This is a genomic window from Streptococcus infantis, from assembly GCF_047464615.1.
In the GTDB taxonomy this organism is placed as follows: Bacteria; Bacillota; Bacilli; order Lactobacillales; family Streptococcaceae; genus Streptococcus; species Streptococcus infantis_Y.
Genome location: NZ_JASHBO010000014.1, coordinates 1 through 57,671 on the forward strand (window position 1 = coordinate 1; position 57,671 = coordinate 57,671).

Annotated in this window: 56 protein-coding genes, 2 pseudogenes and 1 other annotated feature (1 of these 59 running past the window's edge); of the genes and pseudogenes, 10 read left to right on the forward strand and 48 right to left on the reverse strand. The window is 41.3% G+C overall.

The features are described from left to right. Positions 1–97 (forward strand): IS3 family transposase (locus tag QM450_RS08465; protein WP_174720586.1); only part of this gene is annotated, 97 nt, incomplete at its 5' end. Here QM450_RS08465 and QM450_RS08470 read toward each other — a convergent pair. Continuing rightward, on the reverse strand, positions 98–688 hold the full coding sequence (locus QM450_RS08470; protein ID WP_414320286.1) for a hypothetical protein: 591 nt from the start codon (positions 686–688) through the stop codon (positions 98–100). A 157-nt stretch (positions 689–845) separates the two neighbouring features. On the opposite strand from QM450_RS08470, the gene QM450_RS08475 reads away from it, so the two are divergent. Beyond that, complete coding sequence (locus QM450_RS08475) at positions 846–2,036, forward strand: cation diffusion facilitator family transporter (RefSeq protein WP_414320287.1); 1,191 nt, start codon at positions 846–848, stop codon at positions 2,034–2,036. A 40-nt stretch (positions 2,037–2,076) separates the two neighbouring features. Here the strand turns inward: QM450_RS08475 and scrK are convergent, their stop codons facing one another. Beyond that, positions 2,077–2,964 (reverse strand): fructokinase ScrK, encoded by an 888-nt coding sequence (scrK, locus tag QM450_RS08480; RefSeq protein ID WP_371607603.1) that lies wholly within the window; start codon positions 2,962–2,964, stop codon positions 2,077–2,079. A gap of 260 nt (positions 2,965–3,224) precedes the next feature. Continuing rightward, entirely contained in the window at positions 3,225–5,108 is a 1,884-nt protein-coding gene (locus tag QM450_RS08485) for a sucrose-specific PTS transporter subunit IIBC (protein ID WP_414275775.1), read from the reverse strand. 363 nt (positions 5,109–5,471) lie between these two features. On the opposite strand from QM450_RS08485, the gene QM450_RS08490 reads away from it, so the two are divergent. Next, positions 5,472–6,926 (forward strand): sucrose-6-phosphate hydrolase, encoded by a 1,455-nt coding sequence (locus tag QM450_RS08490; protein ID WP_414275774.1) that lies wholly within the window; start codon positions 5,472–5,474, stop codon positions 6,924–6,926. Continuing rightward, positions 6,907–7,872: a LacI family DNA-binding transcriptional regulator gene (locus tag QM450_RS08495; RefSeq protein WP_414275773.1), complete on the forward strand. Its 966-nt coding sequence runs from the start codon at positions 6,907–6,909 to the stop codon at positions 7,870–7,872. The genes QM450_RS08490 and QM450_RS08495 overlap by 20 nt, the downstream gene beginning before the upstream one ends. Before the next feature lie 244 nt (positions 7,873–8,116). Here QM450_RS08495 and QM450_RS08500 read toward each other — a convergent pair whose 3' ends face one another. The 25 genes and pseudogenes from QM450_RS08500 to QM450_RS08620 form a co-directional block, all read right to left on the reverse strand. Further along, the gene (locus QM450_RS08500; protein WP_414275772.1) at positions 8,117–8,308 is read right to left on the reverse strand and encodes a hypothetical protein; all 192 of its coding nucleotides are present in this window, start codon (positions 8,306–8,308) and stop codon (positions 8,117–8,119) included. Between the two features lie 236 nt (positions 8,309–8,544). Then, entirely contained in the window at positions 8,545–9,819 is a 1,275-nt protein-coding gene (locus tag QM450_RS08505; protein ID WP_414274068.1) for a hydroxymethylglutaryl-CoA reductase, degradative, read from the reverse strand. After that, entirely contained in the window at positions 9,819–10,991 is a 1,173-nt protein-coding gene (locus QM450_RS08510) for a hydroxymethylglutaryl-CoA synthase (RefSeq protein WP_153225031.1), read from the reverse strand. Before QM450_RS08510 ends, QM450_RS08505 begins: the two co-directional genes overlap by 1 nt. A 180-nt stretch (positions 10,992–11,171) precedes the next feature. Continuing rightward, positions 11,172–11,621: a threonine/serine exporter family protein gene (locus QM450_RS08515; RefSeq protein ID WP_049503410.1), complete on the reverse strand. Its 450-nt coding sequence runs from the start codon at positions 11,619–11,621 to the stop codon at positions 11,172–11,174. 1 nt (position 11,622) lies between these two features. Continuing rightward, positions 11,623–12,381: a threonine/serine exporter family protein gene (locus QM450_RS08520; protein ID WP_281335347.1), complete on the reverse strand. Its 759-nt coding sequence runs from the start codon at positions 12,379–12,381 to the stop codon at positions 11,623–11,625. Positions 12,382–12,469: 88 nt separating this feature from the next. Next, complete coding sequence (gene pknB, locus QM450_RS08525) at positions 12,470–14,353, reverse strand: Stk1 family PASTA domain-containing Ser/Thr kinase (RefSeq protein WP_414320288.1); 1,884 nt, start codon at positions 14,351–14,353, stop codon at positions 12,470–12,472. Continuing rightward, entirely contained in the window at positions 14,350–15,090 is a 741-nt protein-coding gene (locus QM450_RS08530; RefSeq protein ID WP_414320289.1) for a Stp1/IreP family PP2C-type Ser/Thr phosphatase, read from the reverse strand. The genes pknB and QM450_RS08530 overlap by 4 nt, the downstream gene beginning before the upstream one ends. Positions 15,091–15,105: 15 nt before the next feature. Further along, complete coding sequence (gene rsmB, locus QM450_RS08535; protein WP_414320290.1) at positions 15,106–16,419, reverse strand: 16S rRNA (cytosine(967)-C(5))-methyltransferase RsmB; 1,314 nt, start codon at positions 16,417–16,419, stop codon at positions 15,106–15,108. Then, positions 16,412–17,347 carry a methionyl-tRNA formyltransferase gene (gene fmt, locus QM450_RS08540; protein WP_414320291.1) on the reverse strand — a complete coding sequence of 312 codons (936 nt, stop codon included), beginning with the start codon at positions 17,345–17,347 and terminating at the stop codon, positions 16,412–16,414. The genes rsmB and fmt overlap by 8 nt, the downstream gene beginning before the upstream one ends. An 11-nt stretch (positions 17,348–17,358) precedes the next feature. Then, complete coding sequence (locus QM450_RS08545) at positions 17,359–19,755, reverse strand: primosomal protein N' (protein ID WP_414320292.1); 2,397 nt, start codon at positions 19,753–19,755, stop codon at positions 17,359–17,361. Between the two features lie 84 nt (positions 19,756–19,839). Continuing rightward, a complete protein-coding gene (rpoZ, locus tag QM450_RS08550; protein ID WP_045763172.1) occupies positions 19,840–20,154 on the reverse strand; it encodes a DNA-directed RNA polymerase subunit omega in 315 nt (104 codons plus the stop codon). Positions 20,155–20,178: 24 nt separating this feature from the next. Next, positions 20,179–20,805 carry a guanylate kinase gene (gene gmk / locus QM450_RS08555; protein ID WP_000775049.1) on the reverse strand — a complete coding sequence of 209 codons (627 nt, stop codon included), beginning with the start codon at positions 20,803–20,805 and terminating at the stop codon, positions 20,179–20,181. A gap of 136 nt (positions 20,806–20,941) precedes the next feature. Further along, positions 20,942–22,555: a ribonuclease Y gene (locus QM450_RS08560; protein WP_070461168.1), complete on the reverse strand. Its 1,614-nt coding sequence runs from the start codon at positions 22,553–22,555 to the stop codon at positions 20,942–20,944. Positions 22,556–22,772: 217 nt separating this feature from the next. Beyond that, positions 22,773–23,027 carry a Txe/YoeB family addiction module toxin gene (locus QM450_RS08565; protein ID WP_414320293.1) on the reverse strand — a complete coding sequence of 85 codons (255 nt, stop codon included), beginning with the start codon at positions 23,025–23,027 and terminating at the stop codon, positions 22,773–22,775. A gap of 3 nt (positions 23,028–23,030) precedes the next feature. Next, positions 23,031–23,285: a type II toxin-antitoxin system Phd/YefM family antitoxin gene (locus QM450_RS08570; protein ID WP_371607615.1), complete on the reverse strand. Its 255-nt coding sequence runs from the start codon at positions 23,283–23,285 to the stop codon at positions 23,031–23,033. A gap of 130 nt (positions 23,286–23,415) precedes the next feature. Then, entirely contained in the window at positions 23,416–24,513 is a 1,098-nt protein-coding gene (locus tag QM450_RS08575) for a nucleotidyltransferase (protein WP_414320294.1), read from the reverse strand. Positions 24,514–24,522: 9 nt separating this feature from the next. Then, complete coding sequence (locus tag QM450_RS08580) at positions 24,523–25,263, reverse strand: class I SAM-dependent DNA methyltransferase (protein ID WP_414320295.1); 741 nt, start codon at positions 25,261–25,263, stop codon at positions 24,523–24,525. 110 nt (positions 25,264–25,373) lie between these two features. Beyond that, the gene (rsfS, locus tag QM450_RS08585; protein WP_414320296.1) at positions 25,374–25,727 is read right to left on the reverse strand and encodes a ribosome silencing factor; all 354 of its coding nucleotides are present in this window, start codon (positions 25,725–25,727) and stop codon (positions 25,374–25,376) included. Beyond that, on the reverse strand, positions 25,728–26,321 hold the full coding sequence (gene yqeK / locus QM450_RS08590; RefSeq protein WP_414320297.1) for a bis(5'-nucleosyl)-tetraphosphatase (symmetrical) YqeK: 594 nt from the start codon (positions 26,319–26,321) through the stop codon (positions 25,728–25,730). Next, complete coding sequence (locus tag QM450_RS08595; RefSeq protein WP_414320298.1) at positions 26,321–26,950, reverse strand: nicotinate-nucleotide adenylyltransferase; 630 nt, start codon at positions 26,948–26,950, stop codon at positions 26,321–26,323. Before QM450_RS08595 ends, yqeK begins: the two co-directional genes overlap by 1 nt. 52 nt (positions 26,951–27,002) lie before the next feature. Continuing rightward, positions 27,003–27,314, reverse strand: a complete 312-nt coding sequence (gene yhbY, locus QM450_RS08600; RefSeq protein ID WP_000060171.1) for a ribosome assembly RNA-binding protein YhbY — start codon at positions 27,312–27,314, stop codon at positions 27,003–27,005. 212 nt (positions 27,315–27,526) lie between these two features. Next, positions 27,527–28,633, reverse strand: a complete 1,107-nt coding sequence (gene yqeH, locus QM450_RS08605; protein WP_414320299.1) for a ribosome biogenesis GTPase YqeH — start codon at positions 28,631–28,633, stop codon at positions 27,527–27,529. A 2-nt stretch (positions 28,634–28,635) separates the two neighbouring features. Beyond that, positions 28,636–29,163: a YqeG family HAD IIIA-type phosphatase gene (locus QM450_RS08610; protein WP_414320300.1), complete on the reverse strand. Its 528-nt coding sequence runs from the start codon at positions 29,161–29,163 to the stop codon at positions 28,636–28,638. Then, positions 29,153–30,092, reverse strand: a pseudogene (locus tag QM450_RS08615) (magnesium transporter CorA family protein). Before QM450_RS08615 ends, QM450_RS08610 begins: the two are co-directional and overlap by 11 nt. A 51-nt stretch (positions 30,093–30,143) precedes the next feature. Further along, positions 30,144–30,710: a mechanosensitive ion channel family protein gene (locus tag QM450_RS08620; protein ID WP_049549263.1), complete on the reverse strand. Its 567-nt coding sequence runs from the start codon at positions 30,708–30,710 to the stop codon at positions 30,144–30,146. Positions 30,711–30,860: 150 nt separating this feature from the next. Between QM450_RS08620 and sstT the strand changes: the two genes are divergently transcribed. Together sstT and QM450_RS08630 are read left to right on the forward strand one after the other, a co-directional pair. Continuing rightward, complete coding sequence (sstT, locus tag QM450_RS08625) at positions 30,861–32,066, forward strand: serine/threonine transporter SstT (protein WP_414320301.1); 1,206 nt, start codon at positions 30,861–30,863, stop codon at positions 32,064–32,066. A 213-nt stretch (positions 32,067–32,279) separates the two neighbouring features. Beyond that, positions 32,280–33,254, forward strand: a complete 975-nt coding sequence (locus QM450_RS08630) for an aromatic acid exporter family protein (protein WP_414320302.1) — start codon at positions 32,280–32,282, stop codon at positions 33,252–33,254. A 130-nt stretch (positions 33,255–33,384) separates the two neighbouring features. Here QM450_RS08630 and QM450_RS08635 read toward each other — a convergent pair whose 3' ends face one another. From QM450_RS08635 to typA, 3 genes are all read right to left on the reverse strand, one after another. After that, positions 33,385–38,685, reverse strand: a complete 5,301-nt coding sequence (locus QM450_RS08635) for a G5 domain-containing protein (RefSeq protein WP_414320303.1) — start codon at positions 38,683–38,685, stop codon at positions 33,385–33,387. Positions 38,686–39,052: 367 nt separating this feature from the next. Next, positions 39,053–39,298: a DUF3165 family protein gene (locus QM450_RS08640; RefSeq protein WP_045763157.1), complete on the reverse strand. Its 246-nt coding sequence runs from the start codon at positions 39,296–39,298 to the stop codon at positions 39,053–39,055. 19 nt (positions 39,299–39,317) lie between these two features. Beyond that, on the reverse strand, positions 39,318–41,159 hold the full coding sequence (typA, locus tag QM450_RS08645) for a translational GTPase TypA (RefSeq protein ID WP_000164118.1): 1,842 nt from the start codon (positions 41,157–41,159) through the stop codon (positions 39,318–39,320). A gap of 161 nt (positions 41,160–41,320) precedes the next feature. Between typA and QM450_RS08650 the strand changes: the two genes are divergently transcribed. Next, positions 41,321–42,046 (forward strand): pseudouridine synthase, encoded by a 726-nt coding sequence (locus QM450_RS08650; RefSeq protein ID WP_414320304.1) that lies wholly within the window; start codon positions 41,321–41,323, stop codon positions 42,044–42,046. A 180-nt stretch (positions 42,047–42,226) separates the two neighbouring features. On the opposite strand, the gene QM450_RS08655 is transcribed toward QM450_RS08650, so the two are convergent. The 6 genes from QM450_RS08655 to QM450_RS08680 form a co-directional block, all read right to left on the reverse strand. Continuing rightward, entirely contained in the window at positions 42,227–42,610 is a 384-nt protein-coding gene (locus QM450_RS08655) for a rhodanese-like domain-containing protein (RefSeq protein ID WP_414320305.1), read from the reverse strand. Between the two features lie 5 nt (positions 42,611–42,615). Next, on the reverse strand, positions 42,616–42,840 hold the full coding sequence (locus QM450_RS08660) for a YqgQ family protein (protein ID WP_000646475.1): 225 nt from the start codon (positions 42,838–42,840) through the stop codon (positions 42,616–42,618). Between the two features lie 67 nt (positions 42,841–42,907). Continuing rightward, positions 42,908–43,369 carry an ECF transporter S component gene (locus QM450_RS08665; RefSeq protein WP_049529908.1) on the reverse strand — a complete coding sequence of 154 codons (462 nt, stop codon included), beginning with the start codon at positions 43,367–43,369 and terminating at the stop codon, positions 42,908–42,910. After that, positions 43,347–44,120 carry a bifunctional hydroxymethylpyrimidine kinase/phosphomethylpyrimidine kinase gene (locus tag QM450_RS08670; RefSeq protein WP_414320306.1) on the reverse strand — a complete coding sequence of 258 codons (774 nt, stop codon included), beginning with the start codon at positions 44,118–44,120 and terminating at the stop codon, positions 43,347–43,349. The genes QM450_RS08665 and QM450_RS08670 overlap by 23 nt, the downstream gene beginning before the upstream one ends. Then, positions 44,110–44,859 (reverse strand): tRNA pseudouridine(38-40) synthase TruA, encoded by a 750-nt coding sequence (gene truA / locus QM450_RS08675; protein WP_414320307.1) that lies wholly within the window; start codon positions 44,857–44,859, stop codon positions 44,110–44,112. The genes QM450_RS08670 and truA overlap by 11 nt, the downstream gene beginning before the upstream one ends. 85 nt (positions 44,860–44,944) lie before the next feature. After that, entirely contained in the window at positions 44,945–45,400 is a 456-nt protein-coding gene (locus QM450_RS08680; RefSeq protein ID WP_414320308.1) for a GNAT family N-acetyltransferase, read from the reverse strand. 70 nt (positions 45,401–45,470) lie between these two features. Here QM450_RS08680 and QM450_RS08685 point away from each other — a divergent pair, with 70 nt between their 5' ends. From QM450_RS08685 to QM450_RS08695, 3 genes and pseudogenes are all read left to right on the forward strand, one after another. Beyond that, on the forward strand, positions 45,471–46,127 hold the full coding sequence (locus QM450_RS08685; RefSeq protein WP_414320309.1) for a prepilin peptidase: 657 nt from the start codon (positions 45,471–45,473) through the stop codon (positions 46,125–46,127). A 52-nt stretch (positions 46,128–46,179) separates the two neighbouring features. Beyond that, complete coding sequence (locus QM450_RS08690; RefSeq protein ID WP_414320310.1) at positions 46,180–46,911, forward strand: EcsC family protein; 732 nt, start codon at positions 46,180–46,182, stop codon at positions 46,909–46,911. Between the two features lie 122 nt (positions 46,912–47,033). Next, a pseudogene (locus QM450_RS08695) lies at positions 47,034–47,159 on the forward strand (prepilin peptidase); the annotation flags it as partial. Here QM450_RS08695 and trpA read toward each other — a convergent pair. From trpA to QM450_RS08750, 11 genes are all read right to left on the reverse strand, one after another. Next, entirely contained in the window at positions 47,128–47,910 is a 783-nt protein-coding gene (trpA, locus tag QM450_RS08700; protein ID WP_414320311.1) for a tryptophan synthase subunit alpha, read from the reverse strand. The pseudogene QM450_RS08695 and the gene trpA sit on opposite strands and share 32 nt — an antisense overlap. Beyond that, a complete protein-coding gene (gene trpB, locus QM450_RS08705; protein ID WP_414320312.1) occupies positions 47,903–49,126 on the reverse strand; it encodes a tryptophan synthase subunit beta in 1,224 nt (407 codons plus the stop codon). Before trpB (QM450_RS08705) ends, trpA begins: the two co-directional genes overlap by 8 nt. Further along, on the reverse strand, positions 49,104–49,703 hold the full coding sequence (locus QM450_RS08710) for a phosphoribosylanthranilate isomerase (protein WP_153225488.1): 600 nt from the start codon (positions 49,701–49,703) through the stop codon (positions 49,104–49,106). Before QM450_RS08710 ends, trpB (QM450_RS08705) begins: the two co-directional genes overlap by 23 nt. Continuing rightward, positions 49,690–50,457: an indole-3-glycerol phosphate synthase TrpC gene (gene trpC / locus QM450_RS08715; RefSeq protein ID WP_414320313.1), complete on the reverse strand. Its 768-nt coding sequence runs from the start codon at positions 50,455–50,457 to the stop codon at positions 49,690–49,692. The genes QM450_RS08710 and trpC overlap by 14 nt, the downstream gene beginning before the upstream one ends. Continuing rightward, positions 50,454–51,458: an anthranilate phosphoribosyltransferase gene (gene trpD / locus QM450_RS08720; RefSeq protein WP_414320314.1), complete on the reverse strand. Its 1,005-nt coding sequence runs from the start codon at positions 51,456–51,458 to the stop codon at positions 50,454–50,456. Before trpD ends, trpC begins: the two co-directional genes overlap by 4 nt. 10 nt (positions 51,459–51,468) lie before the next feature. Further along, positions 51,469–52,035: an aminodeoxychorismate/anthranilate synthase component II gene (locus tag QM450_RS08725; protein ID WP_281335315.1), complete on the reverse strand. Its 567-nt coding sequence runs from the start codon at positions 52,033–52,035 to the stop codon at positions 51,469–51,471. Then, positions 52,032–53,393, reverse strand: coding sequence for an anthranilate synthase component I (gene trpE / locus QM450_RS08730; protein ID WP_414320315.1), 1,362 nt, complete (start codon positions 53,391–53,393; stop codon positions 52,032–52,034). Before trpE ends, QM450_RS08725 begins: the two co-directional genes overlap by 4 nt. 296 nt (positions 53,394–53,689) lie before the next feature. Further along, positions 53,690–54,865 carry a tryptophan synthase subunit beta gene (gene trpB, locus QM450_RS08735; RefSeq protein ID WP_414320316.1) on the reverse strand — a complete coding sequence of 392 codons (1,176 nt, stop codon included), beginning with the start codon at positions 54,863–54,865 and terminating at the stop codon, positions 53,690–53,692. Positions 54,866–55,028: 163 nt separating this feature from the next. Further along, positions 55,029–55,258: a binding site (T-box leader), on the reverse strand. A gap of 34 nt (positions 55,259–55,292) precedes the next feature. After that, positions 55,293–56,522 (reverse strand): DegT/DnrJ/EryC1/StrS family aminotransferase, encoded by a 1,230-nt coding sequence (locus QM450_RS08740; protein ID WP_414320317.1) that lies wholly within the window; start codon positions 56,520–56,522, stop codon positions 55,293–55,295. 42 nt (positions 56,523–56,564) lie between these two features. After that, on the reverse strand, positions 56,565–57,257 hold the full coding sequence (locus QM450_RS08745) for a sugar transferase (protein WP_414320318.1): 693 nt from the start codon (positions 57,255–57,257) through the stop codon (positions 56,565–56,567). A gap of 183 nt (positions 57,258–57,440) precedes the next feature. Continuing rightward, on the reverse strand, positions 57,441–57,671 hold the 3' end of the coding sequence (locus QM450_RS08750) for an ABC transporter ATP-binding protein (RefSeq protein ID WP_414320319.1). It continues 1,512 nt past the right edge of the window; only the last 231 of its 1,743 coding nucleotides appear in the window; its start codon lies off the right edge, out of view; the stop codon is at positions 57,441–57,443.

Below are 57,671 nucleotides of genomic sequence, written 5' to 3' on the forward strand. Positions count from 1 at the left end.
TATTGTAAACTATATTGATTATTACAACAACAAACGAATTAAGGTAAAACTAAAAGGACTCAGTCCTGTGCAATACAGAACTAAATCCTTTCAATAATTATTTGTCCAACTTTTTGGGGTCAGTACATAATACGAAAAGCTCTTTTTTCTTTTTCTCTTTGATTACTTCAAAAACTAGAAACGGCAGTAAAAGTAGCAATAAACTGGCAATGATTTGCGGTCTAATCGACAATCCAATCAGAGACAACAGAGCTCCTACGATGTATTTTCTATCGAATAATAAAAGTATCCCTGCTGTAGACAACAAATAAGCAATTACTGAAAACGAGAAATACTTCATCAAAATCATTTGAAGTATAACAAGTAGGGGAAGAACAAAATAAAGTTTCTTCCTGAAAAAAGAATCCAAGTATACACTAAAGCTCAAGCAAAAACTGAGGGATAGGAAAATAAAATAAACATTCCAAGTTGTAAACAATTGCTGAAGAAATACTAGAGCAGATGACAACATAATCCCAATGTAGGGAAGCAACATATTATCACCAGATAGTATAGTTTGATTGACCATGATATCATCTACGACTGGATATTCAAAGCCTTTCATCAATCTATATCCATAAAAAATAAAAAATGGTAGCACAATCAAACCAATGCGAATCATTCTATCTGTGATTTGTTTTTGGGTCATGGAAAATTCTCTCTAAAATTATGATTACTTTATATTCTATCATATTTCAATCAAAAAATCTGTTGAATCAATGCAAATCTCCCCAACCACTCCATTTGAATTTTCCTTACAAAACCAGTATAATGATAGAATACAAAAATTCTAGGAAGAGAGTCAGATGAATCAATCAGTTTCAAACTTGAAATTAGCTGAGCGAGGTGCTATTATTAGCATCTTGACCTACCTTTTCTTGTCAGCAGCTAAGCTAGCAGCAGGACACCTCCTTCACTCGTCCAGTTTGGTGGCGGATGGTTTCAACAACGTTTCTGATATCATCGGAAATGTTGCCCTCCTCATAGGGATTCGATTGGCCCGACAGCCAGCAGATAGAGACCATCGTTTTGGTCACTGGAAAATCGAGGACTTGGCAAGTCTCATCACTTCAATCATCATGTTCTATGTTGGTTTTGATGTTCTTCGCGATACGATTCAAAAGATTATCAGTCGCGAAGAAACTGTGATTGACCCACTGGGAGCGATTTTGGGAGTGGTTTCTGCAGTGATTATGTTTGGAGTCTATCTCTACAACACTCACCTCAGCAAGCAATCCAAATCTAAAGCACTGAAAGCAGCTGCTAAGGACAATCTATCAGATGCCGTCACCTCACTTGGAACCACCATCGCCATCCTAGCCAGCAGTTTTAACTTCCCTCTCGTGGATAAATTGGTTGCCATCGTTATTACCTTCTTTATCCTCAAAACTGCCTACGATATCTTTATCGAGTCATCCTTCAGCCTTTCAGATGGTTTTGATGAGCACTTGCTCGAAGATTACCAAAAGGCTATCATGGAAATCCCTAAGATTAGCAAGGTCAAATCACAACGGGGTCGTACTTATGGAAGTAATATTTATCTAGACATTACTCTCGAGATGAATCCAGACCTCTCCGTTTTCGAAAGTCACAAAATTGCAGATCAGGTTGAATCCATGTTATCAGAACGCTTTGGCGTCTTTGATACCGATATTCATATCGAACCAGCACCGATTCCTGAAGATGAAATTCTAGATAATGTCTATAAAAAATTGCTCATGAGAGAGCAACTAATTGACCAAGGAAATCAATTGGAAGAATTACTGGCTGAAGATTTTATTTATATTCGCCAAGACGGACTAGAACTAGACAAGAAAGCCTATAAGGAGGAAAAAGAATTAACCTCTGCTATCAAGGAACTTCACTTGACGTCCATTAGTCAGAAGACAAAACTCATCCGCTATCAGATTGGTGACACCATCCATACAAGTATCTGGCGCAGACATGAAACTTGGCAAAATATATTCCATCAGGAAACGAAAATTGAAAAAGACTAAAGAAAGAGGCCGAGATAAATCTCGACCTCATTTTTTTTACTTATTTTGCTACGCTCTTAGCAAGAACGAAGTTTCCAAGTGTAGCCGAACCATTACCTGCAACAGCTGGTGTCACGATATAGTCGCGTACATCCGGAACTGGTAGGTAACCATTGAGTAAGGATGTGAATTTCTCACGCACACGGTCAAGCATGTGTTGTTGGGCCATAACCCCACCACCAAATACGATAACGTCTGGACGGAAAGTTACAGTTGCGTTTACTGCTGCTTGAGCGATATAGTAGGCTTGAACATCCCATACAGAGTTGTTAAGTTCGATGTTTTCACCACGAATTCCTGTACGAGCTTCTAAGCTTGGACCAGCCGCAAAGCCTTCCAAACATCCTTTGTGGAAAGGACAAACACCGTTGAATTCTTTTTCAATATCCATTGGGTGTTTAGCCACATAGTAGTGTCCCATCTCAGGGTGACCCACGCCACCGATAAACTCACCACGTTGGATAACACCAGCTCCGATACCTGTACCGATTGTGTAGTAAACCAAGTTTTCGATTCGTCCACCTGCGTTATTACGTGCTACTACTTCACCGTAGGCAGAACTGTTTACGTCTGTTGTGAAGTACATTGGAACGTTTAGAGCGCGACGGAGGGCACCAAGCAAGTCCACATTTGCCCAGTGAGGTTTTGGAGTTGTTGTGATAAAGCCATAAGTCTTTGAGTTTTTGTCAATATCAATGGGACCAAATGAACCAATTGCAAGACCTGCAAGATTATCAAATTTTGAAAAGAACTCGATGGTTTTATCGATTGTCTCGATAGGAGTTGTTGTTGGAAATTGTGTTTTTTCTACAATGTTAAAGTTTTCATCACCGACAGCACAGACAAATTTTGTACCGCCCGCTTCCAAGCTTCCGTATAATTTTGTCATGATAAACCTCTAGTTTTTATTTTCTCTATTATAGCATATTTCAAGGAGGAAAGTTGCCCTATATTTTAGTTTTTCCTCTGTAAATTTTAAGATTCAATCAAAAACGAACAAACATGACATTTGTTCGTTTTTTTGTTTTATTAAATCGACAGTAGTATACTCAATGAAAATCAAAGAACAAACTAGGAATCGAGCTGCAGGCAGTACTTGAGTACGGCAAAGCGAGTATGACGCAGTTTGAATTTGATTTTCGAAGAGTATTAAGCTTTAACTTCGATGATTGCATCTCCCTTAGCAACTGATCCAGAAGCAACTGGATTTACTGAAGCAAAGTCTGCAGTGTTTGTCACGATAACCATTGTTGTATTATCAAGGCCTGCAGCAGCAATCTTAGCTGAGTCAAATGTTCCAAGAACATCTCCAGCTTTAACCTTGTCACCTTGAGCAACTTTTTGGTCAAATCCTTCACCGTTCATTGAAACAGTGTCGATACCCACGTGGATCAAGATTTCAGCTCCGTTTGCAGTTTTCAAACCATAAGCATGTCCTGTTGGGAAGACGATTGTCACTTCAGCATCAGCTGGTGCATAAACAACATCTTGACTAGGTTTTACAGCGATACCTTGTCCCATAGCTCCACTTGAGAAGACTGGGTCATTAACGTCTGAAAGAGCAACGACGTCACCAACGATTGGTGTTTGGATGACACCTTCGCTAGGTGCAACAACAGTACCAGTTACTGCTTCGTCAGCCAAACGTTCAGTTGTAGCTTCTGAAGCCACTTCTGCTTCATCTTCATAACCAAACATGTAAGTAAGAGCAAAACCAAGAGCGAATGATACAGCTACCATAAGAAGGTATTGTGGAAGTTGTCCGTTACCAATGTAAAGCATTGTACCAGGGATGATTGTGATACCATTACCAGTACCAGCAAGTCCAAGGATAGATGCCAATCCACCACCGATTGCACCAGCAATCAATGAAAGGAAGAATGGTTTACGGAAACGCAAGTTAACCCCGAAGATAGCAGGCTCAGTAATACCTAGGAAGGCAGAAAGAGCAGCTGGGAAAGCAAGTGTTTTAAGTTTAGGATTTTTAGTTTTCACACCAACGGCTACTGTCGCAGCACCTTGAGCAGTCATGGCAGCTGTGATGATAGCGTTGAATGGGTTAGCATGGTCAGCAGCAAGCAATTGAACTTCAAGCAAGTTGAAGATGTGGTGAACACCTGATACGACGATTAATTGGTGAACTCCACCAATCAAGAAACCACCAAGTCCGAATGGCAAGTTAAGAATTGCTTTAGTTCCAATGAGGATGTAGTTTTCAACAACGTGGAAGACTGGTCCGATAACAAACAATCCAAGAATTGACATTACAAGGAGTGTTACGAACGGTGTTACCAAGAGATCAAGTACATCTGGAACAACCTTGCGAACTGCTTTTTCAAACTTAGCTCCGACAACCCCGATAATGAAGGCTGGAAGAACTGAACCTTGCAAACCTACAACTGGGATAAATCCGAAGAACTGCATTGCAGTTACTTCACCACCAGACGCAACAGCCCAGGCATTTGGAAGTGAACCAGAAACGAGCATCATACCAAGAACGATACCAACGGCTGGGTTACCACCGAATACACGGAAGGTTGACCAAACAACCAAACCTGGCAAGATGATGAAGGCTGTGTCAGTCAAGATTTGAGTGTAAGTTGTCACATCTTCTGGAAGTGTCATTCCAAGAGCATTCAAGAGACCACGAACACCCATGAAGAGACCAGTTGCTACGATAACTGGAATGATTGGAACAAAGACGTCACCAAAAGTACGGATGGCACGTTGGAACCAATTTCCTTGTTTAGCAGCTTCTGCCTTCATCTCATCCTTAGATGTCGTTGGCAAACCAAGAGCTACGACTTCGTCGTACATCTTGTTTACTGTACCTGTACCAAAAATGATTTGGTATTGACCTGAGTTAAAGAAAGCACCTTGAACTTTTTCCAAGTTCTCGATAGCATCTTTGTTGATCTTCGCTTCATCTTTCACCATAACACGAAGGCGAGTCGCACAGTGGGCTACACTGTTAACGTTCTCACGTCCACCCAAGGCTTCGATGACTTTTTTTGCAATTTCTGTATTGGTCATTTGCAAAAATCTCCTTATAAAAAAATTTGTTCTTGTTTGAAAGCGATTTTACTCGCCTCACGAATACTATTCTATCACGTTTAAAAAATATGTCAAGCGTTTTGCAGAAAAAATTTTGCTATTTTTTATTTTTTGATTGTTTTTGCTATTTTTTTCATCAACACAGCCATAACACCCTCTAAAATCAAGGTTTTTACTTTAAAGTTTTCAAAAACTTCCATATTTTCATCATTTTTCATAAAATTACGTTCCTAGATTCTGTCAATCGTTTGACATTTTTTTCTTTAATTTAGTGTAAAAGACTTGCTTTTTTATAAGGAAACGTTTACTATTAAGATAGTAGAATTTATGGAGGAAATAGAAATGGAATGGACTACTGAACGTCGTTACAGACGTTATGAAGATTGGACACAAGAAGAAAGAAAAGAAATCCAAGAAAAGATGGCGCAATCCCCATGGCATGTCAGCTATCACATTGAACCAAAGGAAGGACTTCTCAACGATCCAAACGGTTTTTCTTATTTTGATGGTAAGTGGATTGTCTTTTACCAAAACTTCCCCTTTGGAGCAGCCCACGGCTTGAAATCTTGGGTTCAACTTGAGAGTGATGATTTGGTGCACTTTACTGAAACAGGTGTTAAAATCTTACCTGATACTCCACTGGATAGCCACGGCGCTTACTCAGGATCTGCTATGCAGTTTGATGATCAATTGTTCCTATTCTATACAGGAAATGTCCGTGATGAAAATTGGGTACGCCACCCTTATCAGATTGGTGCCTTGATGGATAAGGATGGAAATATTAAAAAGATTGATAAGGTCTTGATTGATCAACCTGCTGATGCTACTGACCACTTCCGCGATCCACAGATTTTCAACTTTAAAGGACAATACTACGCTATCGTTGGTGGTCAAGACTTGGAGAAAAAAGGTTTTGTTCGTCTCTACAAAGCGGTCGATAACGATTATACAAACTGGCAAGAAGTTGGTGATCTTGACTTCAACAATGACCGTACTGCCTATATGATGGAGTGCCCAAATCTTGTCTTTGTTGGAGAACACCCCGTCCTTCTCTACTGTCCACAAGGTTTGGATAAAAAGGTTCTTGACTATGACAACATCTATCCAAATATGTATAAAATCGGTGCTTCCTTTGATCCTGAAAATGCTCGTATGGTAGATGTGTCTGAACTACATAACCTCGATTATGGGTTTGAAGCATACGCTACTCAAGCATTCAATGCTCCTGATGGACGTGCCCTGGCAGTTAGCTGGCTTGGTTTGCCAGATGTGTCTTATCCATCTGATCGTTTTGATCACCAAGGGACTTTCTCATTGGTCAAGGAACTTACCATTAAAGATGGCAGACTCTATCAGTATCCTGTAGCTGCTATCAAAGAACTCCGTGCTTCAGAAGAGGAATTTTCAAATCGTTCTGAAACCAAAAACACCTACGAGCTCGAGCTTAACTTAGAAGCTAATAGTCAAAGTGAAATCGTTCTTCTTGCTGATAAAGATGGCAAAGGACTCTCTATCAATTTTGACCTTGTCAATGGTCAAGTTACCGTTGACCGCAGTCAAGCAGGTGAGCAGTATGCTCAAGAATTTGGAACTACTCGCTCATGTTCAATCGACAATCAAGCTACTACTGTAAATATCTTCATCGATAATTCAGTTTTTGAAATTTTCATCAATAAAGGAGAAAAAGTATTTTCTGGTCGTGTCTTCCCTCATGAAGATCAAAATGGAATCCTCATTAAATCTGGAAACCCAACTGGAACATACTACGAATTAGAATATGGTCGCAAAACTAACTGATGTCGCAAAATTAGCTGGCGTCAGCCCTACTACTGTTTCACGTGTTATCAATAAAAAAGGTTATCTGTCTGAAAAAACTATTCAAAAGGTCAATGAAGCTATGCGTGAATTGGGCTATAAACCCAACAACCTAGCTCGTAGCCTCCAAGGGAAATCAGCCAAGTTAATTGGGTTGATTTTCCCAAAAATCAGCCATGTTTTCTATGCTGAATTGATTGACAAACTGGAGCACGAACTCTTCAAAAACGGCTATAAGACCATCATCTGTAATAGTGAGCACGATTCGGAAAAAGAACGTGAGTATCTTGAAATGCTAGAAGCCAACCAAGTAGATGGTATTATCTCTGGCAGTCATAACTTGGGGATTGAAGACTACAATCGCGTTACGGCTCCAATCATTTCTTTTGACCGAAACCTATCACCAGACATTCCTGTCGTTTCCTCTGATAACTATGCTGGTGGAGTCCTTGCAGCTCAAACTTTAGAGAAAACTGGAGCCAAGTCTGTCATTATGATTACAGGTAATGACAACTCCAATTCACCAACTGGACTTCGTCATGCTGGTTTTGCTTCAATCTTACCCAAGGCTCCCATTATCAATGTTTCCAGTGACTTTTCACCCCTTCGAAAAGAAATGGAAATCAAAACTATCTTAAGCAAGCAAAAACCAGATGCTATTTTCGCATCAGACGATTTAACAGCCATCTTGGTTATGAAGATTGCTCAGGAACTTGGTATCTCTGTTCCAGAACAACTTAAGGTTATCGGTTATGATGGAACTTATTTCATTGAGAATTTCTACCCTCACCTCACTACCATTAAACAACCCTTGGAAGAAATTGCTCGCCTGACAGTTGATTTACTACTTCAAAAAATCGAAGGAAAAGAAGTTGCCACAACCGGTTATTTCTTACCAGTCAGCCTCTTACCAGGTAAAAGTATTTAAACAAAAAGAGTCTGAGACAAAATAGTTCTCAGACTCTTAATTTAGTATACTATCAATAAATAATATTATAGAAGCAATAATAACTATAATTTTACCTATTTGGATAAGCTTATTTTGAGATTTAAATATATTTTCTAATAAAAATATTTGGATCACACACATTATAGGAATTAAATTTTTTGAAATTGAGAAGTACCCAAACAAATAGACTATAAATAATAAAAATAAAACTATATTGTATTTCTTATTCAAAACAGTTATCACCAATTGCCTTAATTCCCAAAATAGTAGACCCCATGTCAACTACAGTATTTCCAAATTTTGTAGCTGAAGCCACCTCATTAGCATGAACAACTGAAACACCTTCTGTAAGTGCTATATTCAATATTACTGTACTAAGTAATGCAACACTTACCATTTTTATTTTTTTATTCATAATCAAAAATCCTCCTCTCTATATTTTTTTGATTACCAATCTTAATAATTTACAGTTATATTATAATAAAAATCAAAGCGTTATCAATGCATACATCTTGTTTTTTTGAACAAAAATAGAAAAACTGTCAAACACTGTCGTTGAATTAAGAAACTCAAATACGATTCTGTATTTGAGTTTCTTTTATTTAAAAAAACAGTAAAAAGCGCAAAAAATCAAACCAGTCTGAGTTTTTCTTATGATCTTAAGTTTTTCAAAAGAGTTTGGGCTTTTTCTAAATTAAAAGTTTTTTCAGCAATCAAGCTTTCTACTAGCTTAGGTACTTCTTTCTCTGTAGCTCCTGCTAAAAGTGCTAGAGATTTTGCTTGAAGTTTCATGTGTCCATGCTGGATCCCTGTGCTGACCAAAGCTTTAAGTGCTGCAAAGTTTTGAGCGAGACCAATCGAAACGATAATTTGAGCCAATTCTTTGGCAGATGGATGACCAAGCAACTCATGACTGAGTACGACTCGAGGATTAAGACCAATTGATCCACCCTTGGTAGCAACCGGCATCGGCATGGTCATCTCTCCAATTAGCTCTTCTGTTTCCAAATCCATAGTCCAACGACTAAGACCTTGATAGACACCATCGTGGCTCGCATAGGCATGCGCTCCCGCTTCAATAGCACGCCAATCATTTCCAGTAGCAATCAAGAGAGCATCAATTCCGTTAAAGATTCCCTTGTTGTGAGTCGCTGCACGATAAGGATCGGCTTGGGCAAACTGGCTGGCTAAAACCATTTTTTCTGCCAACTCACGCGCCTCATCCTTCTGTCGGCTCAAATAACGAAAAGCAATCCGACAAGTTGCTGTTACTAACGAATCAGTTGCGTAGTTGGATAGGATCCCCATTAAACTTTGCCCTTGACTGAGAGCCTCTAGACTTGGTTTTAAAGCTTCAAGCATGGTATTGAGCATATTAGCTCCCATGGCTTCCTGAGTATCGACATGGAGATAAACCACTAAAAAGTCAGCCTCACCAGAAATTTTTTCAACTGTTAGCTCTCTAGCTCCACCACCACGTTTGACAATAGAAGGATAGGCTTGGTTTGCTTGTTCCAGCAATTCCGCCTTTTGACTCAAAATAGCCTGGCAAGCTCGCTCTCTATCCGGAACCTGATAAAGAGCAACCTGACCTATCATTTGTCGCTGATGAACTTGAGCTGTAAAACCTCCAGCACGTTTGATAATCTTACTGGCAAAACTAGCTGCAGCAACTACAGATGGTTCTTCGGTCACATAGGGAACTGTGTATTCTTGACCATTTACCAGAACTTCTGGAACGATTGAGTATGGAAGTGAGAAGGTTCCTACTACATTTTCACTCAATTGGTCCGCTACTGCTAGACTGAGATTTTCATTCTGCTCAAGACTTTCTTGGGCTTCCATAGAAGTAAGCGCCTGAGACTTAACTAGCTCTAGGCGCTCTTGAATTGATTTTTTAGCAAATCCATTCCAATTTTTTTTCATTATTTTTCAACCTTGCTGTAGCGACGTTGGTGGTCTACAATCTCAACAAGGGCATAGTCTTGCCCTTCATAACCTGACATCGTTGCTGATCCAGACTCATCTAATTGGGCTTCCTCAAAGAAGATTCGTTCATAATCAGCTACGCTCAATGCTTGACGTTGGTCTAGCAACTCTAAGCGATTTTTCCGCAATTGCTTTTCAAAACCTTCAACCAATACTACACTAAAGAACTCAGATACAGCACCACTACCATAGCTGTAGAGAGCAATCTTATCCCCAGCTTTGAGACTATCAGAATTTTCAAGAAGAGACAAGAGACCTAAGAAGAGTGAACCTGTATAAATGTTCCCAACTTTTTGGCTATAAATAATAGATTCATCAAAGTGCTTTTGAAGCAAGTCCTTCTTCTCTTGAGGCAAGGATTTGTCGAGAATTTTCTTCAAACCCTTGAGAGCTAGCTTTGGATATGGCAAGTGGAAACATACAGCTTCAAAATCGTCCAAGTTACAGTCATAACGCTTTTGGTACTCTTCCCAAGTCGTTTTCAAACTATCAAGATACTGCTGTGTTGAGTAGACTCCATTTACAAATGGTGTCGTTGAATAATTTGGACGCCAAAAGTCCATGATATCACGAGTCTGCGCAACGTTATCGTTGTTGAAGACCATAACACGTGGATTTTGGCTAATCAACATGGCAACACAACCTGCTCCTTGAGTTGGTTCCCCAGGAGTTTCAACACCATACCTTGCAATATCACTGGCTAGTACCAAAACTTTTGATTTTGGAGAATTTTCTACGTGTAACTTAGCATAGTGAAGGGCCGCAGTCGCACCATAGCAAGCTTCTTTGATTTCAAAACTACGAGCAAAAGGTTGAATTCCAAGTAGACCGTGTACAAAAACCGCAGCCGCCTTACTTTGATCGACTCCAGATTCTGTCGCTACGATAACCATATCAATCTCTTGCTTCTCTTCTTCAGTCAGGATAGAATTTCCTGCACTGGCAGCCAAGGTAACAATATCCTCTGTTAAAGGAGCAATACTCAATTCTTTTAAAAGGAGTCCTTTACTCAATTTTTCAGGATCAGTCCCTCGAGCTTCTGCTAAATCTTGTAATTTCAAAACGTATTGACTGGTCGCAAAACCAATCTTATCAATACCGATTGTCATATTTACCTCTATTTTTATCATTCATTGTAAAAAATCGTTCACCTCTATTTTATCACAATTGAAGTCAAAAGCACGAAAAAAGACTTGATTCCCCAAATCAAGTTTGCTCATAAATTTAAGTATCAGACTTTAATCAAGCAAGGTCCTAGCATAAACCGATCAGCACAAAAAAATCGAGTCTTAGCTAGCTCGATTCTTTTTGAGATAATGATACAATTTCAACAGAACTGTCCCACTGGCCATTCCAATAGAGATAACGAGAGCTAGCATCATGACTAACATGGCACTAGAAATGGCATGACCGTAGTCACCTGTAACGAAGAAGGATGTGGTTCGATAGGACAGATAACCTGGCACTAGCGGCGCCAATATTGCCAGAGCAAAAACAACCGCTGGTGTCTTATAGAGGATACTCATAATTTGGCTGACACAAGAACCAATCACCGCAGCAATAAAGGTTGCCAAAATAACATTGGTTGGTTCCTTGAGTATCAGATAGAGTAGCCAGATAGACATTCCTAAAACTCCACCAGGGATAAGCATGGAACGCTGGACATTTAAAACGATTAAAAAGGTAATAATGGCAAGCAAACTTGCCAGAGCTTGCAATAAAAATGTTGTTAGTGTCATATTAGTTCATGAGTAAGAGGGCGACTGATGTTCCAGCCCCTAAGGCAAGGGTGATCAGCAAGGATTCAAACATCTTGCTCATACCAGAGTTGATATGATTGGTCATAATATCTCGAACAGCATTAGTCAGGGCAATTCCAGGTACAAAAGGCATGACCGCACCCGCAATCACCAAATCAGCTGTCGACGGCAAGCCAGAATAGCGCGCCCAAAATTGTGCAATCAAACCAAAGACAAGTGCTCCTGCGAAAGCAGTCATAAAAGGGATACGAATAAACTTCTCTACATAGAGAGAGCAAGTAAAAGCAAACAAGGTCGCCACTCCTGCTCCGATGGCATCGTAGACATTCCCACCAAACATGATTGAAAAGAAAGGAGCACTGAGGGTCGCTGCAGCAGTTAGTTGAACATTGGTATAGGGAGATGCCTTGGCATTCAATTCCTTTAGTTGGATAAAGGCTGTCTCCAAATCAAGCTGTCCTGATACAAGCTGCCGTGAAATCTGGTTGACATCACACACCTTCTCAATATTATAAGCAGAGGAGGTCACTCGCTTCATACGAGAGATATTTGTATTTTCAATGGAGAAAAAAATGGCGGCAGGCATGGCTAAAACATTACAATCCATAATGCCCTGTGAATGAGCAATCCGAATCATAGTATCTTCAACACGATAAATCTCAGAACCATTACGGAGTAAAATCGTTCCTGCCAGCATGATGACATCAATAACTGCATTCAGTTTTTTTGATTCTTCCATGTTTCCCTCCTTTTTCAAACTCCATTTTATTTTATCATAATTTCGAAGGAAAAAAAATCTTTGCCACAAAAACTGTGACAAAGATTATTTAGTTATCAGTGTTATGTTCGTCCGCATGAGTTTGCGTAGACGAAGATGGAGTAGATGAACTTTGAGATGGCACCGTATTATCTGCTCTGTTAGAGTTACGCTGGCTCGAAGATGGAACAGAAGAAGATGATGGTGGAGTTTTTGGTTTATAAATAGAGATCTTTATACGTGTCGTACTTAGATCAACTTTCGCACCTAGTTTTGGACTTTGATCGATAACAGTTCCTTCAGCAGTGCCCTCAGGTGCTGTCGAAACCTCTACTACTTCGATATTAGCTTCCTTGACACCAACAATCTGAATTAAGTTATTCTTTGTAAATTCAAGACTTGAGCCAATATAACTTGGCATGGTCACGGTTGTCACCTTTTTAGCAACAGTCAAAACGATAGAAGTTGCCTTGCTAAGATCATAAGTCGTACCTTCTGCTAAGCTCTGTTTTAAAACCACACCTGGTTCTGATTCACTGGACTCTTCTTCCTCAATCTTAATCAGATTTTCAGGAACTTTTTTCCCTTTCAATTCTGCAATAACATCAGTAGATTTGCGTCCAATATAGTTTCCAATCTTAAATGATTGTTTACCTGAAGATATGATTAGATTAACTTTAGACCCTTCTTTGCGAGCTGAGCCAGCATCTGGATCTGTTCGGATGACCCGACCTTCTTCTACGGTATCACTAGCTTCGGTCTTCTCCTCACCAATTTCAAAATTCGCTTTTTTCAAGGTTTCCTTAGCTTCAGCAACAGTTTGACCTGCAACTTTTGGAATCTCAACAGTAGCTGGTGTTCTGGATAAAATCCACACCAAAGAAGCGGCAACCAGTACGAAACTTGCTAGTAGAACTAGATAACGTGCTTTAAAACGACGTTTTTTCACTGGTTTTTCCACGGATTTTTTAGCACTTGCTTCTGGACTAGCTTTAGTTGCCTGATGGCTATCTGTCTGTGGTTGCACCTTAGGAATGGAGGTCAAGGTTGTTTGAGGAACCTTTGGCAATGTCTTTGTGTCCGCCTTAGTGGCGTCATCAAAAACACGTTTAGGTTCATTTCTGCGGTTATAAGATAGACTGCTAGACAAATCAACATACATCTCTGAAACCGACTGGTATCGATCTGTAAGCTTTTTAGCAGTTGCTTTGATGACCACATTCTCCAAAGCTTGGGGAACAGATGGATTTTCAGCTATAACCGAAGGAAGTGGTTTTTGAAAATGCTGGAGGGCAATGGTTACTGCACTATCGCCATCATAAGGGATATGCCCTGTCAGCATCTCGTAGAAAATAATCCCCATGGCATAGATGTCACTCTGGACAGTTGCCTTAGAGCCACGAGCCTGCTCAGGTGACAAGTAGTGGACAGAACCCAACATAGAGTTGGTCTGAGTCAGACTGGTCTCTGCAAAGGCTACAGCAATCCCAAAGTCCGTCACCTTAGCCGTTCCATCAGGAGTTAAAAGAATATTTTGAGGTTTTAAGTCACGATGGACAATACCTTTAGTGTGCGCCAAGCGCATCGCTAAGAGAATCTGACCCATGATACGAACAGCCTCTTCATTTGAGAGGGGATGGTGTTCCTTGATATAGCGCTTGAGATCAAGACCAGCTACATATTCCATAGCTAGGTACTGTTGACCGTCCTCTTCGCCGATATCCGTTATCCGAACGATATGGGGATGATCTAAGTCAGCCATTGCACGCGCTTCACGCTGAAAACGCGCAACAGCAATCGGGTCAGTCTGGTAGTTAGTCCTCAAGACCTTTACAGCTACCTCTTCCCCGTCTAAAATCAAATCCTTGGCTAGGTAGACATCTGCCATACCTCCACGGCCAATTTGTTTGATAATCCGATACCGCCCGGCAAAAATCTTGCCGATCTGGATCATAGTGCCGCCTCCTCCTCAATCGAAACAAGGGCAACTGTAATATTATCAAGCCCTCCGGCATTGTTTGCAAAGCGTACCAAAGTGGCTGCCTTATCATCAAGCGAGATATCACTTGTGACAATATCACAGATTTCACTAGCTGAAATCATATTTGTCAGACCATCGCTATTGAGCAAGAGATAGTCTCCTGCTTCCAAGCTGACAATTCCTAAGTCAGGTTGAATTTCGTCTTTTTGTCCGATAGATTGGGTGATAATATTTTTTTGTGGATGCACTTCTGCCTCTTCTGGTGTCAATTGACCCGCCTTAAGCAATTCGTTAACCAAGGAATGATCACTTGTCAGTTGACGGTACTCTTCCCCTCGAATGAGACCGATTCTAGAATCTCCGATATGAGCATAAATTGCCTGATTTCCGATAACTGCAAGAGCTTCGAGGGTTGTCCCCATTCCCTTGTAGGCTTCATCTCGTCCTAGTTGATAAATCTTTTGATTTTCAACTTCTAGATGGTGGGCAAACCATTCGCGAACTTCATTAACGGTGTCGATCTGCGTATCAACCCAGGCAACACCTAAGTCCGTAACTGCCATCTCACTGGCAATATTTCCTGCGCGATGACCTCCCATCCCATCAGCCAAGATGATCATCGTGCGACCAGCACGATTGACAAAAAGATTGACATAGTCTTGATTATTTGTACGCTTCTGACCCACATCTGTTAATAATGAAATCTCCATTGTGTCAGTTCCTTCCTAATTGGATATCTTACGAAATTGGCTGATGAAGAATCCATCACTTCCGTATAATTCTGGAGTAATAAGGATACAGCCATCTTTTAGAATATCCTTGCATTCGTGATCTAGTTTAACCTGCTCAAACTCGGGATGACTTTCTAAAAATGCTTGAACCACTTGAAAGTTCTCTTCCGAGACAATAGTGCAGGTACTATAGGTTATTATACCACCTTTTCGTAGTGTTTGACAAACACTACCTAATATTTCCAACTGAATTTCCTGTAATGACGCGAAATCTGCTGTCTCTTTATTATATTTGATATCTGGTTTTCGACGCAATAGACCAATCCCTGAACAAGGAGCATCAACCAAAATTTTGTCAAATTGATCCTTGCCAAAAAACTCATGCACTTTTCGTGCATCCAGTTTTTGCGTTTGAACACGATCTGCTACACCTAAACGCTGAGCATTTTCTTGAATCAAAGTTAGTTTATGATCGTAGAGATCCAGTGCCGTCACCTGTCCCGTAGTTAGATAAGACGCCATATGAGCAGTCTTACCACCAGGGGCCGCACAAGCATCTAAAACCTGCTCATCTCCTTGTAGCTCTAGTGTCGGTGCAACCAACTGACTAGACTCATCCTGGATAGTAATAGCCCCTTCAGCAAACAAAGCGTGACCAGCAAAATGCCCCTGCTCCTTGACCAGACCAGCAGGAGATAAAAGAGAATCACTTGCACCAAGCAGAGCTTTAATCTGCTCTTTTCGACTCAAATCTGTCACACGGATACTGGCTTTATTCCGTTGCAAAAGACTTTCAAAAATCGCTTGCACTCTCTCTTCACCATACTCTTCCTTGAGCTTCGAAATCAACCAAACTGGTAAAGAGTAGGCAATGGAATCACGCTTATTTTTACGCTTGATAGAGGCAATATCTGGCAAACCCTCACGCAAAATACGACGAAGAACAGCATTGACCAGTTTTTCACTGCCCTTCTTACGAAGTTTTGCAATTTCTACCGCTTCATTGACCACTGCATGATCAGGAAGCTTATCCAAGTATTGGAGTTGATAGACGCTCATGAGAAGCAGAACATAGAGCCAGCTATCTAGTTTGTCTCTATCCTCAATAAAGTGAGAAATGTACCACTCTAGTGTGAGTTTTCGAGCTACAGTTCCATAGACCAGCTCTGTCACCAAACCCTTGTCAGCTACCGAAAGTTGACTTCCCTTAAGGTGTTTATTTAAGGCGATATTGGAATAAGCTTGATTGACAAAGACGTCCTCTAGCACCTTTAAGGCTAAGTTTCTAGCCGTTTCTACTTTAGTCACCAAATCGTTCTCCTACTGCCAAAGTTCGTCCCACACCGTTGAGGAAGGAAGCAATGTCCATTTTAGGTTTCCCAGCTGGTTGAATCTGTTTGAGAGATAGGGCTCCTTCTGCTGTTGCAACAATCAATTCTTTCTTACCGATGGAGAGAATTTCACCTGGAGTCCCCTGACCATCTACTGGTAGAGCTTCATAGATTTTGAAGCGTTCACCCTTTAGAAAAGTATGAGCAACTGGCCAAGGATTCATCCCACGAATTTGGTTAAAGAGTTGACGATTGGTCTTGTTCCAGTCCAACTTTTCTTCTTCAGGTTTGATATTAGGCGAAAATGTAACCTGGCTTGGGTCCTGTGGTTGAGGCTGAATTTCGCCAGCAATGTATGCAGGCAAAGTATCCAAAAGCAAATCACGACCCACTATAGCCAATTTTTCAAATAAGGTACCGACATTGTCCTCATCTGTAATTGGGATACTACGACGGGAAATCATATCTCCTGCATCCATTTCCTTAACCATTTCCATAATGGTCACTCCTGCTTCCTCATCACCCTGAATCAAGGCATAATGGATAGGAGCTCCACCACGGTGCTTTGGAAGGAGCGAAGCATGAACATTGACTGCAAAATCCATGCTATCAAGGAGTTTACTTGGGAGAAATTGTCCAAAAGCTGCAGTCACAATCCCGTCAGCTCCCAAATTCATGATAGCTTCCATCTCTGGACTACCCGATAATTTTTCAGGTTGGTAAATAGGAAGTCCTGCCTCTTTGGCTGCTTGTTTCACTGGGGTTTCTTGGATGACTTTTTTACGTCCAACCGCACGGTCTGGCTGAGTTACAACTGCAACAATCTCGTAGCGGTCATCTGTCAAAAGTCCCTTTAAAACAGTCGCTGAAAATTCAGGCGTTCCCATAAATATTAGTTTTGTCATCTTTTCTCCTTCTATAAAAATTGTTGCGGTTCGTGGTCAATACTGAGACGAAGTTCGCTATTTTCCCGTTCTTGTGTCAAGGCCAAGACCTGGTTAAGGGTTGGACCCAGCTCATCTTCTAAACGGTATTTAATCAAAATTTGGTAATGATAGAGGTTATGAGTGCGAGCGATAGGTTTTGGTGTTGGTCCAAGGATAATACTAGCATCCGATAAACCTGACCGCAATATTTCCATGACTTCATAAGCACGTCTAAGAACCTCTTCTTCTTTCTTATGAGACAAGGTAATTCCAATTGTGAAATAATAAGGTGGATAACCCAACTGACGTCTGATGCCCATTTCATAGGCATAAAATCCTTCATAGTCCTGATCCTTGGCAAAGCGAATAGCATAGTGCTGAGGATTGTAAGACTGGATCAAGACCTGCCCAGCTTTTTCAGCTCTTCCTGCTCGTCCTGCCACCTGGGTCAAGAGTTGGAAGGTTCTCTCAGAAGAACGGAAATCAGGCAGGTTCAAGGCTGTGTCCGCATTGAGAACACCAACCAAGGTCACATTTGGAAAATCCAAGCCCTTGGCAATCATCTGGGTTCCCAGAAGAATATCCGCTTCACCCTTGCCAAACTGCTCAAGAAGTGCTTGGTGACTGCCCTTTTTACGAGTTGTATCCACATCCATGCGTAGAATGCGTGCCTCTGGAAAGAGTTCCGCTAGCTCATCGTAGGCTTTCTGAGTTCCTGTTCCATAGTAACGAATACTGCGACTTTGACAGTTTGGACAGACATGAGGAATTTCCTTAGAAAAACCACAATAATGACAATTCATAGTCTTAGTATCCATGTGCAGAGTAAGAGAAATATCGCAGTTGGGACAGGTATCAACAGTCCCACATTCCCGACACATAACAAAGCTAGAATAGCCACGGCGATTGAGCATGAGAACCACTTGCTCTTTTTTATCCAGTCGATCTTGTATTGCCTCAATCAGAGGTGGTGTAAAGTTTGACGTTTCATTTTGCCCAATATAATCACGGAAGTCAATCAGTTGAACTTCAGGAATACTTGCTAAAGGATTGGCACGTTGCGTCAGGCGTAGATGTTGATAAACACCCTTACCAGCACGCGCACGACTTTCTAGACTCGGTGTTGCAGAACCAAGGACTAAAGCCGCTTGATTGTACTGGGCACGTAAAAGAGCCACATCTCTAGCATGATAACGCGGATTGCTATCTTGCTTGTAGCTGGCCTCATGCTCTTCATCGATAATGATAACACCTAGATTTTTTAAAGGTGCAAAAATAGCAGACCTGGCCCCTACAACTACCTGAGCATCTCCACGCTCCACCTTGCGCCATTCATCGTACTTTTCACCATTGGACAAACCCGAATGGAGAATGGCTACTTGTTCACCAAAACGAGCAATAAATCGCTCGGTCATTTGAGGTGTCAGAGAGATTTCCGGAACTAGAACAATCGCTGTTTTTCCCATATCCAAGGCACCTTGGATAATCTGCAAGTAAACCTCAGTTTTCCCACTTCCAGTGATTCCTTGTAGAAGAAATGGAGGATATTGCTTCCCAATCGCTCCAACAACCGCCTCACAGGCTTCTTTTTGCTCTGGGTTTAACTCTAAGGATTGGCTAGCCTCAATGCCTTCAAAATAAGCCGCTGAACGTTGCACTTCCTTTTGAAGAATCGTCAAAGCACCCTGTTTCACAAAGAAATTGACTTGTTCCCGTGAGTAATGTTCTAACAAAGTAGCCAAAGGAACTGTTTCAGGATGAGCTAACAAATACTCTCGCAATTCCAATTTCTTCTTGGCACGGTTTGAGATTTCTTGCTTTTCTAATTTGTCAAGATTCACTTGAATCCAAGACTGTGTTTTGACCTTCTTCTGGTCTATAGCCTGATACTCTAACTTCAAAAGTCCTTTACGAGTCAATCGCATCATCTCAGCCTGCTTTTCTAGGTCGAGAGATGAAAAGGCTAGAGATTCTTGCGTTCCAAACAAACGGTCTCTTTCTTTCTGACTCAAGCCTTCCAGAGGATAGAGGATTTTATCATAGCTAGAGTTCAAAAATCCAGGGAGCATGGCTTTTAAGATAGAAATTTTGTATGAGAAGACTGATTTACGTAGTTCCTCTGCTAGCCAGAGTTGTTCCTCTGTTAAAACGGGAGAAAAGTCCAGCACCTCGGCAATTTCTTTCAAGTCCTCGTCTGCCACATCTGCATCAGATTGAAACTCCAACCCAAGAACAATTCCCTGAATCAAGCGATTGACCTTCCCAAAAGGTACATGAACTCGCATGCCAACTTCCAGCATCTCTTCAAATTCCTCTGGAATCTTGTAGCTATAGGGCTGGTCTGTCTGCATCAAGGGAACATCCACAATGATTTTTGCAATAGCCATATCCTCACCTCCTTCTCTTCTTAAATCCTTTTAATTGATTGAGTATTCTTGCAATAGAAAAAATAAGATTGAGTCCCCCCAACCTTAAATTTTTTCACCTTCTTCTTTTTCTTTCGCGATTTGCTCTTTAATTTTCTTTTCTTCTTCTTCTTTCAATCGTCTTTCTTCTTCGATACGACGACGAACAGCTTCGCGTTTTCCTTCTGGATCTGGGTGGATGGTTACATTCCCTGATTCAATTTCTTCCAAGGCACGAAGAGTAGATTTTTCAGATTTGAATTCTTGAGTTGGAGGTGCTCCAGCTTCTAATTCGTGAGCACGTTTTGCTTCCAAGATTACGAGTGAATATTTTGATGGTACCTTATCAAGCAAGGTATCGATAGAGGGTTTAAGCATCATTTGTTTGTACCTATTTTCTATAGTTTATCGAATAGTCGGAGACTTTGGTAGCATATCCTGATAATGACCAATCACGCGATCTACACGGAAATGTTCTGCTTCAATCACACGTTTGACACGTTCTGCGGCAAGAGGAACATGGTCATTGACAATGGCATAGTCATACTCACGCATCAAAGCAATTTCTTCCTTGGCTTTTTCGATACGCTGAGCAATTACTTCTGCACTATCGGTACCTCGACCAACGAGACGGTCTTGCAATTCTTCCAAATCTGGTGGTGTCAAAAAGATAAAGACAGCATCTGGAACTTTTTTCTTGACCTGAAGAGCTCCCTGTACTTCAATTTCAAGAAAGACATCGATTCCCTTATCAAGCGTTTCATTAACATAGGTCAGAGGAGTTCCGTAGTAGTTGCCTACATACTCTGCATACTCTAACATTTGCCCTTGACGGATCAATTCTTCAAATTCTTCTCGTGTACGGAAGAAATAATCAACACCATCTACTTCACCTGGACGTTGTGCCCGTGTCGTCATAGATACAGAATATTGAAATTGATTTTCAGAACTCTCAAAAATTTCTCGTCTAACCGTTCCTTTTCCAACTCCTGAAGGACCTGAAAAAACGATTAGTAAGCCTCGGTCTGCCATTATGTCTCCTTTGGATAGTTTGTGAAATGACTTGAAAATTTCTGTAAGATTATATATCTAAAGCCATTTCTGCTCGCTACAATCTTTCTATCTAGTGTAACAAAAAAGCAGTAATTTTTCAACTGCTCTTTCTTATTTATTTTGCATAATCAACTGCACGAAGTTCACGAATCACGGTTACCTTGATATTTCCTGGGTAATCGAGATTGTTTTCGATTTTCTCACGAACTTTATGAGCCAAGATTGTGACCTTGTCATCTTTGATTTGACCTGGATTTACCATAATGCGGATTTCGCGACCAGCTTGAAGGGCAAAGCTATTTTGAACACCTTCAAAGCTATTAGCAATTTCTTCAAGATCATGGAGACGTTTGATGTAGCTTTCGAGTGACTCACTACGAGCTCCTGGACGGGCTGCGCTTAAGGCATCCGCCGCAGCAACGATGACTGCGATCACACTTTCAGGTTCTACATCTCCGTGGTGACTGGCAATAGTATTGACCACAACTGGGTGTTCCTTGTACTTGCGAGCCAATTCAGTACCAATCTCAACGTGGCTACCCTCTACCTCACGGTCAATAGCTTTACCAATATCGTGAAGGAATCCCGCGCGACGAGCAAGGGTAGCATTTTCACCAAGTTCGCTAGCCATGATACCAGCCAACTTAGCAACTTCAATCGAATGACGCAAGACATTTTGTCCGTATGAAGTACGGAACTGCAAGCGACCCATGATCTTCATCAAGTCTGGGTGAAGGTTCGGTGCACCAATTTCATAGGCGGCAGCCTCACCGTATTCACGAATCTTGTTATCAATCTCTTGACGATTTTTCTCAACCAACTCTTCGATACGAGCTGGGTGGATACGTCCATCCTTAAGCAAGGTTTCCATCGTCATACGGGCAATCTCGCGACGGATAGGATCAAAACCTGACAAGGTTACTACTTCTGGCGTATCATCAATGATAACATCAACCCCTGTCAAACTTTCAAAAGTACGGATATTACGTCCTTCACGTCCAATGATACGACCTTTCATGGTATCATCAGGCAGATGAACTGTAGAGTTGGTAGACTCAGCTACATACTCACCAGCAATTCTCTGCATGGCTTGAGACAAGATATCCTTAGCCAATTTGTCTGAACGTTCCTTAACTTCTTGCTCAGCCTCACGAATGCGACTAGCAATTTCCTTAGTCAAGTTTTCCTCTGTCTGGGCCAAGATAATGTCTTTTGCTTCCGACTGAGTCAGAGTTCCAATACGCTCTAGTTCAGCTTGCTTTTGTTTCTCAATTTCTTCTAGTTGCTCTTCACGTACATCAAGGTTTTTTGCTCTATCAGAAATACTTTGTTCTTTTTGTTCAAGTGTTTTTTCTTTGTTCGTCAAATTGTCATCTTTACGATCAAGACTGCTAGCACGTTCGGTCAAACGACTTTCGATTTGCTTGAGTTCTTGACGTTCTGATTTAAATTCAGCGTCCACTTCTTCACGGTATTTTCTGGCTTCTTCTTTGGCCTCCAATAGTGCTTCTTTTTTAAGAGACTTGCTTTCGCTCTTAGCTTCATTGAGTAATAAATCCGCTTCGCGCTCCGCTTGTCCTCGTAAATTAGTTGCTTCTTGTTCAGCATTTAAAAGCATCAGCTCCGCAGCCTCTTGTGATGATTTCATCTTGACTGAGATGCTGACATATCCAATGACTAAACCAATGATGACGGCAAAAACAACGATAACAATCGCCATAATTTCCATGTTTTTACCTCAATTTATTTGTTTATCCGAATGATATGCATTCTTATACATTCTACCATAAAAAATCATTTTTAACAAACCTTAAATTGAAGTTGTTTTGGTCATTTCAAGTCTAAAAAACCTTATTTTCCCTAATAAAATAAGCTATTCTCCCTAAGTAAATTTTTAAAGATTTTTTTAGAAAAAAATAAGTTAAAAAGCCTACCTTTCAGTAGACTTAATAATGATCTTTAAAGGATAAAAAAGCGATGCTTTCACCATCCATCATATAAATCAAGCGATTTTCTGCGTCAATACGACGTGACCAAGCTCCTTGGTAATCATATTTGAATGGTTCTGGTTTACCAATTCCTGTAAATGGATCACGTTGAATATCCTTGATTAGTTTGTTGATTCTTTTTAGCGTTTTCTTGTCTTGAGTTTGCCAGTAGCAATAATCCTCCCAGGCATCTTCTGTAAACTTGAGTAGCATTCATCACTCCTCAATAACATGAACCTGCGTGCGTCCTGCACGAACTTGGGACATTCCTCGCAAGACCTTGTCAGAAAGTTCCTTATTCTGAGCAATCCTCAAAGTTTCTTGAATACTATCCCACTCGCTCTTTGATAGGACTACAATATCTTCATCTGGATTTTTATTGACTACTGCCAAAGGCTCAAACTCATCGTTTACCTTCTTCATGTAGTCTTTTAAATGATTTCGGAATGTTGAGTAAAGAACTGCTTCCATAACCATACCTCGTTTTACCTCTTTTCAACTATTATACACGAAAAGAAAAAAATTGTCAGGAACTTGTACAAGTTTTCCCGCTTCTATCTATTTATTCGAAAAAACTAAAAAAGCCTACCTTTCAGTAGACTTAGTTTGATTCGATTCTGATTGGCACTCGACCAAAATTTTGTTCTGCGATACTTGGGTGTCCCAGCTGATAAATTTGGTCCGCCTTTTGAGTCATGGCATCCCAGGGCTCTTTGCCGATTCTACTAACTAGATTGACCTGCTCTTTCAGAGACTTGAGATGTTGCCTGCCTTTTTCGGTAAATCCAAGGATATGAATAGCTTCTGGCAAGGCACATTCTCTGGCTTGTACCAAGATATAAGTCAATAAACGACGTACACGTGCCTTGGTGTACCGTTTGGTAGCAACTATCTCGACTAACTCTTCCACAGACCGAGCTGTCTTTATGGAATCCTTGATACGCACTGCCATTTCCTGATTAACCTGATAAATAGTAGTTAGGTCAGGATTTGACAAAATTTGATAGCAGAGCAAGGGAAAATAGTTATCCCAGCTCACCTTACCAGCATTTTTAAAGATTTCAACAGAAGGCATAAAACGTTCTAAGAAATCTTGGTCCTTCTGGTGCTGACGGAGAGCTGTGGCCGAGGCAAAGTCTACATCTTTGTTCACAGAATGATAGCCGGCTCCTTGACGCTGAATCGGATGAAGTCTGATGTTTCGTCCTGCAACCGCCTTGGCATAAGCGAGAGCAAGGACATGATTAGGCGTATTGCCTGAAAAATCAAGACCTGCAAATTCCTTCCACATAGCTTGCGTTTTCTGAGGGTAAGAAAGAGAATCAGGTAAGTTATCCACAAATTTCTCCATCTCTTGACCACGTTCTGAGTATAGGTCTGCAATTTTCTGATAATCCAGAACTTCCTCTGTCCCAAAAGCTAGGCTATCAATCCCCAACCGTGCCAAGATATCCACAGCCCCTTGACCGAAGAAATCAGCCGCCTGAACACTGACTAAAAAGGGCAATTCCACTACCATATCCGCTCCGTTTTCCAACGCCATCTGAGCCCGTGTCCACTTATCCACGATAGCAGGCTCCCCACGCTGCATGAAATTCCCAGACATGGCAACAATCTTCAGCCCCTCTGCCTGTTCTAGCAGGTATTTGTGGCCATTATGAAAGGGATTGAACTCCACGATAATACCTGTGATGGTCATGGAAATCTCCTACTTCCGAGCGACAAAAAACCAACGGGTGCCAGTTTCTGTTGGCTCCTTGTCTTCAAAGTCCGCATAGAGTTTGAAGGATTTGAAACCAGCCTGTTCCAGCAAAATATCATAGGTCAGAACCTCATAAGTTCTCTCCTCATGCACTTCATCGTGGCGACTAAAGGAACCGTCCGCTTCCTTGATAAAGAAGGTCAACTCATGCACGATGGAGTGAGGAGCTTCGTCCTCATAGGTGTCCCAGAGCATGGCAAAGTCTTCGGCATTTTCATGGTAAGAATAGCCTGGAAAAACCTCATCTGTCTGGTAGGTCGAATGTACATCAAAGATAAATACTCCATCTTCGTTGAGGGCATTATACACTTCCTTAAAGACGTCCCCTACTTCCACCTCATCCTGCATGTAACAGATTGAGTCCGAATAACATGTGACAAAATCGAATTTCCCTGCCTTGGACAAATCCAGCATATTGCCTTCGATAAAATCAATCTTTTGCTTGGCTGAAGCCGCTCTCTTTTCGGCAATCTTCAACATATCCGCACTCAAATCAAGTCCAGTCACATCAAAACCAGCCTGAGAGAAGCGCACTGATTGAATTCCTGTTCCACAAGCCAATTCCAAGAGTTTCTTTCTCTCCTTAGTTTTTGGCAAATGACGCAGAGAAAAATCCGTCCATTTATCGTATAAACTATCATCCATCACAGCATCATAAACCGCCGCAAAAGTTTCATAAGTTGCCATAATCATGATACCAAGAGCCCCATGGTAAACACCACTAGCCCTTACCTTTCTAACAATTTTCTTCTAACATAAGCAAATAAAACCCAGTTGACTACAACTGAGTTCATCTACTAGGCCAAGGTTTCAGATAAATCTACTGAATCCGCCTCATGCCATAGCTTTTCGAGGTTATAGTGGGCACGCATTTCTTCTGAAAAGATATGCACAACGACACCGCCGAGGTCTAGCAAGACCCAACCTCCAGCTGCATCACCTTCGACATGGCTGCCTTTAAAGCCTGCTTCAGCAACTTTTTCACGGATATTATCAGCAATAGCATCCAACTGACGGCTATTCATTGAGCTCGTGATGACAAAGTAGTCTGTCACGCTAGTCAAATCTTGTACATCAAGTGCGAGGATATCCTCTGCACGTTTCTCATCAGCCGCTTTCACGACTAGTTCTAGTAATTCTTTTTCGTTCATTTAATCCTCTTTCAAATAGTGCACAAAGGCGTTATAGGTTTCAAGGGTTTGGGGATAGATGGGAAATCCCTGGTGAGCTAAATGCTCCACAGTACGAGCTGTTTCGTAGGCCACAGCCTTATTGAGCGATTGCTCAGCAATCTCACGTGCCTGGTCCACACCTGGAAAGGCACGATTGTGCTCGATATAGTCTGCGACGTAGATAACCTTATCAAGGTCTGTCATCTGACTTTCTCCGACTGTATGAATTTCGATAGCCCGTGAAATTTCAGGATCTTGCAAATCCAAGTCTTCCTGAATCTTGTAAATGCCGACTATCCCATGCCAGATATTATTACCCCAGTTTTTGAGGTCTGGATCTAGTTGATATCGATCAATCAAGTCTAGAAACTCTTGATCTGATAGCTTTTTAGCATAATCATGAAGTAGCCCTGCCAAACCAGCTTTTTCAACATCCACACCAAAGCGCTGAGCCAATTCTATGGCTGCACGCTCGACACCCAGACAATGGGTTAGACGTTTTTCAGGTAGGAGCTCTGCCATTTTTTCCAACAATTCTTCACGCGAACAGTTGATATAGTCTTGGTATGCCATCAGTAAAGCCCTTCTTTCTCGATATAGTCTAGCACTGGTTTTGGCAAGAGAAAGTTAGGTGTGCGACCTTGGTCGATGAAATCACGTACCATGCTAGAAGAAATATCCATGAGGGGCACATCCACCCAGATGACTGGATAAGAAGTCCCAGTCTTGTATCGTGGTCGCTGAACTCCTACAAACTGAACGAGGTCGACCAATTCATCAATTCTGTACCACTTAGGCAGATAGTCTACCATATCGGCACCGATGATAAAGTAATAATCTGTATCTGGATTCTTCTCTGTCAAAATCTTCATGGTGTCGTAGGTGTAGGAAATACCCTTGCGCTCCAGCTCGATGGTCTCAATAGCTAAACCTTCGATTCCATCGATAGCCAATTCAAGCATCTTGAGGCGGTGGTGTTCAGAAATGGTTTCCTTTTTATCTACGTGAGGCGGTTGATACTCAGGCATGAGCAGAACTTGATCCAATCCCAACTGCTGGCGCACTTGGTCCGCCACGATAAGATGGGCGTTGTGAACAGGGTTAAAATTTCCCCCTAAGATTCCAACTTGCTTACGTTTTTTATCCTTGATTTCTGGCTCTAACTCCACTTTTGTAAAGGGAGTTAATAGTTCGATTGCCATAGGCTAATCTCCTTTAGTCTTCTGTAAAATACAGTTTTTGGGAGTATCGTTCTTAGATTTCTTTAACTTTTTTAGAAATCTTGCGATTTTCTTTCTTGCTTGATTGTTTATACAAAATCAAGATACGACCGATTTTTTGGACTGTATCCACACCGATTTCTTCTTCCAAGATTTCAGCTACTTCGTGGATATTTTCGTCTGTGTTTTGCAAGAGTGTAACCTTAATCAATTCGCGGGCGTCAAGTGCTTGACGGACGCTGGTTTTGATTTGGTCGTTGAGTCCATTTTTCCCGATTTGGATGATGGGTTTGAGGGTGTGTGCCTGGCTGTTGAGGAAGGCACGTTGTTTTGATGTTAATGACATAATTTTCTTCCTTGTTTTTTGATAGTTATTTTAGGTGGTGAGGGACGGTCGGAACTAATTTTCCAAAGATCTCATCTTTGAAAAATGGATTTCCTGACCTCACAATTGAGCCTTGGTCTCAATTGTGCCCCTTGCCAATCTATCGATTGGCAAGACACCACGGCAATAACTATCTTTGTATGAGCTCACTTTGTTCGCTCAGTGATTTTATTTTAAATAATTGCTTTTCGTGTGACGACGGCAACTCCTTCTGGGGCCCAGACGGCGACTTTGGCGGTGCCTGTTACACGAATCCAGCCTAGTCCTGAGATGACTAGGTCTGTCTTGTCCTTGATGGTAAATACATGTTGGACTAGTTTTGGAAAATCTTCCTTTTCCTTGCTATTTGGTGGTGTTAAAAGAGTTCCGAGGTGCTTGTCGTAAAAGGCATTAGCTCCTTCTAACTTGGTACGATGAAGTTTGAGTTCATTGTCAAAGAAGGCAGTGAAACCTTGCTTCTCACCTGCAATGAAGTCAAAGCGTCCAAGTCCACCTAAAAATAGGGTTTGTTCAGGATTAAGCTGATAGGTTTTAGGTTTGATTTCCTTTTTAGGACTGACATACTTGAGGTTTTTAGCCGTCAAGTAGTGAGCCATCTGATGACGATGAATAATTCCTGGTGTATCATAGATATAAGAACCATCATCGAGCGGAATTTCAATCTTATCCAAGGTTGTTCCTGGGAAGCGTGAAGTTGTGATGACGTTCTGATCACCCGTAATTTCCTGGATAATAGCATTGATAAGGGTTGATTTCCCAACATTGGTAACCCCAACTACATAGACGTCACGACCCTTACGATAGTGCTCAATTTTATCAATGACTTCCTTGATAGCATGCTTGTTTTTGGCTGAAGTCAGAACGACGTCAACAGGACGTAAGCCTTCCTCGTGAGCGCGCTCCATGATCCACTGGCTAATCTTACCAGGTTTCACTGACTTAGGTAGGATATCTTTTTTGTTTCCAACCAAGAGCACATCATTACCTGATACGAAACGTGGCAAGCCTGGGATAACAGAGCCATTAAAGTCAAAGATATCAATCACATTGACCACCAAGGCATCACTGTCTCCTACCTCGTGCAAGAGTTTGAGGAAATCATCATCCGTTAACTGAACATCAGTGATTTCATTGTAGTGACGAAGACGGAAACAACGCTGGCAATAAACTTCTCCAGTTTCCAAACCTTTTTCAAGTGCTGATTGAGGTGTAAAACCAAGCCTAGCCTTATCTGTAGTCTGAATAGTTGCTCCACAACCAATACAGAGTATTTCTTCCATAGTTAGATTCCTTTTTTATAAGTGATAGGTCCGTACTTTTGAGCGATTTTTCTCATCACACGACGCTCACGCGCTCGGTTAATCTGAGTCTTAATAGAGTCGTGCTGGACCAAGGGTTTGACCAAAATCGAGCGAATGCCTGCTCGGTGGGCTGCTCGAATATCCGTCATCAGTTGGTCGCCAACCATGACAACTTGGTCTTTTTCATAGTGGAAATGTTTCATGGCACGGTTAATTCCTAAAGTAAAGGGCTTCAGTGCCCAGTAAACATAGTCAATGTCAAATTTTTCAACTGCTCGTTTGACACGTTTGGGAGTGTTGTTAGATACTACAATGATACGTATCCCAGCATCGCGCAAATCATGCAACCATTGCTTCATCTCTGCTGTTCCATCTGGATTATTCCAAGCAATCAGGGTATTATCCAAATCAACCAAAACAGCCTTGATTCCCTGCTCCTGCAGGCTTTGGACTGTCAGATCATAAACTGCTTCCACAGCAAAATCTGGCATATAATTTTCAATCGCCATTCTGGCTCCTTTTCTTTATATTTTTAGTTTCTAGCAATTTTCTTTAGATACTGAGCCAAGATTGCCCATAAAATTAAACTAGCAATCAAAATATATATCCAGGCATTAGGCTCTTCTGTAAATGGCAGAGGGACATTCATTCCGAAAAATCCTGTAATGACTGCAAGAATGGCTAGCAAAACTGAGATAATGGTCAAGGTTGTCAAATTATCATTCAGATTGTTGTTTAGGATATTATTGTAAGATCCTGAGAGTTGTTGTAAAACCTGGGAAATCAAATCTGTCATGGACACCAACTGGTGAGCTTCAATCATAGCATCATCAAACTGCTCTCTTTCCACTTCGTTAAAGTTCCGATAAAGCGCATGTCCCTGGATATGCTCTAAGAGGAGGCGATTTTGTTTAGCCGCAGCTGTCAAGTAAACCATACCAGTTTCCAAGTCAGAGAGGGCAAAGAGATTTTTTTTAGTGGTTGTTTGACGCAACAAGGCACTGATTTCATCCTTACTTTTATCCATCTGTTCAATGACAGGATAATAAGCATTGCTGATAAGCTCTAAACCGGCAAATAGAAACTTGTAGATTGAAATGATTTCATGACTTTCTAGATAGCCTAACATCTGATCAATGACATAAGCATTCTTATGATTGCTGATGGTAATCATTCGTTGCTTTTCCACGATAAAGGTCATGGGAATGGCTTCATAGTATTCCTTGTCCCTTTCTAAGTCAAGAACGTTGTAGATGAAGGTGACTGTCCCGTTTTCACGATTATAATCCATGTGGGCTCGTTCGTTTCTATCCAGCGCATATTCGATGGTTTCTTTATCCAATCCATAGATTTCTGATAGGTCTTCAAGATTTTTGATGATTTCCACATCTAGATTAATCCAGGTACAACCATTCCCTAACTGCTTATCTAAAAACATCGTTTCTCCTTTACCAAACTCTTTCTATTGTACCATAAATCAAGTAAAATTTCAGTTCTCTTCTTTTCTTGAAAAATTGCTAACCACAGTAATATTGCGGTTAGGAACAAAGTGAAGGGCTTGGTCGTCACTTCTCAGTTGAGTCGTTCGAATTCCGACACTAACTACTTTTCCTGATACAGTAATAGGCCCATTGGTCAAAATAACTTCATCTCCTACATCCAACTGACGTTCAAATAGAATAAAGAAGCCGTTGATGACGTCTGATAGAAAACCTTGTGCCCCCATACCGATAGCCACCCCAGCAATTCCTGCACCTGCAAGCAAGCTAGAAACAGGTAACCCTAAGATAGACAAGATACAGTAAATCAAGAAGAAATAAAGGATATAGTTAAAAATATTTTCAAGCAAACGAGAGATAGTCTTTTGTCTACCAGCATCTCGATTTGAAAATTTAAGTGATGGTTTGACAATCTTTCGTACAGCAACATGGAGGAACTTTTTAGCTATATAAGATAGAAGGATAAGAAGTAGAAGAGAAATCACCTTGGTCAAGAGATTTTCTAAAACAGTTGTTAGATCTAATTTATCCAGATAACGTTGAAAAAATTCTTGCATATAAAACTCCTTTTCTATCCATTATACCATAAATCCTTCCCAGCCATCCTTTTCATAAATATTCATTTATTCTAATAAAATCTATGAGACACTTGCTTTTCAAGTATATTTATACTATAATCATAAACAATACACAAAAAGGAGACCTTTATGAAAAGAATTATTCGTGCTTGGAACAAAACAAATCTGATCAAACGGATCGGAATCGGAATGACCTTGGGGGCTATTCTAGGTCTACTCGTTCCTAATCTAACTGGCATCGGTTTATTGGGAGATTTATTTGTAGGAGGACTAAAGGCCATCGCCCCTATCCTGGTTTTTGCTTTAGTCGCTAACGCCCTTTCCCAACACCAGAAAGGTCAAGATAGCAATATGAAAAAAGTCATTTTCCTCTATTTGCTGGGGACCTTTGCTGCGGCTCTTATAGCAGTTTTGGCTAGCTTTCTCTTCCCTGTTCAGATGGTCTTGAGTAGCGCTAGCACAGAAGTTACTCCTCCAGACGGTATCGGACAAGTGCTCAGCAATCTTCTGCTAAAAATAGTAGATAATCCTGTCAATGCCATCATCGAAGCTAACTATATCGGAATTTTGTCTTGGGCTATCGTCTTTGGGATTGCCATGCGAGAAGCTAGCAAAAATAGCAAGGAGCTACTCAAAACAATGGCCAGTGTGACTTCAAAAATTGTCGAATGGATCATCAACCTTGCGCCATTTGGTATCCTCGGGTTAGTCTTCAAAACCATCTCAGACCAAGGTATCGCTAGTTTAGCAAATTACGGAATCTTACTCGGACTTTTGATTACCACTATGGTTTTCGTTGCCCTAGTGATCAATCCTCTGATTGCTTTTCTCTTTATCAAGAAAAATCCATATCCCTTGGTGTGGAAATGCTTGCGTATCAGTGGCGTTACAGCCTTTTTCACCCGAAGTTCCGCTGCTAATATCCCTGTTAATATGAAACTCTGTGAGGATCTAGGTCTTAATCCAGATACCTATTCTGTCTCAATCCCCTTGGGATCAACCATCAATATGGCTGGAGCTGCTGTTACCATCAACATCTTAACCCTAGCAGCTGTCAATACCCTTGGAATCTCAGTTGATTTTGCAACAGCCTTTGTACTCAGTATCGTTGCAGCCATCTCAGCCTGCGGTGCTTCAGGAATCGCTGGAGGTTCACTCCTACTTATCCCAGTTGCCTGCAGTCTCTTTGGGATTACCAACGATATTGCTATGCAGGTTGTGGGTGTTGGTTTCGTCATCGGTGTTATTCAAGACTCTTGCGAAACAGCCCTCAACTCTTCAACAGATGTCCTCTTTACAGCAGTAGCAGAATTTTCCTCTGCTCACAAAAAATAATCTAGGAGGTTGGGACAAAAAATCCCGACCTCACTTTTCATTAACAATCAAACTTTGACGCGGTAGCTGATTGAACTTTTTGTTCGTCTTTTAGACTCCAAAAAGCTCCTAATCATCCTCGCGGGGCTGGGACGACGAAATCGAGACTTTGTCTATCGATTTCTGTCCCACCGCCTTTGTCTGGTTTCTATCATTCATTTTAGGAAATGTCTCATGTCTATCACCCAACGTACTTTTAAACTCGTTCTGGCGACCTGTTTGGCCTGTGTTCTAGCCTACTTTCTGGATTTATCTTCAGCAGTATCCGCTGGTATCATTGCCCTATTGAGCTTATCGGATACCCGTCGAAGCACCATTAAGCTAGCTCGCAATCGTTTATTTTCAACTCTTCTTGCTCTTTTCATTGGTGTCCTTTCCTTTCACCTGACTAGCTACCACATCTGGAGTTTTGGTCTCTATTTGGCCCTCTATGTCCCTCTGGCCTATAAACTGGGCTGGGAAATTGGCATTACCCCGAGTAGTGTCCTGGTCAGTCATCTCTTGGTTCAGAAGTCTACATCACCAGATCTGCTAGTGAATGAGCTCCTCCTATTTCTGATTGGTACGGGATTCGCCTTGATTGTCAATCTTTACATGCCTTCTCGGCAAGAAGAAATCCATCTCTATCATCTCAAGGTAGAAGAAAAACTCAAACACATTTTACAACGTTTTGAATATTATCTTGGAAAGGGCGATGGTCGTAACCGTGCCCAACTCGTTGAAGAACTGGACCAACTCCTCGAAGAAGCTCTCAAACTGGTCTATCTTGATCACTCTGACCACCTCTTTCATCAGACCGACTATCATATCCACTATTTCGAAATGAGACAGAGACAGAGTCGCATTCTTCGTAATATGGCTCAACAAATCAATACCTGTAATCTAGCCGCAAGCGAAAGCCTAATCCTTGCCCAGCTATTCGCTAAAATAGCAGATCAACTCAGTCAGACCAATCCTGCCAACGATTTATTAAAGGATATTGAAAGCTACCTGCAGGTATTTCGCAATCGTAACCTCCCTAAAACAAGGGAAGAATTTGAAACGCGCGCAACCTTACTTCAACTCCTACGCGAATTGGAAAACTTTATTCAACTAAAAGTTGACTTCTATCAACGCTATTCTGAAGAAAAAAGCAATCTATCATCATAAACAAAACACCTTTTGAACTGCGAGAACTTGCAATTCAAAAGGTGTTTCTCTGTCTCGAACCTAGCTAACTAGTTAATCTTACTAAGTAGCAAAATTGCTATGAACTCCTAATGATAGACTTATCTTTTCCTTAAGAAGTATAGATGGAATTTCTAAACTCATTTGATTCTTTGAGGTAGGCTTTATATATAGCTTTTTTCAATTTCTGAACAGGAGTTTCAATGAAACGGTATTGTTTTTGGCTGATATTTCCTGCTTTAATCTGAGCAAGTTCTTCTTTTACCGCTTCTTCCATCAATTGCTTCATTCTTTCAGGACTGGAAATCACTTCTTGCTTACCTTTATAGTCAATGGTAATCGGTTTTAATTTACTGATATTCGCGATCCGTTCATCCATTTGTTCCTTCTTGAATTGGGCATAGGTCTTACCAGTTAAGATCTTTTTAAAGATGTATTGGTCTGACAAGGGACGATTCTCTTTTTCAGCATTTTGCTTGTACTGATTAGAGACATAAGGAACGAAACCTTCGTAATAGCCAAGAGCTGCCATGAGTTCAAAGGCTTGTTTTCTAAAGCTGATATCACCACTCATCCCCTTATCATTTTCGTTGACACCATAAATCGTATCAAACATATCAACGGTATAATAACCATTGGCATCTACTTTCCCTGTAGCCGTGAATCCTTTAATGATATAGCGATTTACCACGATATGATTGTCAATCAAACTATGAATATCGCCTAGCTTGCTAGCATCTGCCTCGGTCAAGACCTTGATTTCCTCGCTCTGGTGGCTTGGTTTGACAGATGGATTTGGATAAGAAACAGGAGTTCTTGAACCACTTGTCGCACTCGGCAAGAGTTGCTTGAAGTAGACTGCCTTATCCGCAGCTGACAATCCTCGACTTGCCTCAGCTTCTAGATAATCTAAAGTATAGAGAACATCGAAACTACCATGCATATATTCTTTCAAATCTGCGGCTGATTTAAAGCGCTCAGGTGTCTTGTTGTAGAAACTGTCTTTGTCACTCTCGTCATAGACAAAGTTCAAGTTAAAGTAGCTATCCATTTCCGGAGTGTAGGAATTTTCAAAGATTCCACGTGCATAGAATTCTGCCCCAGTACCATCTCGTCGACCATAATTGTTAAAGAGGACTGTGCGATCCAACAAGTGAGTCATTTCATGAGAGTAAGTCGCTGACCCTCGATCGTCCAAGACCCTATCAATAAAGTAACGCACACCAGCACCATTTGCCTCAGCACCTACTGATTGAGGCGGAGAATACATGCCTAGCGGAGACATGAAGTCCTTGACTCCCTTATCCGCCTCTGGACCAAACTCCTTAGACCAGGTTTCCTTGATGCCTGCATTTTGCTTGCTAGTATACTTTTTCATAGTATCCACAATCAAACGGTTGGTTACTAGTTTTGATTGATTGTCTTTTTTAGTGATTCTATAAAGCGTATCAACATAAGCAGCCTGACGCTCAGCTGTCAATTCAACCAAAGCCTTCACTTTTTCCAATTCAGCCTTATATTGAGTAGGATTGCTCTGAGCTAGTGAAGTATCCATATAAGTTCCGATATTTCCGTAAGAAACGGTTGCCATATTTGTAATGGCATAAATACTTGGTTCCTTGATGTTTACTAGACCTAGAAGGGTAGACATATTATATTGTTTGCGATTATCAATCTGTTGAGGTTCTGCCCCGTACTTGGCAGGATCAGAGGTCAACTTCGTGTAGAGACTGACATTTTCATCTGTTTTTTCTTTAGATTGTTTCTCAACAACGATGGCTTTTGTAGCATCCTTCAACCAAGTATCGCCATCCATACTTGTAAAGGTAGTTCGGTTATAGTCAAGAAAGTCTAATAGAGTTGACTTATCGGTTACCTTTCCAAAGTATTTTTCAAATGTTCGTGGACTATTGATTAGCTTCATCTCATCATAACTCATTGAACCCAGAGATGTTAGCCACTCTAGTGATGTCACCTTCTTACCAAAAGAGCTTGGATTGTAGGCAAGAATATCACGGATGTTGGTCTTGCCAAAGTCAATATTGTAGAAACGATTGATATAGGTTAAACCTAGGAGAATTTTTTCCTTATTAGCTTCTAGATCTGCCTGAACCTTAGCTCTGGTTTCTGCTGTGTTTCCGAGCACACTCAAGCTATGAGCTACAATTTTTTTAAGGTCTGTATCTATGGTCTTTTTCGTTTCTTCAAGCGCGTCTTTAATAGATAATCTCTCTAGATATTCTTTGCGAAGGACTTCTTTAACCTCTTCATCTGTAATAGTAGGATTTGTCTTTTTAAGTTCAATCTTCTTACTAATCACATCTCGCCCCAGAATATTTGGCCTGAGGGCATTTGTCACGTAAGCATTGGAAAGCAAATCCACAGCCTTCATTCCTTGGCTAGCAGGTCGTACATCGATAGCATTTTCTAACTCCGTATTCACTGGAAGAAGATGTGGTTTGTTTTCTTTGGTTCCCACCAAGATGACATTTGGTTTCATTGTTTTTGTCACAGTACTTGTTTCCGTGTGTGATAGCATTTCACCTGTTTGAGGATTCACTTCATAAACTCTGGTAGTGGTTGTCTCCCCAGGCTCTCCCTGACTTTCTACTTTTTCAAAGTCCTTATCAAGTCTTGGATCCTGACGGCGTTCCTCCTTGATTGGAATTGGTGTCACGACGATTTCGACATTTCCGACTTTCATAACTTTATCAATCGGAACTGTTACTTCTTTTTGGTGATCTCTTTCTGTAACCTGACCTGTCTGAGTATCTACTTGGTAGGTGGTAGTCGTTTTTTCGCTTCCTTCCTTACCGGAAACAGCAACTTTTTCTGTTTGATAAGGAAGTGTTGGGTCCGCTTCATATATCGTTTTATTAGCGATAACCTTCGTTTCCACACTTGGTTTGGTACCAACTAGAACAACCTCATCTACCTTTTCCACCAGAGTTTTTGATATACTAGCCTCTGTAATCTGACCACTGGTTTGATCTCTTGTATATCGTGTAGTGGTTTCTACTTTTCCATTGACCCCATGAATTTTCGTTTTTCTAGAACCGATCTCTTGGCTATCATCTGCTTGATAGATTGTTTTATATGGGATTGTTTGGGTATCAATCTTAGGTTCTGGAACTGGCGCCGACTCTACCTTAGTACCTACTGCTATAATTTCGGAAATTGAATCCACAGTTACAGTGTTGGATTTGACTTGGCGGTCTTCTTTGCCATCCACAGTCGTCACTTCCGTTAAGATCGTGCGCTCACCTGCGACGCCTGATCGGATAAGGCGGGGTTGCCCCTTGAGTAAGTCTGGATCGTCTTGATGAATAGTATCATAAGCAACGGCTTCTGTCGTTACTTCAAGCTCTGGTTTCACCTCGACCAAGCTTGGTGTACCTTCGCTTGGAATTGAAGTGGATTCTACCTTAGTGCCTACTGCTATGATTTCTGAAACTGGCTCCAAGGTTACAGTATTGGATTTGACTTGGCGGTCTTCCTTGCCATCCACAGTCGTCACTTCCGTTAAGATCGTGCGCTCACCTGCTACGCCTGCTTGGATAAGGCGGGTTTGACCCTTGAGTAAGTCTGGATCGTCCTGATAAACAGTGTCATAGACAATGGCTTCTGTCGTTACTTCAAGCTCTGGCTTCACCTCGACCAAGCTCGGAGTACCTTCGCTTGGAATTGAGGTAGATTCTACCTTAGTACCTACTGCTATGATCTCGGTAACTGGTTCTAGGGTTACACTATTTGATTTGACTTGGCGGGCTTCCTTGCCATCTACAGTCGTCACCTCAGTTAAGATTGTACGCTCACCTGCGACCCCTGCTTGAATGACACGGGTTTGACCCTTAAGCAAGTCCGGATCGTCCTGATGAATAGTGTCATAGGCAACGGCTTCTGTTGTAACCTCTAGCTCTGGTTTCACCTCTTCCAAACTTGGAGTACCTTCACTTGGAATTGAAGTGGATTCTACCTTAGTGCCTACTGCTATGATTTCAGAAACTGGTTCTAAGGTTACAGTGTTGGATTTTATTTGGCGGTCTTCCTTGCCATCCACAGTCGTCACTTCCGTTAAGATCGTGCGCTCACCTGCTACGCCTGCTTGGATAAGGCGGGTTTGCCCCTTGAGTAAGTCTGGATCGTCTTGATGAATAGTATCATAAGCAATGGCTTCTGTCGTTACTTCAAGCTCTGACATCACCTCTTCTAAACTTGGAACACCTTCACTTGGAATTGAGGTGGATTCTACCTTAGTGCCTACTGCTATAATTTCGGTAACTGGTTCTATGGTCACAGTATTGGATTTGACTTGGCGGTCTTCCTGACCGTCAATTCTTGTGACTTCCGTCAAAATAGTGCGCTCTCCAGCTACTCCTGCTCGAACAACACGAGTTTGACCCTTAAGTAAGTCTGGATCGTCTTGATGAATAGTATCATAAGCAACGGCTTCTGTCGTTACTTCAAGCTCTGGTTTCACCTCGACCAAGCTTGGAGTGCCTTCGCTTGGGGTTGAGGTGGATTCTACCTTAGTGCCTACTGCGATGATTTCGGTAACTGGCGCCAAGGTTACAGTGTTGGATTTGACTTGGCGGACTTCCTTGCCATCTACAGTCGTCACTTCCGTTAAAATAGTGCGCTCGCCTGCTAGGCCTGCTCTGATGACACGAGTTTGACCCTTAAGCAAGTCTGGATCGTCCTGATAAAGAGTGTCATAGGCGATGGTCTCTGTCGCAACTTCAAGCTCTGGCTTCACCTCTTCTAAACTTGGGACACCTTCACTTGGAATTGAGGTGGATTCTACCTTATCTGCTTGTGGAGAATGAGGTTTTGTATTTTCATTTCTAGAAATTTCTCCATTCCCGCTTACAAAATAATAGCCTGTAAATTCATAACCCTCAATCTTTTCTGGACTTGGCAAAAATTCTCCTGCAACTGTTTTGACAAGAGCTGGACGAAGCTCTACTAAGTTCTCCAAGGCAGAAACTGATAGTGCAGTCCCACCTACAGCCAAAACTGTCACTAGAAAGAGAGAGGCTCCCTTTCTCTTTTTAATGAGAGTGAGTGAAACCAGCAAGATTCCTGTACCTAGCACAGGCAGAATGGCATTTGAAAACAAGCCAGTATCAGGTAACTTAGTAGCAGACTTACGGTAGACGAAGTAATAATCCTTACCTTCCTCCACTTGGATAGCATTCTCTTCAAACCAACGTAGTTCAGCCTTCAAAGATTCAGGAAGATCTTTATCTTCCACATAGTGTGACACTAGCTGAGGAATCCTTTCCTCTGCAAGCACGGCATTTCCACCTGTGCCTACAAAAAACAAACTCGTTCCCAATAAGACGGAACAAGTTCCTACTGCATACTTTCTCAAAGAAAAGCGTTGTTTTGCTTTAAAATGATGTTGTTTCATGATAAACTCCAATTTCGTATCTATTCCTTATCACAGTATATCAAAAATAGTAAACGTCTACAAAGGATTTGAATAACAAAATTGCCATATCTAACTTCTTTATCTAATTTTGAAAGAAAAGTATCCTTATTCTTTGTAAACATTCACAGTAAGAACGTAATTTCCTCCCAGAAGTTCTTCTATTATCTGCTACTTAATAAAAATCTAGTGAATGAAAGTAGGAGGCCGATGAAGCTTAAAGAGCCTAAATTTCTAGATTCTACAAAGTAAAAACCACAAGTAAACTCAGTTTTACTGACTTCACTTGTGGTAGTTATGTTTTATCAAAATATTTACCGAATCCTAATAGAACTCCAAAGCCACATACCTATCTCTTTTTCACCGACATTAAAGATATATCTCGCAAACTAAAATACGTAAGGACCAACATGGCTACTGTAATAAAGAATTCTGTTGGTAGCTGAAAGATTTGCAGGATGGACAACATAAGTAAAATCACGAGGGAAACGAGACCAAAAACAAGAATTACAATATTAACCGTTCCCTTGATACTTTGAGGTGTCGCAAATATATAGAGTAAGAGTAATAAAATCCCTATGATTAAATAGACCATTTTCTGCTCTTTCTAGCTCTTATTCAGCTGATTTTTTCTTTTTGTTTGCTTTCTCACGCTCTGCCTTGTTGAGGATTTGTTTACGCAAACGGATTGATTCTGGTGTTACTTCCATGTATTCATCATCGTTCAAGAACTCAAGTGATTCTTCAAGAGTCAAGATACGAGGAGTCTTGATAACCGCTGTTTGGTCCTTAGTTGCTGAACGAACGTTAGTCATTTGTTTTGCTTTCGTGATGTTAACAGTCAGGTCATTTTCACGAGAATTTTCACCGATAATCATACCTTCGTAAACTTCAGTTCCTGGGTTAACAAAGATTGTTCCACGTTCTTCGATAGACATGATAGAGTAGGTTGTTGCCTTACCAGTATCGATAGAAACAAGGGCACCACGGTGACGTCCACCGATTTCACCTGGAATCAATGGCAAGTATTGGTCGAAGGTATGGTTCATGATACCGTAACCACGAGTCATTGACAAGAACTCAGTTGAGTATCCAATCAAACCACGGGCTGGAACTAGGAAGACCAAACGAGTTTGACCATTACCAGTTGAAATCATATCCAACATTTCACCTTTACGTTCAGAAAGACTTTGGATAACAGATCCTTGGTACTCTTCTGGTGTGTCGATTTGAACACGTTCAAATGGCTCACATTTAACACCATCGATTTCTTTTACGATAACTTCTGGACGAGATACTTGAAGCTCATAACCCTCACGACGCATTGTTTCGATAAGGATTGACAAGTGTAATTCTCCGCGTCCTGAAACCGTCCATTTATCTGGTGAGTCAGTTGGGTCAACACGAAGGGAAACGTCTGTTTGCAATTCCGCCTGCAAGCGTTCTTCTACCTTACGAGAAGTGACCCATTTACCTTCTTTACCAGCAAATGGTGAGTTGTTGACCAAGAAGGTCATTTGAAGTGTTGGCTCATCGATGTGAAGAACTGGAAGAGCTTCAACTGCATCTGTTGGAGTAATAGTTTCACCAACGAAGATATCTTCCATACCTGATACGGCAATCAAGTCACCTGCTTTAGCTTCTTGAATTTCACGACGTTCCAAACCAAAGAAACCAAAGAGTTTTGTGACACGGAAGTTCTTAGTTGTACCATCCAATTTAGAAAGGGTAACTTGGTCCCCAACCTTTACACTACCACGGAAGACACGTCCGATACCGATACGACCTACGAAGTCGTTGTAGTCAAGAAGTGACACTTGGAATTGAAGTGGCTCATCTGAGTTATCAACTGGAGCTGGGATGTGGTCGATAATGGTGTCAAAGATTGGCGCCATAGTCTTTTCTTGATCTGCTGGATCATCTGACAATGAAGAAGTTCCGTTGATCGCTGACGCATAAACAACTGGGAAGTCAAGCTGGTCATCATCCGCACCAAGCTCGATGAAAAGTTCCAAGACTTCATCTACTACCTCTGCTGGACGAGCTGATGGCTTATCAATTTTGTTAACCACAACGATAGGCACAAGGTCTTGTTCCAAAGCTTTTTTCAATACGAAACGAGTCTGTGGCATAGTTCCTTCGTAGGCATCTACGACCAAAACAACACCGTCAACCATTTTCATGATACGCTCAACTTCTCCACCGAAGTCCGCGTGTCCTGGTGTGTCCATGATGTTGATACGAGTTCCGTTGTAGGCAACTGCTGTATTTTTCGCAAGAATCGTGATTCCACGCTCTTTTTCAATATCGTTTGAGTCCATTGCACGCTCAGCTAACTCTGTACGCGCGTCAAGAGTTTCAGATTGTTTCAATAATTCGTCAACGAGGGTAGTTTTACCGTGGTCGACGTGGGCGATAATCGCGATATTACGGATATCTTCTCTTAATTTTGTCATGATTTCCTCTATTGTATTCAAAAATTTATTTTCTAACTGAACGATTATACCACAATTTTAAGCAAATGACTTAATTCAAGTAAGTGTAAATGTTTTCAAAAGAAAATTCATTCCTTCTCTTTTCTTTTCAAAAATTCCGACTTGTGATAAGATAAGCTGGTATGCGTTTAGATAAATTATTAGCCCAGGAAAAAATCAGCCGTAAGGCCATGAAACAAGCTCTTCTGAAAAAAGAAATCTTTGTAGATGGACACCTTGCGCGTTCCCTTGCACAGAATGTTGATACAGGGTTGCAAGAGCTGATTTTCAAATATAGAAAAATCCAAGGATATGAACACACCTATCTCATGCTCCATAAGCCAAATGGAGTCGTGACTGCAAGCAAGGATAAGAAACTCCAAACGGTCATGGACCTCCTTCCTCAGCATCTCCAGTCAGAGCAACTCTACGCCATCGGTCGTCTGGATCGAGATACGACGGGGCTCCTTCTCTTAACGGATAATGGACCTCTAGGTTTTCAACTCCTCCATCCTCAATATCATGTCAATAAAACTTACCAAGTAGAGGTCAATGGGCCACTAACTTCCGACCATATTCAAGAGTTTAAAGATGGGATTGTTTTTCTTGATGGAACTGTTTGTAAACCTGCTCAACTTGAGATTTTATCCTCAAGCCCTTGTCTCAGCCAAGCTACCATTACCATCTCTGAAGGAAAGTTTCATCAGGTCAAAAAAATGTTCCTCACAGTCGGTGTCAAGGTCACTGCTCTCAAACGCATCCATTTTGGCCCTTGGAGTCTTGATGACAATCTCCAAGAAGGCGACTATCGACATCTAAACTCACAAGAATTGGCAATCATTCTTGACTTTCTTAGAAAAAGTGGTTAAAAAATGAGGTTTGGACAAAAGATCCCGACCTCACTTTTTATTAGCAATCAAACTTTGACGCGGTTGCTGATTGAACTTTTTGTTCGTCTTTTAGACTCCAAAAAGCTCCTAATCATCCTCGCGAGGCTGGGACTACGAAATCGAGACTTTGTCTATCGATTTCTGTCCCACCGCCATTTCTTATTTTCCAACTTTTACTTTCCCTGTCCAAGAATCCAATCCGTAAGAGAGGATATAGATTTCTGAGAAACCTTGTTTTTTCAAGAAAAGTGCTGCATTTGTGACACGTTGAGCACGTTGGTTTTCATAGAGAAGGACAGGTTTATCCTTGCGAAGAGCTGCCAGACTTGTCTTCAATTGATTTGAAGGGATATTACGAGCTCCGAGGATATGTTTTCTATGAAAATCAGCTGGATCACGCAAATCAATCAACTGACCTGTACGAATCAAAGACTCAAACTCTGCATTGTCTACAATTTTCGCTGCACGACGAATGCGAAGATAGTTATATCCCATCCAAGCCAACATCGCTATAATAAGTCCCCATAATACCCAAGTTACCATATTACTTAATCTCCATTTTTTTCTAAATAGTCTAATTCTAGTTTGTGCTCTCTGCGAAGAACAGCCTCCGCTTCAAGATAATCCAGCTTGTCCATCAAGCCTGCATCATAGATTCGAGATAGCTCGATCTTCATCAATTCAATGTCATAGAGACGTTTTCCCATATAGACAATGATACCGAACTGTTTGAGAAATTGTTGCACATCGTAGAGTGTTTTCATAGCTTTCATTGTAGCAAATAATCAGAGTTTTTTCAATAGTTCCCTAATAGTTCGGGGTAGGTTTCCTTTTTCACTATTATCTGAATTTCTTTACACTATGACAAAGAAGAAATCCTAGAGTCATTCCAACAACATTTTGCATGAGATTTGGGATGATTTCTGGAATAGCTGCTCCCCAACCATTCATCCAAGCTGATGCCAAGGCATAACCAGCTACCATGAATAGAGTCGCCAAGACTAATCCTAACCATTGCCATTTCCCTTTAAAGCCTGCAAAATAGCCTTGTAAACCATGATTGATTAAGCTAAAAATCATCCACTGAGGGTAGCCTGAAATGAGATCAATGAGAAATCCTGCTAACCCCCCGACAACGGCTCCTTCACGGCTTCCAAAGTAAAAGGCTGTGAAGAAGACTCCAACGTCCAAAAGTGTTAGAAATCCAGTTGGTGTTGGGATTTTTATAAAATACCCCAATACGACAGAACTGGCTGCTAAGATAGATACTAGGGCAATTTTAGTTGTTTTGGTTTGCTTCATACTGTCTCACTCCATATTGATCTGCTTGTGCAATGGCACGGTAAACAAAGGCTTTGGAAGTTTCAATTGCTGGTAATAGTTCCTCTCCCTTTACTAACTGACTAGCAATACTTGATGCAAAGGTACATCCTGCACCAGCATTTTGTCCTTGGATAACTGGATTTTCAAGAATAGTGAAATTCTCCCCATCATAAAAGACATCCACAGCCTTATCCTGACTGAGGCGATTTCCACCCTTGATAATCACTGCTGGTGCACCCAAGTCATGTAATTTCTGCGCTGCAGCCTTCATATCTTCCAGACTTTCAATCTTTTGGCCTGCAAGCAACTCTGCCTCAGGAAGATTCGGAGTAATCACTGATACATAAGGGAAAAAGCGAATCAACTCTTGACAGAGCTCACTGACTGCAACGTCGTGCGTTTCCTTACAAACCAATACAGGGTCCAAGACTACTGGAACTCCTGATCTTTCCTTAATGAAATTCAATGCCTTTTCAGCAACACCGACTGTCGGCAAGAGACCAATCTTAATCCCTCCAAAGTCTACACTTTTCAGGCTATCCAACTGTTGTTGGAAAATAGTCTCATCCGTCGGAAAGACCTCAAAACCATTTTCTGTCAAAGCAGTCAAGCAGGTCATGGCTACAAATCCATGCAAACCATTCAAAGTATAGGTGGCAAGGTCAGCTGCCAATCCACCACCACTAAAAATATCATTTCCTGAAAGTGCTAAAATACGATTATTCTTCATAACGAATCTCCTTTAAATACAAACCATTAGGCGCTGCAGTTGGACCTGCCAACTGTCTGTCTTTTTTCTCCAAGATGAGGTCAATCTGTTCAATCGGCATACGATTGTTACCAATTTTAAGCAGGGTTCCAACCATATTTCGAATCTGCTTATAGAGGAAACCATTGCCTGAGAAGGTAAAGGTCAAGAACTGCCCTGTTTCATCAACCCTAAGACTAGCTTCCGTGATCGTTCTTACCTTGTCTTCCACACTAGTTCCTGAGGCTGTAAAACCAGTAAAGTCATGTGTTCCCTCTAGTTTTTTTACAGCAAGCTGCATCAGCTCCACATCTAGTGGATAGGGATAATGCGTCGCATAATGGCGGCGCATAGGATTTTTAGGACGTCCTCTATCTACGATAAACTCGTAGGTCTTGCTATGCTTGGCATAACGACAATGAAAATCGTCAGCCACAATCTCAATCGAAATCACATCAATATCTTCAGGACTTTGGGTATCGAGAGCAAAGCGAAGTTTCTCCTCATCCATCTGATAGGGAAGATCAAAGTGGATGACCTGACCTAATGCATGAACACCACTATCCGTTCGCCCAGCGCCATGAATGGTAATAGCTTGTCCTTTATTTAATTTGGTTAAAGTTTTTTCAATTTCCTCCTGAACACTACGCGCATGAGGTTGCCGCTGAAAACCAGCAAAAGCGTAGCCATCATAAGAAATTATAGCTTTATATCTAGTCATGTATCTATTTTATCAAGAAAATTTCTCTGCAACAAGTTTGAGAATTAAAAATTGTAAGGGGACAGTTTCTAGTGTAATTTAGTTCTTACCTAGATTTTCTCATTATGTATTTACGTTCTGGAACTTCAATGGTTTGAACGATTTCAAATCCCTCTTTTTGATAGAGATTTTTGGCTGTTTGATTTGACTCAAAAACCGTTAGGGAAATACTTTCTATTTCTTCATTTTCAAACATTTCTTGAAGAAAGTACTGGAAAGTTTTTCGACCTAATCCTTTTCCCTGCTTCTGTGGAGCTATGAGAAATCTTCCAATATGAAGATTTTTATCTTCTAATTTGATTTTCTGGATGATGCCTACAAACTCTTCTCCAACAAAAATGGAAAAAATCCCTTCCATCTTTTGCAAGGATTGGGCAATCAAGGGATAAGAAATCTTTGGCCCCATCCATTGCTTCTGAAAACTTTCTCCCAAAACATTAGACCACTGACAAATGAGTTGGGCATTTCCTGACTGAAGTCCTTTTTCAAAGTGAATTTTCATATTTGTTCCTAAAACTTCTCCTATATCCAACTATTATACTCTTTCTCTTATTTTTTCCGAATAAATAAGTATGATTCATCTTTATTTTTTTCTTGTTGGAACGATTCTTGCTTCCTTTCTAGGCTTAGTCATCGATCGCTTCCCTGAACAATCCATAGTTTTTCCTGCTAGCCACTGTGATTCTTGTCAGACTCGTTTGAGACCACTGGATTTGATTCCGATTGTGTCCCAGATATTCAATCGCTCTCGCTGTCGCTATTGCAAGGCTCGCTATCCTGTTTGGTATGCCCTCTTTGAGTTGTGCTTAGGACTGCTCTTTCTAGCTTTTTCTTGCAGTTTTTTAACGTTGGGGCAAATCATATTGATCACCACTGGCTTGACTTTAAGCATCTATGACCTTCGTCATCAAGAATATCCCTTGATCGTCTGGCTAATTTTTCACTTAATCCTCATGGCTTGCTGTAATTGGAATCTGGCCATGGCTTTCTTCTTGATTCTTGGAATCATTGCTCATTTCATCGATATTCGCATAGGAGCAGGTGATTTTCTCTTTCTAGCCTCTTGTGCACTCGTCTTTACACTTACAGAAATTCTGATTTTAATTCAATTTGCTTCCACAACTGGCATTCTAGCCTTTCTCCTACTAAAGAAAAAGGAAAGACTTCCTTTTGTGCCCTTCCTCTTGCTTGCTGCTTGTGTGATTATTTTTGGTAAGTTGATATTGTAAATATTATTACAAAATAGTATACTAGATATAGTAAAAAATAGGAGATATAAATATGAAATTTGAGTTTCCAAATCTCAATTTTGAACTGCCAAAAATTGAGATTCCAAATTTAGAGATTCCAAAAATTGATGAAAATTCTATGATGCAAGTCCTTGATTGGGCTTACGATACAACTATTAATGGGGTTCCTGGACAGAAAACAATCCAAGAATTAGCAGATGATTATCTTAAGAATGATGATGTTGACACTGCTATTTCAAAAATGATTGCTTTTCAAACTAGTAAAGCAGCGATTTCTGGCTTTGTGACGGGATTCGGAGGTTTTTTAACTTTACCAGTAACTATCCCTGCAAATGTGACATCCGTAATTTTAGTTCAAATGAGAATGATTGCCACCATTGCTTATATGCGTGGATATGACTTAAAAAGTGATCAGGTCCAGACTTTTGTATATGCAGCACTTACAGGAACTACTGTAGCTGATATTGCAAAGAAAGCTGGAATTGTTGTTGCTGAGAAGCTAATACATGGTATGATAAAGAAACTACCAAGAGAAATTCTCACTAAAATTAATCGTGCAGTTGGATTCAGATTGGTCACGAAATTCGGAGAAAAGGGAGTAGTAAATTTAGGAAAAATGATTCCTGTTGCAGGTGCACTTATTGGGGCTGGAGTTGATACTGTTTCCACACAAGTTATTGCAAATCATGCACTTAGTATTTTTACACCTAATGGAATTAATCTTGGAGATGATTTAATTATTGATATGGATGAAATACAATAAAAAATCTTATATTCTTTTATTATCTTCATACTTATCGAATAGAATTAACATAAATTCCTGCCCTCAAAGAGGGCTTTTTATTTTTTATATACATCAAATTATCTAATGGCTATCATTTTTCATTTGCTTCCACAACTGGCATTATAGCCTTTCTCCTGCTAAAGAAAAAGGAAAGGCTTCCTTTCGTGCCCTTCCTCTTACTGGCTGCTTGTGTGATTATTTTTGGTAAGCTACTGCTTCTCGGATAAAATCAGCGATTTCTGCTACTTGTCCTTCATGTAGAGCCTTAACAATCTTGGAACCAACGATAACACCGTCTGATACAGCATTGAAGCGTTCTACATCAGACTGTGTGGATACACCAAAACCGGTCAAGACTGGAATGTCAGCCACTTGATGCAATTGTGCCAAGTGCTTATCCAAGTCTGCACGGTAATTTCCTGACTTCCCTGTCACCCCATTGATGGCAACTGCATAGACGAAGCCTTCTGCTCCCTTGATCAACTCTTTTTGTCGCTCAATTCCTGTCGTCAAGCTGACAAGTGGAATCAAAGCAATGTCTGTACCTGCCAAGAAGGGCTCTACAAAGTTGGCATGTTCATGAGGGAGGTCTGGAATAATCAATCCCTTAACCGCTGTATCAGAAAGGTCTTTGACAAATTTCTCAATACCGTACTGAAAGAGGGGGTTAAAGTAGGTCATGATAACAAGTGGAACTTCTGTTTCAATAGTCTTCAAAGTTTCAACTAGAGCCTGTGTAGAAGTACCACTAGCTAGACTACGCAAACCAGCTTCTTCGATAACAGGACCGTCTGCAACAGGGTCTGAAAAGGGAACTCCTATCTCAATGGCAGACACACCCAAGTCTTCTAAAAAGTGGATTGTTTCAGCTAGTCCATCCAAACCTTTTTCATGGTCTCCAGCCATGATATAGGGAACGAAAATTCCCTTTTTTGCTGCTTTAAGAGTTGTCAATTTTTCGGTTAAGGTCTTAGGCATGAGTTTCTCCCTTCTTTGCTGCGTCTGCTTCCAAACGGTCTTTGACTTGAACTACATCCTTGTCCCCGCGACCCGATAGACAGACAATCATAGACTTGTCTGGACCAAGTTCTTTGGCCAATTTCACTGCGAAAGCGATAGCGTGACTAGATTCCAAAGCTGGGATAATCCCTTCCACACGAGACAAGAGTTGGAATCCTTCCAAGGCTTCCTCATCTGTCACAGGAACATAGGTCGCACGCTTGATATCGTGGTAATGAGAATGTTCTGGACCGATACCTGGGTAGTCCAAACCTGCTGAGATAGAGAAGGCTTCTAAGATTTGTCCATGGGCATCTTGGAGAACATCCATGAGAGAACCGTGAAGAACTCCTGGGCGACCCTTGGTCAAGGTAGCTGCGTGATGCTCTGTATCCACACCAAGTCCTGCCGCTTCAGCTCCATACATAGCTACAGATTCATCTTCCACAAATGGATGGAAGAGACCGATAGCATTAGAACCTCCACCAACACAGGCTACTAGGGCATCTGGCAAATCTTGCCCTGTCAAGTCACGGTACTGTTGTTTAGCTTCGCGTCCGATGACACTTTGGAAGTCACGCACAATTTCTGGGAAAGGGTGGGGTCCTAAGGCAGAACCAAGGATATAGTGAGTGTCATCGATATTTGCCACCCAAGAACGAAGGGCTGCATTGACTGCATCCTTGAGCACGCGCGAACCATCTGTCACAGCCTCTACCTTAGCTCCTAAAAGCTCCATGCGGAAAACATTGAGGGCTTGGCGTTTGACATCTTCCTCGCCCATGTAGATAGTACATTCCATGTTGAAGAGAGCTGCAGCTGTTGCAGTTGCCACACCGTGTTGACCAGCACCTGTCTCAGCGATAATTTTCTTCTTGCCCATGCGTTTAGCCAGTAAAACTTGTCCTAAGGCATTGTTAATCTTGTGGGCGCCTGTATGGTTGAGGTCTTCACGTTTAAGGTAAATCTTGGCTCCGCCGATATGCTGGGTCAAGTTTTTTGCGTAGTAAAGAGGTGTTTCACGACCTACATATTGGCGCAAAAGTTGGTTTAACTCCTCTTGGAAACTTGGATCTGCCTGACTTTCACGATAAGCCTCTTCTAACTCCAATACTGCTGTCATCAATGTTTCTGGGACAAAGCGTCCACCGAATTTTCCGTAAAATCCATCTTTATTTGGTTCTTGATATGCCATTCTTTACCCTCTCTATAAATCTTATAATCTTTTCATGATCTTTTTGTCCGTCTGTTTCTACTCCGCTTGATACATCTACTGCAAAGGGATAGAAATGCTGAATTGCTCTTGCTACATTGTCCTCATTTAGCCCGCCTGCGATGAAGAAAGGCTGGGCCAGTTCTGTCGTATCCAGTCGCCCCCAGTCAAATGTTTGACCACTTCCTGCGACAGGTGCATCAAAGAGTAGATAATCTGCCTGAGAATTGGGTACATGCCCCCCTTCATCGACCTGAACAGCCTGAATGCTACCACAAGGTAAATTTTCAAATAGTTTATCTACTACCTGACCGTGAACTTGTACAAAATCCAAACCAACTTTGTCTACCGCTTCTAACAGTTCTACCCGACTGGGTGAAACAAATACTCCAACTTTTTGAATATGGCTAGGAATAAACTTAGCCAGCTCTATGGCTTGTTCTACGGTCACCTGTCTTTTGCTAGGAGCAAAGACAAAACCAATGTAGTCTGCACCAGCCGACACAGTTGTTTTTACGGCTTCTTTGGTCGATAGTCCACAAATCTTAACCTTTGTCAATCTGCAACTCCTTGATTCTCTGGGCTACATCTTCAGCTTGCATGAGAGCTGTTCCCACCAAAATTCCGTTAAAGTATGGTGCTACTCGTTTTGCATCCTCCTCTGTAAAAATAGCAGATTCGGAAATGTAGAAGCAATCATCCTTGAAATATTTGGCCAAGTCTACACTGGTCTGTAAGTCGACTTCAAAGGTGGTCAAGTTGCGATTGTTGACACCGATAATTTGAGCTCCAAGTCTATGAGCCACTTCCAGTTCAGCAAGATTATGAGTTTCCACCAAAACTTCTAGACCAAGATCTGTCGCGTAGTCATAAAGCTCCTTGAGTCGTTTTTCAGATAAGGCCGCTACGATGAGCAAGATGACGGTCGCACCTGCATTGCGAGCACGGATGATTTGCTTTTCATCGATAATAAAATCCTTATTCAGTGTCGGGATCTGTACCTGACTAGAAATCTCACGAAGGTACTCCAAATGACCTTTGAAGAAAACTTCATCTGTCAGAACAGAAATCATAACTGCTCCGTTAGCCTCGTAAGTCTGGGCCTGTTTTACGATATCCACATCAAGATTGATATCACCTAGACTTGGACTTGCCTTTTTGACCTCAGCAATGATTTGCAAACGGTCTTGGTGATTTTTTAAATATTCACTCAATCGATAAGTTTGACGCAAGGATTGAAGCTCCTCTCGCTCCATCTTTTCAACTTCACGCGCCTTTTGCTCTAGGATACGTGATAAAAATTCCTGACTCATCTTTGGTACTCCTGTAGTAGTCTGAGTTTTTCAAGGGCCTTACCACTGGCAATCACTTGACGTGCCAATTCAACTCCGTCCTTGATACTGTCTGCTTTCCCATTGGCGTAGAATCCGAGACCTGCATTTAAGACTGTTGTTTCCAAGAATAGACTTGGTTCGTTATTAAGAACACTGACAAGAATGGCTGCATTCTCATGAGCATTTCCTCCACGAATGTCTTCAATAGCAATGCGTTCCATTCCCAAATCTTCTGGAGTAAAGGTTGATAAAGTAATTTCACCATTTTCAAGAAGGGCAATGCTGGTAGTTCCATTCAAACCAGCTTCATCCAATCCTTCTGGACCAGCTACTACAATGGCACGTTTGCGACCCATGTTTTTCAAGACCTGAGCAGTACTTTCCAGAAGTTCAGGACGACTGATTCCTAGAAGCTGTGTTTCCAAAATCATTGGATGGATGAGCGGTCCTGTCAAATTCATGATGGTTGGAATTCCCAATTCCAAACGAGCTGGCATAATGTATTTCATGGCTGGGTGCATGTTTTTGGCAAAGAGAAAGACGATTCCTGTTTGATCAAACACCTTACCCAATTGTGATGGTTTGAGGTCAATATTGATTCCCAAAGCTTGCAAGACATCTGCTGACCCAGATTTAGAAGAAATAGAGCGATTTCCATGTTTGGCCATGTGGATTCCTCCACCTGCCAAGACAAAGGCTGCAGTTGTAGAAATGTTGAAGCTAAATGACTTATCTCCACCTGTACCACAGTTATCCATAGCATCTTGAATATTTGTTGGAATGTGTTGAGCATGTCCTCTCATGACTTGAGCGAGGGCTGTTCTTTCTTCAGGTGTTTCTCCCTTCATTTTAAGAGCTAAAAGTAGTGAAGCGATTTGTGCTTCTGTCACTCGCCCTGTCACGATGCGTTCGATAACATCTGTCATTTCAACACTTGATAGATCTTCAAAGTTCGCTAATTTTTCAATAATTTCTCTCATTTTGTGTTCCTCACTTTACAACTTTCTCGATAAAATTCTGAATAGAAGATAGACCATCTGGCGTTCCAATACTTTCTGGATGATACTGCAAGCCATAAATCGGCAAGGTTTTGTGTTGAATACCCATAATAGCTTGGTCATCTGTCGAGCGAGCTGTCACTTCAAACTCTTCTGGCATCTCTTCAATTAAAATACTGTGGTAACGCATGACTGGACGATTGTCCTCAATTCCTTGATAGATAACTGACGGAGTCTCAAATCGAATCTGGCTTTGTTTACCGTGCATAACTTTAGGAGCCAAGCCTAACTTACCACCAAAGACTTCTGCAATGGCTTGGTGCCCCAAACAAATCCCTAGAATAGGTTTCTTACCTGCAAAATCACGAATCATGTCTTCCATCTTCCCAGCATCAGCTGGCCAGCCTGGGCCAGGAGAGAAAACTAATCCATCTGCCTTTGTAGCTTCTTCATAAAGGTTTGGGTTATCATTTCTCAAAACCTGAACTTCTGCGAAATTCCCGATATATTGAGCCAGATTATAGGTAAATGAATCATAATTGTCAATCAATAGAATCATGGTCTTAGTTCTCCCATTCTAGTCATAGATTTAGCTTTGTTAATCGTTTCTTGGTATTCGTTCTGAGCGATGGAATCATAAACAATTCCTGCACCAGCCTGTACGTAGGCTGTTTTATTTTTAAGAATCATGGTTCGAATTGCAATGGCGAAATCCATATCTCCAGTTGCTGATAGGTAACCGATAGCTCCTGCATATACGCCTCGCTTCTCTGTTTCTAGTTCATAGATGCGTTTCATGGCCCGAATCTTTGGTGCTCCCGATACTGTTCCTGCCGGAAGAGTCACCTTCAAGGCATCCATTGCAGTTAATTCTGGTAATAAACGTCCTTTAACCACGCTGGTCAAATGCATGACATAGCGGAAGAGCTCCACTTCCATATACTTGGTGACTTGGACACTTGCTGTTTCAGAAATTCTACCGATATCATTTCTGCCCAAGTCTACTAACATTCGATGCTCTGCTGTTTCCTTCTCATCCGAAAGCAGGTCTGTCGCCAAAGCCTTGTCTTCTTCATCCGTAGTTCCTCTTGGTCGCGTACCTGCAATTGGATTGGTTATCACGATACCATTCTTGACGGAAACCAAGCTCTCAGGACTGGCACCGATGATTTGATAATTTCCAAAATCATAAAAGTAGAGGTAATTTGATGGATTGGTCACTCGAAGATTTCTGTAAAAGTCAAAAGGATTTCCAGTTACCTCTGCGGAGAAGCGCTGGCTAAGCACACATTGGAACATATCTCCATTGCGAATCAAGTCGCGAGCTGTTTCTACCATTTCTTCAAATTTCTGAGGTGCAATATGTGGTCTAAACTGAAGTGGAGAAAGGTCCAAATTTTCAAATTCATTTGGAGCAAGGATTTTTAACTCCTCTAAAACTTGATCCAAAGCCGCTTCTAGTTCATCATTGCTACGATTACTGTAGAGAGCATCCTCAATGATATGAATTTTTTCTTTCTTGTGGTCAAAAACCATATAACTCTCATAGACGAAGAAATGCATATCTGGCGTCCCAATCGTATCCTCAGGAAGCTGACCAATTTCTTCATAAAGAGAAATCATATCATAGCCAACAAATCCGATAGCTCCACCACCAAAAGGTAGATCTGAATGGTGCTGGCTCTTATGAGTCACCTCATAAAGGAAATCCAAAGGATCACGATCAATCACCTGACCATTTTGATAAAGAACTCCATTTTCGAACTTAATCTCAAAAACTGGATTATAAGCCAAAATAGAAAATCGAGCATTTTCCTTTTCTCTTGGGATACTTTCAAGTATAACCTTGTGTTGTCCATTTAAACGCATATACGCCAAGATTGGTGATAAAACATCTCCATGAATGATTCGTTCCATTGTATTTTCCCTTTCAGTTCTTCATAAATCCTGTGGTGATTCTACAAAAAATCCCCACGCAAAATAACTTGCGTGAGGACGAAATTCGCGGTGCCACCTCAATTATAGGATTTCTCCTATCTCTCATTCCTGTCTCAGATAGCTCCTGTAACAGGCTGTGCGATAAAGGGCACTCCCTTGAGAATCATGTTTTCTTCTCTCATTTCAGACAGACCCACCCTTATAACTTTCTCTGCTTGTTTTCAGCAACCACAAGCTCTCTGAGAGAGAAACAGCTATAATTTTTCCATCTTTTATTATTTAGCTTCAAGGTAGTCTGCAATAGCAGCTACGTCCTTGTCTCCACGACCAGAGACATTGATGATGATAATCTCATCTTTACTTAGTTTTGGTGCTCGTTTGACTGCTTCTGCGATAGCATGGGAACTCTCAATAGCTGGGATGATTCCTTCAGTCTTGCTAAGTAAAAGCAAGGCTTGGACAGCTTCTTCATCAGTCGCTGCAACATACTCTACACGACCAGAGTCTTTAAAGAAGGCGTGTTCTGGTCCAACCCCTGGATAGTCTAAACCAGCAGAGATAGAGTAAACAGGTGCAACATTTCCATCTTCACCAAAGACTGCATAGGTTTTCATTCCATCGACAATTCCTACACTACCCTTGGTCATTGTTGCCGCGTGTTTATCGGTATCTAAACCATGACCAGCAGCTTCTACCCCAACCAATTTAACTTCTTCATCAGCTACATACTGCGAGAAGGCACCGATGGCATTAGAACCACCACCCACACAGGCAATGACGTAGTCTGGCAAACGTCCTTCTTTTTCCAAGATCTGACGTCGAGACTCTTCACTAATAACTTTTTGGAATTCATGAACAATCGTTGGATAAGGATGAGGTCCAACAGCAGATCCTAAAACGTAGAAAGCATCAAGGTCATTCATCCATGCTCCAAAGGCTGCGTCAACCGCATCTTTAAGGGTACGAGTACCAGTTTCAACTGCGTGAACAGTTGCTCCCATCATCTCCATACGGAAAACATTGAGACGTTGACGTTCCACATCCTCTGCTCCCATGTAGACATCACAGGCCATACCAAACTTGGCTGCAGCCGCTGCTGTCGCAACACCGTGCTGACCAGCTCCTGTTTCCGCAATCACTCGTTTTTTGCCCATACGTTTGGCCAAAAGAATTTGTCCTAAAACATTGTTGAGCTTGTGAGAACCAAGGTGGTTAAGGTCTTCGCGCTTGAGATAAATCTTAGCGCCACCTAAGTGGTCTGTCAAACTTTCCGCAAAATAGAGCGGTGTTTCGCGACCTGAATAGTCCTTCAAGTAATGGCGAAATTCTGCCAAAAATTCTGGATCATCCTTGTACTTTTCAAATGTCACTTCCAACTCATCCAACAAAGCCTGAATCGGCTCCGGTACAAAACTACCACCAAATTGTCCAAAATAACCTTTAGTTGTCATAAAATTTTTCCTCTTTCTGTATGAATCCGGCCTTTTTGTTTGCTTTTAGTAGTAGGCAAGGAGCTGTAGATAGAACTCAAGTTCATCAAAGCGACTTAACGCCCTAATAAAAGATAAACAAAACGACGGATAGAAAAAAGCCCACACACAGAATTAAATTCCGTGTGAGGGCGTTGGTAACGCGGTGCCACCTCAATTATAAAGGGACTATCCCTTTACATCTCTGCCTTGTCTAACAACAAGTTGCACTGTAAGGTGTGCGCACCGAATTTTCATTGTTTCAAATTCATTTTTAAAATCAGCCCACTTTCACTACTTCCAACCACCTGTTCACAATCACCACAGGCTCCCTGAAGATCAAAAATAGTTACTTTTCTGATTTATTGAACTTATTTTAATACTTTGTTTTTTCTTTGTCAAGACTTTTTTACAATTTTTTTGATGAAGCTAGTACTTTTTCAGAAACTGTTTTGAAAGTCTCAATGATATAATCCACTTCTTCATCACTTAATTTAGTGTGAAGAGGAAGCGTAATTTCATTTTCAAAGAAGGCATAAGCCTTAGGATAATTCGCCATATCAAAGCCAAGATTCTTATAGGCTGTCAAGAGCGGAAGCGGTTTGTAGTGGACGTTACTTGCAATTCCTGCTTTAGCTAATTCTTGGATGATAAGATTGCGTTCCTCTAAGCTCGCTCCTTCTACATGGGTGATGTAGAGGTGGCGTGAAGATTCTACAGTATCAGTCTTGTGTGCCAAAGGATGGATGCGAGAACCTGCAAAACCACGATCATAGAGGTCCACAATGTCCTTACGACGTTCTAGTAAACCAGGGTAACGGTCCAATTGTACCAAACCAAGCGAAGCCATGATATCTGTCATATTGCACTTGTAGGCTGGTGTGACGATATCGTATTCCCATGAACCCAGTTGCATCTTGGCTAGGGCATCCTTAGTTTGACCATGAAGGGAAAGAATTTGGAATTCCTTGTACATCTCTTCGTCGTCAATCGCTGGATTGGCCTTCCAAGTAGCACTTCCTCCTTCTGCCGTTGTAAAATTCTTAACGGCATGGAATGAGAAGGAAGTAAAGTCAGCGATAGAACCAGCAGGTTGCCCTTTATAAGTTGATCCCAAAGCATGGGCACTATCAGAAACAATCACGATACGATTAAAGGCCTGTTGCCACTTGCTTGAAGCAGCAAAAAGATCACGTTTCTTTTCCACAACTTGGAACAAACGGTCATAATCGCAAACAATCCCTGCAAGTTCTACTGGGATAATCACTTTAGTCTTTTCAGTGATAGCTTGCTCAAGCAAGTCATAGTCCATTTCAAAAGTATCTGCTTGGATATCCACCATGACAGGGGTCGCCCCTACGTGAGTGATAACACTACATGAAGCTGTATAGGTCATGGCTGGAACGATGACTTCATCACCAGGTCCCACTTCCAAGACGCGCAAAATCAACTCGAGAGCGGCAGTTGCAGAATTTAGGCAAACAGTCTTAGGCGTCTGTGTGTATTGAGACAAGCGACGCTCCAGTTCTTTTGTCTTAGGACCTGTTGTAATCCAACCAGAACGCAGGGTATCCGCTACTTCAGCAATTTCAGCTTCCGTAATATCGGGTGGTGAAAATGGAATATTGTAATTTGGCATTGATTTGCTCCTTTTATCTGTACTCATTTTCTCATGACTACTTTATTTTAGCACTTCAAACACGGTTTGAAACATGATTTTGATGTCTCCAAGGAAACTAAACTCTCGGAGATAGGCGAGGTTATAGCGCATCTTTTCAGGGAGGACGTGTTCGACATAGGCTTGGTCAACTGACAGGCCTTTTTCGGTCATTTGACTGATGATAGTGTCCTCATCCTTGTAGTTGATGCTGGCTGGAGAGGTAATTCCTGCTGGCAAAAGCAAGGTCGCCATCATTTCAGGGCTATACTGCTCTGTGTAGCGTGGCACTTCAGGTCGTGTACCGACAAAAGACATCTCACCTTTAAGGACATTGACCAGCTGAGGCAGTTCGTCCAAACGCACACGGCGGATGAAATTGCCAACCTTGGTAATACGACTATCGTTAGCTGAAGTCACCAGACTCCCTTTTTTATCCGCATCCGTCACCATGGTACGGAACTTCCAAATCTTGAAAGGTCGATTGTACTGGGTCACCCGCTCTTGCTTATAAATCACTGGCCCCTTGCTATCCAACTTGATCCAAATACTCAAGATGAGAAAGATGGGAGAGGTTAGAACTAGTACAACCAAGGCCAAAACCCAGTCCAAGCAACGCTTGAAAATCAGCGATTCCTTCCTTTTAGAGACAAGCTGGTAGTAAGACTCAACCTCGCTTGATTTCATTTCCACGGGCAAGTCTTCCCATTTCAGCATGCTGTTTCTCCTTTGTTTTTATTATACTATTTGTCAACATTTTTCATTATACCACAAAATGGAAAAGGCGGTGAAAGAAATCTGTAATTTGAAGAATTTCCTTCTGATACTCAATAAAAATCAAAGTACAGCTTTTAGGTTGCAGATAAAGCTGATCTGGTTTTAAGAGATTTTCAAAGAGTATTAAGACATGGCACCTGCCTGCAAACTATACATCTTGTGATAGGTTCCTCCCAATCCCAAAAGTTCCTCATGGGTTCCGCTCTCGATAATGCGCCCCTTGTCCAATACGTAGATACAGTTGGCATCTTGAATGGTAGAAAGGCGGTGAGCGATGGCAATGGTTGTCCGCCCCTGTCTCATCTTAGCCAGAGAAGCTTGAACCAAGCTTTCTGTTTCAGAGTCAATATTGGC

Excerpts from the sequence above, each read along its gene's own strand:
- QM450_RS08575 (WP_414320294.1), bottom strand. The coding sequence starts at position 24,513 with ATGACCATCACAGGTATTATCGTGGAGTTCAATCCCTTTCATAATGGC.
- trpD (WP_414320314.1), bottom strand. The coding sequence starts at position 51,458 with ATGAGAGAAATTATTGAAAAATTAGCGAACTTTGAAGATCTATCAAGT.
- QM450_RS08650 (WP_414320304.1), top strand. The coding sequence starts at position 41,321 with ATGCGTTTAGATAAATTATTAGCCCAGGAAAAAATCAGCCGTAAGGCC.
- QM450_RS08495 (WP_414275773.1), top strand. The coding sequence starts at position 6,907 with ATGGTCGCAAAACTAACTGATGTCGCAAAATTAGCTGGCGTCAGCCCT.
- QM450_RS08565 (WP_414320293.1), bottom strand. The coding sequence starts at position 23,027 with ATGCTACTCAAGTTTACAGAAGATGCCTGGGAGGATTATTGCTACTGG.
- trpB (WP_414320316.1), bottom strand. The coding sequence starts at position 54,865 with ATGACAACTAAAGGTTATTTTGGACAATTTGGTGGTAGTTTTGTACCG.
- QM450_RS08500 (WP_414275772.1), bottom strand. The coding sequence starts at position 8,308 with ATGAATAAAAAAATAAAAATGGTAAGTGTTGCATTACTTAGTACAGTA.
- QM450_RS08670 (WP_414320306.1), bottom strand. The coding sequence starts at position 44,120 with ATGAAGAATAATCGTATTTTAGCACTTTCAGGAAATGATATTTTTAGT.
- QM450_RS08630 (WP_414320302.1), top strand. The coding sequence starts at position 32,280 with ATGTCTATCACCCAACGTACTTTTAAACTCGTTCTGGCGACCTGTTTG.
- QM450_RS08520 (WP_281335347.1), bottom strand. The coding sequence starts at position 12,381 with ATGGAAGAATCAAAAAAACTGAATGCAGTTATTGATGTCATCATGCTG.
- QM450_RS08690 (WP_414320310.1), top strand. The coding sequence starts at position 46,180 with ATGAAATTTGAGTTTCCAAATCTCAATTTTGAACTGCCAAAAATTGAG.
- QM450_RS08515 (WP_049503410.1), bottom strand. The coding sequence starts at position 11,621 with ATGACACTAACAACATTTTTATTGCAAGCTCTGGCAAGTTTGCTTGCC.
- truA (WP_414320307.1), bottom strand. The coding sequence starts at position 44,859 with ATGACTAGATATAAAGCTATAATTTCTTATGATGGCTACGCTTTTGCT.
- QM450_RS08725 (WP_281335315.1), bottom strand. The coding sequence starts at position 52,035 with ATGATTCTATTGATTGACAATTATGATTCATTTACCTATAATCTGGCT.
- QM450_RS08685 (WP_414320309.1), top strand. The coding sequence starts at position 45,471 with ATGATTCATCTTTATTTTTTTCTTGTTGGAACGATTCTTGCTTCCTTT.
- QM450_RS08740 (WP_414320317.1), bottom strand. The coding sequence starts at position 56,522 with ATGCCAAATTACAATATTCCATTTTCACCACCCGATATTACGGAAGCT.
- QM450_RS08560 (WP_070461168.1), bottom strand. The coding sequence starts at position 22,555 with ATGGAAATTATGGCGATTGTTATCGTTGTTTTTGCCGTCATCATTGGT.
- yhbY (WP_000060171.1), bottom strand. The coding sequence starts at position 27,314 with ATGTCATTAACATCAAAACAACGTGCCTTCCTCAACAGCCAGGCACAC.
- QM450_RS08665 (WP_049529908.1), bottom strand. The coding sequence starts at position 43,369 with ATGAAGCAAACCAAAACAACTAAAATTGCCCTAGTATCTATCTTAGCA.
- trpE (WP_414320315.1), bottom strand. The coding sequence starts at position 53,393 with ATGGAACGAATCATTCATGGAGATGTTTTATCACCAATCTTGGCGTAT.
- QM450_RS08470 (WP_414320286.1), bottom strand. The coding sequence starts at position 688 with ATGACCCAAAAACAAATCACAGATAGAATGATTCGCATTGGTTTGATT.
- QM450_RS08475 (WP_414320287.1), top strand. The coding sequence starts at position 846 with ATGAATCAATCAGTTTCAAACTTGAAATTAGCTGAGCGAGGTGCTATT.
- trpA (WP_414320311.1), bottom strand. The coding sequence starts at position 47,910 with ATGCCTAAGACCTTAACCGAAAAATTGACAACTCTTAAAGCAGCAAAA.
- typA (WP_000164118.1), bottom strand. The coding sequence starts at position 41,159 with ATGACAAAATTAAGAGAAGATATCCGTAATATCGCGATTATCGCCCAC.
- QM450_RS08635 (WP_414320303.1), bottom strand. The coding sequence starts at position 38,685 with ATGAAACAACATCATTTTAAAGCAAAACAACGCTTTTCTTTGAGAAAG.
- trpB (WP_414320312.1), bottom strand. The coding sequence starts at position 49,126 with ATGGCATATCAAGAACCAAATAAAGATGGATTTTACGGAAAATTCGGT.
- rsfS (WP_414320296.1), bottom strand. The coding sequence starts at position 25,727 with ATGAACGAAAAAGAATTACTAGAACTAGTCGTGAAAGCGGCTGATGAG.
- sstT (WP_414320301.1), top strand. The coding sequence starts at position 30,861 with ATGAAAAGAATTATTCGTGCTTGGAACAAAACAAATCTGATCAAACGG.
- QM450_RS08595 (WP_414320298.1), bottom strand. The coding sequence starts at position 26,950 with ATGGCAATCGAACTATTAACTCCCTTTACAAAAGTGGAGTTAGAGCCA.
- QM450_RS08610 (WP_414320300.1), bottom strand. The coding sequence starts at position 29,163 with ATGGCGATTGAAAATTATATGCCAGATTTTGCTGTGGAAGCAGTTTAT.
- QM450_RS08530 (WP_414320289.1), bottom strand. The coding sequence starts at position 15,090 with ATGGAGATTTCATTATTAACAGATGTGGGTCAGAAGCGTACAAATAAT.
- rpoZ (WP_045763172.1), bottom strand. The coding sequence starts at position 20,154 with ATGATGCTTAAACCCTCTATCGATACCTTGCTTGATAAGGTACCATCA.
- yqeK (WP_414320297.1), bottom strand. The coding sequence starts at position 26,321 with ATGGCATACCAAGACTATATCAACTGTTCGCGTGAAGAATTGTTGGAA.
- scrK (WP_371607603.1), bottom strand. The coding sequence starts at position 2,964 with ATGACAAAATTATACGGAAGCTTGGAAGCGGGCGGTACAAAATTTGTC.
- QM450_RS08680 (WP_414320308.1), bottom strand. The coding sequence starts at position 45,400 with ATGAAAATTCACTTTGAAAAAGGACTTCAGTCAGGAAATGCCCAACTC.
- QM450_RS08545 (WP_414320292.1), bottom strand. The coding sequence starts at position 19,755 with ATGGCTATTGCAAAAATCATTGTGGATGTTCCCTTGATGCAGACAGAC.
- QM450_RS08655 (WP_414320305.1), bottom strand. The coding sequence starts at position 42,610 with ATGGTAACTTGGGTATTATGGGGACTTATTATAGCGATGTTGGCTTGG.
- QM450_RS08640 (WP_045763157.1), bottom strand. The coding sequence starts at position 39,298 with ATGGTCTATTTAATCATAGGGATTTTATTACTCTTACTCTATATATTT.
- fmt (WP_414320291.1), bottom strand. The coding sequence starts at position 17,347 with ATGACAAAACTAATATTTATGGGAACGCCTGAATTTTCAGCGACTGTT.
- QM450_RS08485 (WP_414275775.1), bottom strand. The coding sequence starts at position 5,108 with ATGACCAATACAGAAATTGCAAAAAAAGTCATCGAAGCCTTGGGTGGA.
- QM450_RS08580 (WP_414320295.1), bottom strand. The coding sequence starts at position 25,263 with ATGGCAACTTATGAAACTTTTGCGGCGGTTTATGATGCTGTGATGGAT.
- QM450_RS08745 (WP_414320318.1), bottom strand. The coding sequence starts at position 57,257 with ATGCTGAAATGGGAAGACTTGCCCGTGGAAATGAAATCAAGCGAGGTT.
- QM450_RS08505 (WP_414274068.1), bottom strand. The coding sequence starts at position 9,819 with ATGAAAAAAAATTGGAATGGATTTGCTAAAAAATCAATTCAAGAGCGC.
- QM450_RS08510 (WP_153225031.1), bottom strand. The coding sequence starts at position 10,991 with ATGACAATCGGTATTGATAAGATTGGTTTTGCGACCAGTCAATACGTT.
- trpC (WP_414320313.1), bottom strand. The coding sequence starts at position 50,457 with ATGAGTCAGGAATTTTTATCACGTATCCTAGAGCAAAAGGCGCGTGAA.
- pknB (WP_414320288.1), bottom strand. The coding sequence starts at position 14,353 with ATGATCCAGATCGGCAAGATTTTTGCCGGGCGGTATCGGATTATCAAA.
- yqeH (WP_414320299.1), bottom strand. The coding sequence starts at position 28,633 with ATGGAAGAAATACTCTGTATTGGTTGTGGAGCAACTATTCAGACTACA.
- gmk (WP_000775049.1), bottom strand. The coding sequence starts at position 20,805 with ATGGCAGACCGAGGCTTACTAATCGTTTTTTCAGGTCCTTCAGGAGTT.
- QM450_RS08490 (WP_414275774.1), top strand. The coding sequence starts at position 5,472 with ATGGAATGGACTACTGAACGTCGTTACAGACGTTATGAAGATTGGACA.
- QM450_RS08660 (WP_000646475.1), bottom strand. The coding sequence starts at position 42,840 with ATGAAAGCTATGAAAACACTCTACGATGTGCAACAATTTCTCAAACAG.
- QM450_RS08620 (WP_049549263.1), bottom strand. The coding sequence starts at position 30,710 with ATGCAAGAATTTTTTCAACGTTATCTGGATAAATTAGATCTAACAACT.
- QM450_RS08570 (WP_371607615.1), bottom strand. The coding sequence starts at position 23,285 with ATGGAAGCAGTTCTTTACTCAACATTCCGAAATCATTTAAAAGACTAC.